This is a genomic window from Variovorax sp. 22077 (genome assembly GCF_052044195.1).
Taxonomy (GTDB): domain Bacteria; phylum Pseudomonadota; class Gammaproteobacteria; order Burkholderiales; family Burkholderiaceae_C; genus Variovorax; species Variovorax atrisoli.
In genome coordinates, this window is record NZ_JBQEQC010000009.1 from 169,907 (window position 1) to 226,198 (window position 56,292).

Annotated in this window: 49 protein-coding genes and 1 pseudogene (2 of these 50 only partly in view); 22 read left to right on the plus strand and 28 right to left on the minus strand. The window is 68.7% G+C overall.

All coding sequences use genetic code 11. From position 1 onward, the window contains the following. Positions 1-1,036 carry the 5' portion of an aminotransferase family protein gene (locus ACTJLF_RS15350; protein WP_145760200.1) on the minus strand. It extends 380 nt beyond the left edge of the window, so the window shows 1,036 of its 1,416 coding nt (coding positions 1-1,036); the start codon lies at positions 1,034-1,036; the stop codon falls past the left edge of the window. Between the two features lie 106 nt (positions 1,037-1,142). Between ACTJLF_RS15350 and ACTJLF_RS15355 the strand changes: the two genes are divergently transcribed. Beyond that, positions 1,143-2,060 (plus strand): LysR family transcriptional regulator, encoded by a 918-nt coding sequence (locus ACTJLF_RS15355; protein ID WP_019655540.1) that lies wholly within the window; start codon positions 1,143-1,145, stop codon positions 2,058-2,060. Here ACTJLF_RS15355 and ACTJLF_RS15360 read toward each other — a convergent pair. Continuing rightward, a complete protein-coding gene (locus tag ACTJLF_RS15360; protein WP_440883381.1) occupies positions 2,044-3,771 on the minus strand; it encodes a M14 family zinc carboxypeptidase in 1,728 nt (575 codons plus the stop codon). The two genes, ACTJLF_RS15355 and ACTJLF_RS15360, sit on opposite strands and share 17 nt — an antisense overlap. Positions 3,772-3,877: 106 nt before the next feature. Between ACTJLF_RS15360 and ACTJLF_RS15365 the strand changes: the two genes are divergently transcribed. Both ACTJLF_RS15365 and ACTJLF_RS15370 read left to right on the plus strand, forming a co-directional pair. After that, positions 3,878-4,591, plus strand: coding sequence for a YebC/PmpR family DNA-binding transcriptional regulator (locus ACTJLF_RS15365; RefSeq protein ID WP_019655538.1), 714 nt, complete (start codon positions 3,878-3,880; stop codon positions 4,589-4,591). Beyond that, positions 4,588-4,992, plus strand: coding sequence for a GFA family protein (locus ACTJLF_RS15370; RefSeq protein WP_132751975.1), 405 nt, complete (start codon positions 4,588-4,590; stop codon positions 4,990-4,992). The genes ACTJLF_RS15365 and ACTJLF_RS15370 overlap by 4 nt, the downstream gene beginning before the upstream one ends. 9 nt (positions 4,993-5,001) lie before the next feature. Here the strand turns inward: ACTJLF_RS15370 and ACTJLF_RS15375 are convergent, their stop codons facing one another. The 6 genes from ACTJLF_RS15375 to ACTJLF_RS15400 form a co-directional block, all read right to left on the minus strand. Further along, a complete protein-coding gene (locus tag ACTJLF_RS15375) occupies positions 5,002-6,828 on the minus strand; it encodes an ATP-binding response regulator (RefSeq protein WP_019655536.1) in 1,827 nt (608 codons plus the stop codon). Between the two features lie 62 nt (positions 6,829-6,890). Further along, complete coding sequence (locus ACTJLF_RS15380; protein WP_132751973.1) at positions 6,891-7,598, minus strand: response regulator transcription factor; 708 nt, start codon at positions 7,596-7,598, stop codon at positions 6,891-6,893. A gap of 66 nt (positions 7,599-7,664) precedes the next feature. Beyond that, a complete protein-coding gene (locus tag ACTJLF_RS15385) occupies positions 7,665-8,651 on the minus strand; it encodes a Bug family tripartite tricarboxylate transporter substrate binding protein (protein WP_019655534.1) in 987 nt (328 codons plus the stop codon). Between the two features lie 66 nt (positions 8,652-8,717). Further along, positions 8,718-9,941 carry an acyl-CoA dehydrogenase family protein gene (locus tag ACTJLF_RS15390; RefSeq protein ID WP_440883382.1) on the minus strand — a complete coding sequence of 408 codons (1,224 nt, stop codon included), beginning with the start codon at positions 9,939-9,941 and terminating at the stop codon, positions 8,718-8,720. 1 nt (position 9,942) lies between these two features. Beyond that, positions 9,943-11,490 (minus strand): AMP-binding protein, encoded by a 1,548-nt coding sequence (locus ACTJLF_RS15395; RefSeq protein WP_440883383.1) that lies wholly within the window; start codon positions 11,488-11,490, stop codon positions 9,943-9,945. Positions 11,491-11,706: 216 nt separating this feature from the next. Further along, positions 11,707-12,720 carry a LysR family transcriptional regulator gene (locus ACTJLF_RS15400; protein ID WP_440883384.1) on the minus strand — a complete coding sequence of 338 codons (1,014 nt, stop codon included), beginning with the start codon at positions 12,718-12,720 and terminating at the stop codon, positions 11,707-11,709. 298 nt (positions 12,721-13,018) lie between these two features. On the opposite strand from ACTJLF_RS15400, the gene ACTJLF_RS15405 reads away from it, so the two are divergent. Beyond that, positions 13,019-13,387 (plus strand): phage integrase family protein, encoded by a 369-nt coding sequence (locus ACTJLF_RS15405; RefSeq protein WP_019655530.1) that lies wholly within the window; start codon positions 13,019-13,021, stop codon positions 13,385-13,387. Next, complete coding sequence (locus ACTJLF_RS15410; RefSeq protein ID WP_019655529.1) at positions 13,384-14,034, plus strand: hypothetical protein; 651 nt, start codon at positions 13,384-13,386, stop codon at positions 14,032-14,034. The genes ACTJLF_RS15405 and ACTJLF_RS15410 overlap by 4 nt, the downstream gene beginning before the upstream one ends. 83 nt (positions 14,035-14,117) lie before the next feature. Here ACTJLF_RS15410 and ssb read toward each other — a convergent pair whose 3' ends face one another. After that, positions 14,118-14,657: a single-stranded DNA-binding protein gene (gene ssb / locus ACTJLF_RS15415; RefSeq protein ID WP_126022297.1), complete on the minus strand. Its 540-nt coding sequence runs from the start codon at positions 14,655-14,657 to the stop codon at positions 14,118-14,120. A gap of 108 nt (positions 14,658-14,765) precedes the next feature. On the opposite strand from ssb, the gene ACTJLF_RS15420 reads away from it, so the two are divergent. Together ACTJLF_RS15420 and uvrA are read left to right on the plus strand one after the other, a co-directional pair. Continuing rightward, complete coding sequence (locus ACTJLF_RS15420; protein ID WP_019655527.1) at positions 14,766-16,157, plus strand: chloride channel protein; 1,392 nt, start codon at positions 14,766-14,768, stop codon at positions 16,155-16,157. Between the two features lie 145 nt (positions 16,158-16,302). Then, entirely contained in the window at positions 16,303-19,305 is a 3,003-nt protein-coding gene (uvrA, locus tag ACTJLF_RS15425) for an excinuclease ABC subunit UvrA (RefSeq protein WP_354327512.1), read from the plus strand. A gap of 30 nt (positions 19,306-19,335) precedes the next feature. Here uvrA and ACTJLF_RS15430 read toward each other — a convergent pair whose 3' ends face one another. From ACTJLF_RS15430 to ACTJLF_RS15450, 5 genes are all read right to left on the minus strand, one after another. Beyond that, positions 19,336-19,815 (minus strand): type II toxin-antitoxin system VapC family toxin, encoded by a 480-nt coding sequence (locus tag ACTJLF_RS15430; RefSeq protein WP_295980106.1) that lies wholly within the window; start codon positions 19,813-19,815, stop codon positions 19,336-19,338. Beyond that, on the minus strand, positions 19,812-20,582 hold the full coding sequence (locus ACTJLF_RS15435; RefSeq protein ID WP_295980104.1) for a hypothetical protein: 771 nt from the start codon (positions 20,580-20,582) through the stop codon (positions 19,812-19,814). The genes ACTJLF_RS15430 and ACTJLF_RS15435 overlap by 4 nt, the downstream gene beginning before the upstream one ends. A gap of 448 nt (positions 20,583-21,030) precedes the next feature. Next, positions 21,031-21,786, minus strand: coding sequence for a GntR family transcriptional regulator (locus ACTJLF_RS15440; protein ID WP_019655526.1), 756 nt, complete (start codon positions 21,784-21,786; stop codon positions 21,031-21,033). Next, positions 21,783-23,552, minus strand: a complete 1,770-nt coding sequence (locus ACTJLF_RS15445) for a glycerol-3-phosphate dehydrogenase/oxidase (protein ID WP_440883385.1) — start codon at positions 23,550-23,552, stop codon at positions 21,783-21,785. Before ACTJLF_RS15445 ends, ACTJLF_RS15440 begins: the two co-directional genes overlap by 4 nt. Beyond that, positions 23,549-25,081, minus strand: a complete 1,533-nt coding sequence (locus ACTJLF_RS15450; RefSeq protein ID WP_440883386.1) for an FGGY family carbohydrate kinase — start codon at positions 25,079-25,081, stop codon at positions 23,549-23,551. The genes ACTJLF_RS15445 and ACTJLF_RS15450 overlap by 4 nt, the downstream gene beginning before the upstream one ends. A 180-nt stretch (positions 25,082-25,261) precedes the next feature. Between ACTJLF_RS15450 and ACTJLF_RS15455 the strand changes: the two genes are divergently transcribed. The 13 genes and pseudogenes from ACTJLF_RS15455 to ACTJLF_RS15515 all read left to right on the plus strand — a co-directional run. Beyond that, positions 25,262-26,308, plus strand: coding sequence for a substrate-binding domain-containing protein (locus ACTJLF_RS15455; protein ID WP_019655523.1), 1,047 nt, complete (start codon positions 25,262-25,264; stop codon positions 26,306-26,308). After that, complete coding sequence (locus tag ACTJLF_RS15460) at positions 26,305-27,828, plus strand: sugar ABC transporter ATP-binding protein (protein ID WP_405054317.1); 1,524 nt, start codon at positions 26,305-26,307, stop codon at positions 27,826-27,828. The genes ACTJLF_RS15455 and ACTJLF_RS15460 overlap by 4 nt, the downstream gene beginning before the upstream one ends. Continuing rightward, entirely contained in the window at positions 27,825-28,874 is a 1,050-nt protein-coding gene (locus ACTJLF_RS15465) for an ABC transporter permease (protein WP_019655521.1), read from the plus strand. The genes ACTJLF_RS15460 and ACTJLF_RS15465 overlap by 4 nt, the downstream gene beginning before the upstream one ends. Beyond that, positions 28,871-29,884: an aldo/keto reductase gene (locus ACTJLF_RS15470; RefSeq protein WP_440883387.1), complete on the plus strand. Its 1,014-nt coding sequence runs from the start codon at positions 28,871-28,873 to the stop codon at positions 29,882-29,884. Before ACTJLF_RS15465 ends, ACTJLF_RS15470 begins: the two co-directional genes overlap by 4 nt. Positions 29,885-29,932: 48 nt before the next feature. Next, entirely contained in the window at positions 29,933-30,784 is an 852-nt protein-coding gene (locus tag ACTJLF_RS15475) for a class I fructose-bisphosphate aldolase (protein WP_019655519.1), read from the plus strand. Positions 30,785-31,022: 238 nt separating this feature from the next. Continuing rightward, the gene (locus tag ACTJLF_RS15480) at positions 31,023-35,729 is read left to right on the plus strand and encodes an RICIN domain-containing protein (RefSeq protein ID WP_440883388.1); all 4,707 of its coding nucleotides are present in this window, start codon (positions 31,023-31,025) and stop codon (positions 35,727-35,729) included. Positions 35,730-35,988: 259 nt separating this feature from the next. Beyond that, positions 35,989-36,228: a F0F1 ATP synthase subunit C gene (atpE, locus tag ACTJLF_RS15485; RefSeq protein WP_012745530.1), complete on the plus strand. Its 240-nt coding sequence runs from the start codon at positions 35,989-35,991 to the stop codon at positions 36,226-36,228. Between the two features lie 155 nt (positions 36,229-36,383). Then, complete coding sequence (locus ACTJLF_RS15490; RefSeq protein WP_440883389.1) at positions 36,384-37,589, plus strand: ABC transporter substrate-binding protein; 1,206 nt, start codon at positions 36,384-36,386, stop codon at positions 37,587-37,589. A gap of 11 nt (positions 37,590-37,600) precedes the next feature. After that, positions 37,601-38,047 carry a DpnI domain-containing protein gene (locus ACTJLF_RS15495; protein ID WP_026346479.1) on the plus strand — a complete coding sequence of 149 codons (447 nt, stop codon included), beginning with the start codon at positions 37,601-37,603 and terminating at the stop codon, positions 38,045-38,047. A 6-nt stretch (positions 38,048-38,053) separates the two neighbouring features. Beyond that, positions 38,054-38,974 (plus strand): branched-chain amino acid ABC transporter permease, encoded by a 921-nt coding sequence (locus ACTJLF_RS15500; RefSeq protein WP_019655516.1) that lies wholly within the window; start codon positions 38,054-38,056, stop codon positions 38,972-38,974. Next, positions 38,971-39,951, plus strand: a complete 981-nt coding sequence (locus ACTJLF_RS15505; protein ID WP_184605790.1) for a branched-chain amino acid ABC transporter permease — start codon at positions 38,971-38,973, stop codon at positions 39,949-39,951. Before ACTJLF_RS15500 ends, ACTJLF_RS15505 begins: the two co-directional genes overlap by 4 nt. Further along, a complete protein-coding gene (locus ACTJLF_RS15510; protein WP_019655514.1) occupies positions 39,948-40,703 on the plus strand; it encodes an ABC transporter ATP-binding protein in 756 nt (251 codons plus the stop codon). Before ACTJLF_RS15505 ends, ACTJLF_RS15510 begins: the two co-directional genes overlap by 4 nt. 210 nt (positions 40,704-40,913) lie before the next feature. Beyond that, positions 40,914-41,552: pseudogene (locus tag ACTJLF_RS15515) on the plus strand (ABC transporter ATP-binding protein); the annotation flags it as partial. Positions 41,553-41,571: 19 nt separating this feature from the next. Here ACTJLF_RS15515 and ACTJLF_RS15520 read toward each other — a convergent pair. Together ACTJLF_RS15520 and ACTJLF_RS15525 are read right to left on the minus strand one after the other, a co-directional pair. After that, the gene (locus ACTJLF_RS15520; RefSeq protein ID WP_440883390.1) at positions 41,572-42,189 is read right to left on the minus strand and encodes a class I SAM-dependent DNA methyltransferase; all 618 of its coding nucleotides are present in this window, start codon (positions 42,187-42,189) and stop codon (positions 41,572-41,574) included. A 73-nt stretch (positions 42,190-42,262) separates the two neighbouring features. Beyond that, complete coding sequence (locus ACTJLF_RS15525; RefSeq protein ID WP_440883391.1) at positions 42,263-43,474, minus strand: multidrug effflux MFS transporter; 1,212 nt, start codon at positions 43,472-43,474, stop codon at positions 42,263-42,265. A 79-nt stretch (positions 43,475-43,553) separates the two neighbouring features. Between ACTJLF_RS15525 and ACTJLF_RS15530 the strand changes: the two genes are divergently transcribed. After that, positions 43,554-44,504 carry an AraC family transcriptional regulator gene (locus ACTJLF_RS15530; protein WP_132800003.1) on the plus strand — a complete coding sequence of 317 codons (951 nt, stop codon included), beginning with the start codon at positions 43,554-43,556 and terminating at the stop codon, positions 44,502-44,504. Here the strand turns inward: ACTJLF_RS15530 and ACTJLF_RS15535 are convergent. The 11 genes from ACTJLF_RS15535 to ACTJLF_RS15585 all read right to left on the minus strand — a co-directional run bounded on the left by ACTJLF_RS15535 (position 44,488) and on the right by ACTJLF_RS15585 (position 54,820). Continuing rightward, positions 44,488-45,201, minus strand: a complete 714-nt coding sequence (locus tag ACTJLF_RS15535) for an SDR family oxidoreductase (RefSeq protein ID WP_440883392.1) — start codon at positions 45,199-45,201, stop codon at positions 44,488-44,490. The genes ACTJLF_RS15530 and ACTJLF_RS15535 overlap by 17 nt on opposite strands. A gap of 94 nt (positions 45,202-45,295) precedes the next feature. After that, positions 45,296-45,904, minus strand: a complete 609-nt coding sequence (locus ACTJLF_RS15540) for a glutathione S-transferase (RefSeq protein ID WP_440883393.1) — start codon at positions 45,902-45,904, stop codon at positions 45,296-45,298. Positions 45,905-45,926: 22 nt separating this feature from the next. Further along, complete coding sequence (locus tag ACTJLF_RS15545; RefSeq protein ID WP_440883394.1) at positions 45,927-47,660, minus strand: FAD-dependent oxidoreductase; 1,734 nt, start codon at positions 47,658-47,660, stop codon at positions 45,927-45,929. Continuing rightward, complete coding sequence (locus ACTJLF_RS15550) at positions 47,660-48,403, minus strand: SDR family NAD(P)-dependent oxidoreductase (RefSeq protein WP_440883395.1); 744 nt, start codon at positions 48,401-48,403, stop codon at positions 47,660-47,662. The genes ACTJLF_RS15545 and ACTJLF_RS15550 overlap by 1 nt, the downstream gene beginning before the upstream one ends. A gap of 24 nt (positions 48,404-48,427) precedes the next feature. Continuing rightward, positions 48,428-49,177 (minus strand): SDR family NAD(P)-dependent oxidoreductase, encoded by a 750-nt coding sequence (locus tag ACTJLF_RS15555; protein WP_440883396.1) that lies wholly within the window; start codon positions 49,175-49,177, stop codon positions 48,428-48,430. Between the two features lie 194 nt (positions 49,178-49,371). After that, positions 49,372-50,094 carry an ABC transporter ATP-binding protein gene (locus tag ACTJLF_RS15560; protein WP_440883397.1) on the minus strand — a complete coding sequence of 241 codons (723 nt, stop codon included), beginning with the start codon at positions 50,092-50,094 and terminating at the stop codon, positions 49,372-49,374. Next, positions 50,087-50,863 (minus strand): ABC transporter ATP-binding protein, encoded by a 777-nt coding sequence (locus ACTJLF_RS15565; protein WP_354410650.1) that lies wholly within the window; start codon positions 50,861-50,863, stop codon positions 50,087-50,089. Before ACTJLF_RS15565 ends, ACTJLF_RS15560 begins: the two co-directional genes overlap by 8 nt. After that, positions 50,860-51,852, minus strand: a complete 993-nt coding sequence (locus ACTJLF_RS15570; protein ID WP_440883398.1) for a branched-chain amino acid ABC transporter permease — start codon at positions 51,850-51,852, stop codon at positions 50,860-50,862. The genes ACTJLF_RS15565 and ACTJLF_RS15570 overlap by 4 nt, the downstream gene beginning before the upstream one ends. Beyond that, on the minus strand, positions 51,849-52,751 hold the full coding sequence (locus ACTJLF_RS15575; protein WP_440883399.1) for a branched-chain amino acid ABC transporter permease: 903 nt from the start codon (positions 52,749-52,751) through the stop codon (positions 51,849-51,851). The genes ACTJLF_RS15570 and ACTJLF_RS15575 overlap by 4 nt, the downstream gene beginning before the upstream one ends. 16 nt (positions 52,752-52,767) lie before the next feature. Beyond that, on the minus strand, positions 52,768-53,994 hold the full coding sequence (locus tag ACTJLF_RS15580) for an ABC transporter substrate-binding protein (protein ID WP_132751953.1): 1,227 nt from the start codon (positions 53,992-53,994) through the stop codon (positions 52,768-52,770). Between the two features lie 46 nt (positions 53,995-54,040). Next, the gene (locus ACTJLF_RS15585) at positions 54,041-54,820 is read right to left on the minus strand and encodes an SDR family NAD(P)-dependent oxidoreductase (RefSeq protein ID WP_440883400.1); all 780 of its coding nucleotides are present in this window, start codon (positions 54,818-54,820) and stop codon (positions 54,041-54,043) included. A 147-nt stretch (positions 54,821-54,967) separates the two neighbouring features. Between ACTJLF_RS15585 and ACTJLF_RS15590 the strand changes: the two genes are divergently transcribed. Continuing rightward, complete coding sequence (locus tag ACTJLF_RS15590; protein ID WP_126184060.1) at positions 54,968-55,690, plus strand: GntR family transcriptional regulator; 723 nt, start codon at positions 54,968-54,970, stop codon at positions 55,688-55,690. Here ACTJLF_RS15590 and ACTJLF_RS15595 read toward each other — a convergent pair. Continuing rightward, positions 55,665-56,292 carry the 3' portion of an acyl-CoA thioesterase gene (locus ACTJLF_RS15595; RefSeq protein ID WP_019655497.1) on the minus strand. The gene runs 272 nt beyond the window's last position, so the window shows 628 of its 900 coding nt (coding positions 273-900); its start codon lies off the right edge, out of view; it ends in the stop codon at positions 55,665-55,667. The genes ACTJLF_RS15590 and ACTJLF_RS15595 overlap by 26 nt on opposite strands.

Below are 56,292 nucleotides of genomic sequence, written 5' to 3' on the forward strand. Positions count from 1 at the left end.
CTTGCTCGATCACCTCGCCGAGCACCGCATTCGCCACCGCGCACGACAGCGGGTTGGTGAAGTAGGTGTGGCCATGCACGAAGCCGCCGCTGCCCGCGACCGCGTCGACGATGCGGTCGGGCACCAGCAGCGCGCCCAGCGGCGTGTAGCCCGCCGCCAGCCCCTTGGCGAGTGTGACGAAGTCGGGCCGCGCGCCGGCCCAGTGGTGCGCCGCGAGGAAGGCGCCGGTGCGGCCCGCGCCGCTCATGATCTCGTCGTAGATCAGCAGCACGCCGTGGCGGTCGCAGATGGAGCGCACGCGCTCGAAGTACACGGCGGGCGCCACCGCCGCGCCGGTCGAGAGCCCGCCGATCGGCTCCATGATGAAGGCCAGCACCGTGTCGGCGCCCTCGCGCACGATGGTGGTCTCGAGCTCGTCGGCGCAGGCCAGCGCGTGGCTCTCGGCGGTGTGGCCGTCGGGAATGCGATAGGACAGCGGCGCGCTCACCTTCGGCATCTCTCGCACCATCGGCCCGTAGATCGACTGGGTGTGCGCATCGCCCGTCACGGCCAGCGCACCCAGCGTGGAGCCGTGGTAGCTCGGGTTGCGCGAGATGACCTTGGCGCGCTTCGGCTGGCCCGTGACCACCGCGTACTGCCGCGCCAGCTTGATCGCCGACTCGTTGGCCTCGGAGCCGCCCGAGACGAAGAAGGCCCGGTCGAAGCCCTCGCCCGCCAGCGCGCAGACGCGGTCGGCCAGCTCGATGCTCTGCTCGCTCTCGAAGAAGCGCGGGTAGGCGAAGGTGACGCGCGCCGCCTGCTCCTGCATGGCGGCCAGCACGCGCGGATTGCCGTGGCCGATGTTGGCGACCACCGCACCGGCCGTGGCGTCGAGGAAGCGGTGCCCGCCCTCGTCCCACAGGTAGACGCCCTCGCCGCGCGCGATGCGCGGCGGCCGCGGCGTGCCCTTGGCGGCGTAGAAGCCGAGCACGGAACCGCCCTTGGGCGTGTCTCCCACGGTGCGGGGGGTCTTGTCTTCGATCGTCGAGGCGCTCATCGGCGGGTAATCCATTCGTTCGCAGGTCTTGAAGGCCCCAGACGATAGGCACGGCCGGCCCTTGCGGGTAGACGTATGGTCCGATGAAGTGCTATACGTCTGGCGCATGAAGAACACCCACGACCGCCTCGACCTGCTCCAGACCTTCATCCGCATCGGCGAGAGCGGATCGCTCAGCAAGGCGGCGCGACTGCTCGACACCACACAGCCCACGGTGAGCCGCCGCCTGCTGGAACTGGAGCGCCTGCTGGGCGTCAAGCTGGCGATCCGCAACACGGCCAATTTCTCGCTCACCGACGAAGGCCGCTCGCTGCTGGCCGAGGCGCACGACCTGACCGACCGCTGGTCGGGCCTCTCGCAGCGGCTGCAGGGCGGCCAGAGCCGGCCGGAGGGCACACTGCGCGTGATCGGACCCTCCGGCTACGGCACCGGCTTCCTCACCGACGCGGTGACCGACCTGCGCGCGGCGCATCCGCAGCTGCGCGTGGAGCTCACGCTGACCGACCGCGTGGTCGACCTCGCAGCATCCGGCGCCGAGTGCTGGGTGTGCGTGGGCGAAGTGCGCGACCCCGGCCTCGTCTGCCGCACCGTGGGCCGCATGGAGCGGGTTCTGATCGCCACGCCCGAGCTGCTCAAGCGCACCGGCCCCATCACGCTCGCCCGGCTACCCCAGGTGCCGTGCGTGGGTCTGATCCCGTACGTGACGGGCAATGTGCGGCTCATCAATCGAGCGGGCCGCTCGCGCATCGTGCCGCTGGACACGCCCATCCGCACCGACAGCCTGCTCGCGAGCTACCGCGCGATCCTCAACAGCGCGGGCATCGGCGCGGCGGCGCCGTGGATGTGCCATGACGACATGCAGGCCGGCCGCCTCAAGCGCGTGCTGCCGAACTGGTGGCTGGAGCCCATCGGCGTGCACGTCGCGCTGCCGCCGGGGCTGTACCGGCCGGCGCGGGTCACGGCCTTCGTGGAAGCGCTGCGGCGGCGCATGCACGCCCTGCCGGGCTTCAGGCCGGCGGGTTGAGACCCGGCTGCATCAGCGCGACGACGGGATAGCGGCGCCATCCCGCTTCCGCATGGCGCCGGCCGTGCGCGAAGATGAAGCCCAGCACCGCCTGCGGGTCGCCCAGCTTGTCGGGGTTGTCGGCCTTCCACTGCTCGAACAGGCGCTTCAGCCCGGGCTCGTCTTCCAGCATGCGCAGCGCGGTGTCCTCGAAGACGTAGGCCGAGAAGTTCTCCTTCTTCTCCAGCACGCTGTTGAAGAAGCCCCAGCGGAAGAAGCTGTCGTGCGCGAGCGGCTCCAGCGTCTCGACGGCATAGCGGGCACCCGGCTGGTCCAGCGAGACGAGAACGTCGCCCGCGCGCGCCTGGAAGGGCTCGGTGCTTTCCGACAGCACCACCTCGTCGTGGAACATGTGGCCTTCGTAGGCGTTGGGGCGGGAGGCCACGTCGCGGATGCGGTAGACGCGCACCGCGTCGAAGAGCCGGTCTTCCTCGAGCCGCTCGAGCGCGACGCCGTTCCACGCCAGCCGCTCGATCGCCTCGCGCCATGCCTGCGGCACGAGGTAGGCCCTGGGCGCAGCGGCCGTCGCTTCCTCGATGCAGCGGTCGAAATGGACGATGTCCTTCTCCCACGGCTGGCTGCGGTCGTAGGCCAGGCGCTCGTAGTTGCCCAGCAGGCTGGGCGTGCGGACCGCGCTGTAGCCCTTGAAGCGCAGGCTCGCGGGCCGGCTGCGGTCGTTGCGCCAGGTCAGCGGCCAGCGCGTCTGCCGCGCGGCTTTCGCCTTCGCCTCGCGGCGCAGTTCCTGGATGCGCGCCGCGTTCGCGATGGCGAAGTCGAGCACCGTCTCCACCAGCGCCCGCATCGAGGCCACGCGGTCGGCGAAGGGCTTGAGCATGTGGGTCTCGGGCATGAAGCCGATGGTGTGGTGCAGCGCGGCGTAGCCGGTGGAAAAGCGCGGCAGGTCGAGGAAGTCCTCGATGCCGTCGTCGGGCGTCTCGGCCAGCAGGTTCATGTACGGGCAGGTGGGCCAGCCGCGCCGCTCCATGCCTGCGTAGATCGCGGGCAGCATGCTCTCGCGCAGGAACGCGCCGAGCCCGCCGCCGAGCTTGTCGGGCTGGGTCGGGATCAGCGTCATGGTGTAGCTGTAGTCCGCGCCGTTGGAGGTGTGGGTGTCGACCATCACGTCCGGGTCCCACGCGGTGAAGAAGCGGTTGAACACCTGCGCGGCGAGGCTGTCGCACTTGATGAAGTCGCGGTTCAGGTCCAGGTGCCGGCCGTTGCCGCGGAAGCCGAAGGATTCCGGCCCGAGCTGGTTCACGCGCGAGGTGCTCTGCCGCTCGATGCAGCCGTCCACGTTGTAGACCGGGATGAACAGGAACACCGTCCGGCCCAGCGCCGCCAGCCGGTCGGGCCGCGTGCAGAAGTCGCGCACCAGCGCCATGCAGGTGTCGATGCCCTCGGGCTCGCCAGGGTGGATGCCGTTGTTGTTGAAGAACACCGGCCGGCCCTGCCGCTCGAGCGTCTCGCGGTCGAACACGCCGTCGGCGCTGACCACGCCGGCATGGAGGGGAACGCCGGTGTCCGAGGTTCCGATCTCGCCCCAGCGCAGCACGCCGGGGAAGTCCCTGGCCAGCCGCTCGTAGAAGGCGATGCATTCGGCCCAGGTGGCGGTCTGGTTGCCGTTGCCTGCCTCGAAGGGCGTGACGTACGAGGTGTCTTGTGGAGCGGTCATGGGAAGAAGGCTACAGTAGTCGCCCTTCCCGGTCATCCAGCCCTTTTCTTTCTTCCAAAGAGCCAGACAAGGCCGCAAGCAATACACATTCATTCAAGGAAACGACATGGGCGCCCAGTGGAAAGCCAAGCACAAGGACATCGCCGCCAACGCCAAGGGCCGGCTGTTCGGCAAGCTCGTCAAGGAAATCGTGGTGGCCGCGCGCAACGGCGCCGACCCCGCCTCCAACTCGCGCCTGCGGCTGGCGGTGGAACAGGCCCGCAAGGCATCGATGCCCAAGGAAACGCTCGACCGCGCCATCAAGAAGGGCGCGGGCCTGACGGGTGAATCGGTCAACTACGAGCACGTGATCTACGAAGGCTTCGCACCGCACCGAGTGGCGGTGATGGTCGAATGCCTCACCGACAACGTGAACCGCACCGCGCCCGAGATGCGCGTGCTGTTCCGCAAGGGCCAGCTCGGCACCTCGGGTTCGGTGTCGTGGGACTTCGACCACGTCGGCATGATCGAGGCCGAACCCGCGAAGCCCGATGCCGACCCCGAAGTGGCCGCCATCGAGGCCGGCGCGCAGGACTTCGAGCCGGCCGGCGAGGACCACCCCGCCGTCTTCCTCACCGACCCCACCGATCTCGACCTCGTGAGCCGCGCACTGCCCGCGCAGGGCTTCACGGTGCTGTCGGCCAAGCTGGGCTACAAGCCGAAGAACCCCATCGATCCCGCGAGCCTGGGCGCCGAGGCGCTGGAGGAAGTCGAGAGCTTCCTCGCGGCCATCGACGCGAACGACGACGTGCAGAACGTGTACGTGGGACTGGCCGGGTGAGCATCCTTGCCGGCAGGTGCCTGTGCGGCGCCGTTCATTACGAGGTGGCCGACGAGTTCGCCTACTCGCTGAACTGCCACTGCTCGGACTGCCGGCGCGCGACCGGCTCGGCCTTCAAGCCCTTCGCGGGCATCGAGCGACGCAAGTTCGCCATCACGCGGGGCGAGGACGGCATCGCGGTCTACGGCGAGCCCGACGCGGGCGACCTGCACTGCGCGAAGTGCGGCTCGCTGCTGTGCTCGGTGGTGCGCGAGGGGCAGTACGTGCACGTCACGCTGGGCACGCTGGTCGATGCACCCTCCATCCGCCCGAGCGCGCACATCTTCGTAGGCTCGAAGGCGCCGTGGTTCACGATCACGGACGACCTGCCGCAGCACCAGGGCCACGTCGGCGCGCAGTGAGCGGCGGGCTCAGGCCTCGCTCGCCTGCGCGTCGACGTGCACCAGCTCGTTGATGGCCTGCATCAGCGTGGCCGCGCTGACCGGCTTGAACAGCACCGGCACGCCCCACTCGCGCACGCGCTGCAGGCGCTCGGGCGCGGTCTCGCCGGTGATCAGCAGCATCGGCGCATCGAGCCTGAAGCGCTCGCGCAGGCGCAGCCCGACCTGAAGTCCCTCGGCGCCCTCGGCCAGGCGGTAGTCGCACATGAGCAGTGCCACGGGGTTCAGGTCCGCATCGGGCTGCATGAGCACTTCCGCCGCCTCGTCCTCGTCGGCCACGGCCACCGCGTCGATGCCGTAGGCGCGCATGAGCTCGGTCATCGCCTCGCGGATGTCCTCCTCGTCGTCGATCAGCAGCACGCGCCCGCCGAGTTCCGGGACCTGGAAGAAATGGCGCACGAGCGATTCGGAGTCCGGCAGCGGAAGGCCGTCGCGCGGCGCCTCGCCGGCCTCGGCCAGCGGCACGGTGAGCCGGAAGCGCGTGCCGCGTCCGGGGCGCGAGCGCATCTCGACCTCGTGGCCGAGCAGCCGCCCGAGCCGGCGCACGATCGAAAGCCCGATGCCCAGGCCCCGCGAGCGGTCGCGCCCCGGGTTGTTCACCTGGTAGAACTCCTCGAAGATGCGCTCGGCCTGCTCGGGGGCGATGCCGATGCCGGTGTCGCGCACCTCGATCCACACCTGCTCGCCGCGGCTGCGCGCAACCACCGTCACGCCGCCCTGGCGGGTGTACTTCAGCGCGTTGTCGACGAGGTTGGAGAGCATGCGGTAGAGCAGCTGCCGGTCGCTGCGCACCCACAGGCCGCTGGCGCGCACGCGCAGCTGCAGACGCCTGCGCTCGGCCTGCACGGAGAAGGTGTTGTGCAGCGGAAGGAACAGCTCGTCGAGCGACAGCGCGTGCGGCTCGGGCTCCACCACGCCGGCGTCGAGGCGGGAGATGTCGAGCATGGTGTCCAGCGAGGCGCCCAGCGCGTTGACGGCGCGCATCAGCCGCTCGACGTTCCTTTCCTCGGGTCGGTGGCGCAGCGTGTTGCCCAAAGCGGCGCCGAAGAGCGCGATGGCGTGCATGGGCTGGCGAAGGTCGTGGCTGGCGGCGGCCAGGAACTGGGTCTTCTCGGCGCTGGCGCGCTCGGTGGCCGCGATCTGCTCGCGCAGCTGGGCCGCTAGCGCCTCGTTCTCGAACTGCAGGATCAGCGTGGCCGTCAGCCGCTTGTTCTGCCTGACGCCCTCGCTCAGCGTCAGCACCAGGTTGACGAAGGCGAAGCCCGCCAGGAACCAGTTGAGCGCGCCGCCGTACCAGGCCAGCGAGAGGATCAGCCCGCTCATCATCGGGATGCCGTAGCCGAACATCGCGGTGCGCAGCGGCCAGCGCGCCTGCACGGCGCGGGTCCAGCTGCCCATGATGACCACCGTGACGAAGGTGGTGAGCATCGAGTCCTGGATGCTCACCAGAAAAAGGCTGCTGGGCGCGGTCACGGTGCTGATCGCGGTGACGATGCGCGTGTACTTCCTGGCCCAGGCCGGCGTCTCCTCCAGCGGCACCTGCGGCGTCCAGCGCGGCGTGGCGATGGCATACAGGTCCACCAGCACGATCGCGGTGATGAGCGCCACGATCAGCAGCCTGAAGGCCGGATCGACGAAGAAGTAGCCGAAGCACCCGATGCCGATGGCGAAGCCCATGTGCGCCACGATGGCCGTGGTGTGGCCCGCGTACAGCGAGGCCACGTGCTCGCGCAGCACGCGCATCTCGAGGGTCGGGTCGAGGGGCAGGTGCCCCGGGGCCGGATCGTTCTTGTTCATGTCCCTTGTCTCCCTTCGGGGTCTTCGTCGAGCCCCGTTTGCCTGCCTGCGCAGGATTCGGCTCAGCGCAGGCTGCTGATCAACTGCGCGCGCGAACGCATGCCGAACTGCAGAAGGATGCCCGCGACATAGTTCTTGACCGTGCCCTCGCTGATCTCTGCGAGCACGGCGATCTCATGGTTGCTCTTGCCCTCCAGCAGCCAGTTGAGCACCTGCAGCTGCCGCTTCGTGAGCTTGTGCCGCGCATGGTTGGACGACGGCGCCACCGCCTCCGCCGGCGCAGGCGGCGCGGGCGGCTGGTAGTTCACCGCGTCGCCGCCGAGCAGGCCGCAGGCGCGGATGAAGCTCACGACCTCGCGCAGCGTGGCGGACTTCGGCAGGTAGGCGAAGGCGCCCAGCGTCATCGCACCCTGCGCGAGGGTGTCCTGCGCGAGCGAGGTGGTGCCGGTGCCCGACAGCACCACGACGCGCGCGGCGGGATGGCGCTCGCGGAACGCCATGAGGCCGCTCAGCCCCTGCGTGTCGGGCAGGGCCAGGTCGAGCAGCACCAGCTCGATGGCGTCCTCGTTAGCCTCGTAGACGGCCATCGCCTCGGCCAGGTCGCCGGCCTCGAGCACTTCGATGGGCATCGCCGAGGTGTTGGCCTGCAGCAGCGCGCACACGCCCATCCTCACCAGGTCGTGGTCGTCCACGACCAGGATGGCGCGCGGCCGGGCGGGGTCCTGCGATGCCTCCTGTGCCGGGGATGAGGGCCTGTCGGTCTCTGTCATCCCGGGATGCTAGGGGGCGCCTGTGGGCACCGTAAGTGCCCAAAGTCATGGCCGCGCCCGGCGATGTCAGAGAGGCTCGAGCCCCACCCTCTTCATCATGGCCTCGGTGAATACCATTTCTCTAGTGAAGCCGCTCGTGTAGGCCGGCCCGTCCTGCATGTCGACCCTGCCCCCCTGCTCCTGCAGCGCCGCGACCACCCTGGGCTGTGCCAGCGCCTTCTCGAAGGCTGCGCGGATGCGCTGCACGACCGCATCGGGCGTGCCCGCCGGCACGGAGATGCCGCCCCACGAGGTGAGCTCGGCCCCCTTCACGCCCAGCTCGGCCAGCGTGGGCACCTGCGGCAGCATGGGGTTGCGCGTCGTTCCGGCCACCGCGAGCGCGCGCAGCTTGCCGCCCAGGATCTGCGGGTAGGCCACCGCGAGGATCGGCATGCCGAACGCGACCTGGTCGCCCAGCACCGCGTTGACCAGCTCCGAGGCGCCCTTGTAGGGCGCATGCAGCGAGCTGACGTTCTCGGCCGACAGCAGCATCTCCACGCCTAGGTGCGAGGGCGTGCCCACGCCGCCCGAGGCATAGGCCAGCCGCCCGGGTTGCGCCCGGGCCTTGGCCACCAGGTCGGCCAGGCTGCGGATGTCGGAACTGGCGTTCACGATCAGCACCACGTCGGAACTGGACAGCCGCATCACGTGGCGGAAGTCTTTCAGCGCGTCGTAGCCCGGGTTGCGGTACATGCGCATGTTGGCGGCCATGGGCGCGGCCGAGTAGATCCAGGTGTAGCCGTCGGCCGGGGCCTTGGCGACGATGCGCGCGCCGATGTTGCCGGCCGCGCCGGCCTTGTTCTCGATCACCACCGGCTGGCCGATGACCGGCGCCACGGCTTCCGCAAGGATGCGTGCGGTGATGTCGGGCCCGGTGCCGGCCAGGTAGGGCAGCACCCACTTGATGGGACGGCTGGGGTAGGCCTCCTCGGCCTGCGCGAGGCCGGGGCCCAGGGGCAGCAGCAAGGCGGCCAGGGCGTGGCCCAGCAGCCTGCGGCGGTGCGGATCGGTCATTCGTCTTGTCTCCGGTTTCTTGTATCTCTTCGTCACTTCGCTGCTTCTCGGAACGCGCGGGGCGCCCTAGCCCGTCTCGGACACCAGCAGCTCCTTGGCGATGGTGTTGCGCTGGATCTCGCTGGTGCCGGTGAGCACGCGGTACATGCGCAGCAGGCGGAAGAGGAACTCCACGCGCCGGCCCTGCACGATGCCTTCGCCGCCATGGATCTGCACCGCGCGGTCGGCCACGCGGAAGGCGGTCTCGGAGCAGAACAGCTTGGCCATGGAGGCCTCGGCGCGCGCGTCCGAGCCGGCGTCGATCTGGCGCGCGGTGTGGATCATCAGCGCGCGTGCAGCGGCCAGCTCGGTCGCCATGTCGGCCAGCATGTGCTGGATGGCCTGGAACTGGCCGATGGCGCGGCCGAACTGCCTGCGCTGCAGCGCGTAGTCGCGCGCGTCGCGCAGCGCCACCTGCGCCAGCCCGACCATCGCCGGGCAATGCAGCAGACGGTTGACGGTGATGCGGCCCAGCGCCAGCGCCAGGCCGCGGCCCTGCTCGCCGATCAGGTTCGCGGCCGGCACGCGGGCGTTCTCGAACACGATGTTGCCGGTGCCCGACTGCCCCGCCATGGTCTTGTAGCCCGACTCCACGCGCACGCCCGGTGCAGACAGGTCGACGAAGAAGGCCGACACCTCGCGCTGCGCGGGATCGGTGGCGGTGGAGGCGACCAGCACCGCGAAGTCGGCAAAGGGCGCGCCCGAGATGAAGCGCTTGCGGCCGTTGACGACATAGTCGTCGCCGTCGCGCACCGCGTGCGTCTGCACCGCGCCGGCGTCGGAGCCGGCCTGCTCTTCCGTCAGCGCGAAGCAGATGGCCTTCTCGGCCTCGGCCACGGGCACGATGAAGTTCTTCATCTGCCACGGCGTCGCGAAGCGTGCCAGCGCACCCACGCGCGGCGGGCCGCTCAGCTCGCCGAACACGTGCGGCGCGAAGGGCGAGCCGGTGGCGTAGATCGCTTCCTTGATGAGCGCGTGGTCGAGCACCTCGAGGCCCATGCCGCCCATCTTCTGTGGCAGCGTCATGCCGTAGAAGCCCAGCTCGCGCGAGCGCTTCCACACGCGCTGCAGCAGCTCGCGGGACGCGCCGCGCTCGCTGTCGACGTCATGCTCGCGCGCGAGATCGGCCAGTTCGCCGTTCAGGAAGGCCTGCACGCGCACGATGACTTCGGCTGCGCGCTCCGAGCCCTCGAAGGGGCCCGCGAAGATCGGCGCCATGTTGTTGGTGACGGGTGTCGTCGTCGCATCCATCTCAGTTCACCATCCTCTCCTGGCCCGCCCAGTACGGGGCCTGCACCGCCTTGCGCATCACCTTGCCGTTGGGGTTCTTCGGCAGCGATTCGACGAACTCGATTCGGCGCGGGCGCTTGAAGCCGGCCAGCCGCTCGCCGCAGAAGGCGTCGATGGCCGAGCCGTCGGCTGCGCGGCCGGGCTTGAGCACCACGTGCGCCGCCACCGACTCGCCCCACTTGTCGTCGGGAATCGCGAACACGCAGGCTTCCTGCACCGCCTCGTGCTGGAACAGCACCGCCTCGACCTCGGACGGATAGACGTTGAAGCCGCCGCTGATGACCATGTCCTTCTTGCGGTCGACGATGTAGACGTAGCCCTCCTCGTCCATGCGCGCGAGGTCGCCGGTGTGGTAGCGGCCGTTCTTCAGCACCTCGGCCGTGAGCTCGGGCGCGCGCCAGTAGCCGGCGAAGATGTCCTCGCCGCCGACCACGATCTCGCCGATCTCGCCGGTGGCCACGGGCTGGCCCTCGTCGTCGACGATGCGCACGTCGCATTCGAGCAGCGGGCGCCCGCAGGAGGCCAGCCGCTCGGGGCGCGCGGCGCGGGCATGGAGGTGATCGTTCGTGGTCAGCGCGCACACGCCCGAGGTGGTCTCGCCCGCGCCGTAGCCCTGCGAGAGCACGGGGCCGAACACGTCCATGGCCTTGAGGATGCGCGCGGGCGCCATCGGCGCGGCGCCGTAGCCCAGGCGCTGCAGGTCGGGCAGCGGGCGGTACTGCCCTTCGAGCTCGCCCAGCAGCATGTTGATCATGGTCGGGACCATGAAGGTGTGCGTCACGCGGTCGGCACGCATGTCGGCGATGAAGCGCGCCGGCTCGAAGCCCGAGAACAGGCGGATCGTCACGCCGCTGCACAGCGCCGGCACGATCTGCATGCCCGAGGCGTGCGTGACCGGCCCCACGAGGCCGAGGATGTGGCCCTCGTGCATGCCCTCGGAGCGGATCAGGAACTTGCGCAGCTGCGCCAGCCGGTTGCCGAAGGTCTGCATCGCGGCCTTCAGCACGCCCGAGGAGCCCGAGGTGTAGTGCAGCACGGCGAGTTCGTCGGCATGCACTTCCACCGGCGTGAATGCATCGCCGGCGCGGGCCAGCGCGGCCTCGTAGCCGGTGGCGTCGTCGCCGTCGATCAGCAGCAGGCGGGGCATCTCGCCGCGGATGTGCGCACGGAAGCTCTCGGCGCGCTCGCGGGTGGTGACGATGATCGCCGCCTCGCTGTTGGCGGCGATCTCGCCCACTTCGCCGGGCGACAGGCGCGAGTTGAACGGCGCCTTCACGAGGCCGGCCTTGTAGCAGGCGATCTCGACCTCGACGATCTCGGCGCAGTTGGCCAGGTAGATGCCCACGCGGTCGCCGCGCGCCAGGCCGAGGCCCAGCAGCGCGTTGGCGAGGCGGTTGCTGCGCTGCTCGAGCTGCGCGTAGGTGAGCGTGCGCGCGGGGCTCATCACAGCGACGCGGCGAGCGTTGGCGCGCGCGCTGCGCGCCACGAGGGCGCCGACGTTGGCGACCATGCGCCTGGGGGGAATGGATGGGGGATTGATGCTTGTCTCCTGGGTGCCGCGACGTGCGATCGCGCATGTCGCCGTTCCGCTCTTGCGGTCAGCGGCACTGTTCCAGAAGCGCGGCTACAGGAGAAATACTGTTTGCTGATCCGGGGCCATCACCGGAATTGATGGCCTTCGGCCGATGGCGCGTGCCCTTGCGCGTGCCCTTGTTCACGCCCGGGCTCAGCCGCGCATCGTCCACTCCGCCATCCACTTGCGCTGCCCGATGAGGCTTTTCGCTTCAGCGGTCAGCGCATCCACCACCACCTGCGCGACGGCATCGAGCGGACGCTCGGGCGTGACCAGCGTGTAGGCGCGCGAAAGCTCCGGGTTGACCACGCGAGCGACCAGCCAGCCTTCGCGAGGCGGCGGGCTGTCGCTCAGCGCGCAGGCAGGCACGAAGGTGAAGCCGGCGCCATTCAGATAGAGGGAGCGGATCACCCTTGCCGAGTCGTGCTCGTGGACGATGTTCAGCGGCATGCCGCGCGCATTCGCCGCGCCTTCCACCGACTGCCGGATCGCGAAGCGCCGCGACTGCAGCACCAGCGGCTGCGCCGCGGCGTCGGCAAGATCGATCACCGGGTACTGCGATGCCGCGGCGCCTGCGTCACCCTTAGCCGGGCGCCGCCGCCCCGCGGGCACCGTGGGCGCCGCGCGCAGCAGCCGGGCGACGCGGCCATCCGTATCGCGCCCGCAGAAGTACATGCCTTCGCGCGCCATCGGCCTGCAGCGCAGGCCCTCCAGCGGCGGCGTGTCGACCAGGATGCCGACGTCGGCGCGGCGCTCCAGAACGGCCTTGCACACCGTCAGGCTCAGGCCGTCGAGCACGAAGACGCGCACGCGCGGATGCGATTCCTTGAGCGCCGCGAGCACCGGCCCCATCAGCAGCGAGGCGAGCAGGAAGGGAATGGCCAGCGTGACGGAGCCCTCGGGACCCTGCGGCAGGCGCTGGATGCGCTCGCGCATGGCGTCGGCGTCGCTCAGCAGGCGGCGGGCGTCGTCGTAGAGGCGCAGCCCGGCCGACGTGGGCGTGACGCCGGCATGCGAACGCTCGAAGAGCTGCACGCCGAGTTCGCTTTCCAGCTTCTTGATCTGCGCCGTGAGCGCCGGCTGCGCCACGTACAGCGCCCCGGCCGCGCGGGAGAGGCTGCCGGCTTCGAGCACGGCGATGAAATAGCGGAGGGTGCGCAGGTCCATGGGTTGCGAGTGTGGGGCCGGGGCTGGCTACTATGCCTCGCGGGGTCGTTCCCGGGCCTCGCAGGCCTCCCGGGCAGGTAAACCCTGATCGACGATCAGGCATCTGTCCGGAAACTGGACACACTATTTGCCTGAATAACTTACATACGCCGGCAGCGGACCAGGAAATCTCTTGTGGATCAAGGCGCAGTCGCACTGGCATGTCCCGTGCAAAGCAAGCCCATCCGATCCACAACATGCGCGGAGTCATCGCGGGCCGTCAAGCCTCCCGCACTCGTGCCCGCGCCTGGAGACAACCATGGACACCCCTCCTCGATCCGGCGGAAATGCGCCGCAGGCACACGACAGCGTCGCGGCGTGGTTCGACCCCCTGCTGTCCGAAAGGCTCGCACAGGCCGGCTTCGGCACGCTGCAACAGCTGGCGCAGCGCATCAACGATGCCGGAGTGACCTGGTGGTATCCGGTGCGGGGCATCGGCGTGAGGCGGGCCGAGCGCGTCGTGCAATGGCTGCGCGAGCAGCAGGAGAGCACGGGCATGCAGGTGGACCTGCGCTGCGTTCGCGAACACGGACGCGCCCGTCCGGCGCCCTGCGATGCCACCCCGACGGCTGCGGCGCGCGGCTCGGATAATGCGCGCTTCGTGTCAGCAGCAACAGAGCAAGGATGAGCGCAGCGGATTTTCTTTTTTCTCCCGAAGTACAGAAGCTGCTCACGGTCCTGTACGCGGCGCCCGCCGATCAATGGTTCCCGACCGCCGAGCTCGCTCGCCGGACCAGGCTGGCCGAGCCCGAAGCCGCCGCCACCGTCGAGCATCTGGTCGGCAGCGGCATCGTGAAGCGGCAGGCCGCGAAGGGCGAGGAGCAGCCCGAGGCCATCCGGATCGACCGCTCCTTCGTCTTCCACGACCAGCTGCGCAGCATCGCGCTGCGATCCTTCGCGGCGGCGGAGCCGATCCGTTCCATGCTGCGCTCCAAGTTCAAGGACTCGGTCGTGCGCGCCCTGGTGCTGGGCGAGGACGCGCAAGGCACCATCGAACTGCTGATCGCGCACGGCCAGCTGGTGCCCGACGAAGCCGCCATGGCGGCGGCATGCCAGAAGCTGTCGAAGTCGATGGGCCGGCACCTGAATGTGCACGTCGTTCCGCTCGCGCGGCTCAACGGCATGCCCGCGCGCGATCCGCTGGCTGCGAAGCTCTCCGCGCCCACGGTGCACGAGATCATCGCGCTGGGCGACACCAAGGCGGCGCTGCCCGCCGAGCGCGGCGGCCTGCTGCAGGCGGCCAGGAAGAAGCTGGCGACGCTGGGCAGGCCTTAGCTGGCAGGCCCCGGAAAAGCGAAAAGGGCCTGCTCACCGAAGAGCAGGCCCCTTGCCTGAATCAGGAACCGGGAAGACCGGCTTCAGAACGGAATGTCGTCGTCCATGTCGTCGAAGCCCGACGACGACTTGGCCGGTGCCTGGCGCGGAGCCGGCGCGGGAGCGCGCGGTGCGGCCGCGGGTGCGCGCGGGGCGTAGCCGCCACCGCCGCCGCCACCACCTTGCGAGTAGCCGCCGCCACCGCCGTAGCCGTCGTCGTCGCTGGGACCCGACGGACCGCCCTGGCCCTGGCGGCTGCCGAGCATCTGCATCTGGTCGGCGCGGATCTCGGTGGTGTACTTTTCGATGCCGTCCTTGTCGGTCCACTTGCGCGTGCGCAGGCTGCCCTCGACATAGACCTGCGAACCCTTGCGCAGGTACTGGCCGGCGATCTCGGCCAGGCGGCCGTTGAAGACGATGCGGTGCCATTCGGTGGCTTCGCGCATTTCGCCGCTTTGCTTGTCCTTCCAGCGATCGGTGGTGGCCACGGTGACGTTCGCGACCTGGTCGCCGCTCGGGAATGTACGCATCTCGGGGTCGCGCCCCAGATTGCCGACGACGATGACTTTATTGACCGATGCCATATGCACTGCCCCTGATAAGTGGATGGAGGAGAAGGTTGAGAAGAACCCTCGATTGTGCCCCAAGGCGACTGCCCGCAATCCCCTGAGGTGCCAGAATGGCCCGGACCGATGAATCGCGAACCCGACTTTTTCGAGCATCTGCGCGCCGAGCTGTCCAGCGGGCGGATCTGGCTCGACCGTGCCATCGTGCTGGGCTACGCCATCGCGGCGGGCCTCTTCGTGGTGGGCTTCACGCTGGCCAGCGACTGGGTCTTCGGCCAGTTCCACCGCTTCTACCGCGCCTGGCCCTGGGCCCTGCTGCTGACCACGCCGCTGATCACGGCCGGCATCGTCTGGTTCACCCTGCGCTTCTTTCCCGGCGCGGGCGGCTCGGGCATCCCGCAGATCAAGGCCGCGCTGCACCCGGCCCTGCCCGACGAGCGGCGCTTCGTGTTCGCCTCGCTGCGGCTGACGGTCGCGAAGATCGGGCTGGGCGTGGCCGGTTTCGCGGCCGGCCTGTCGATCGGGCGCGAGGGCCCTTCCGTGCAGGTGGCGGCGGGCGTGATGCAGCACGCGCGGCGCTGGCTCTCGCCCAACACGGCCATCGACGGGCGCGCGCTGCTGGTGGCCGGCGGCGCGGCCGGCATCGCGGCGGCCTTCAATGCGCCGCTGGCGGGTGTGGTGTTCGCCATCGAGGAGCTGTCGGGCCGGCTCGAGGCTCGCTCCAGCGGGCTGATCATCACGGCGATCGTGCTGGCCGGCCTGGTGGCGGTCTCGGCCTTCGGCAACGTCAGCTATTTCGGCGTGATCCGCGTGCCGCGGCTGGGCTGGGACGTGCTCGGGCCGGGCCTGCTGGTCACTCTGCTGAGCGGCGCCGCGGGCGGGCTGTTCGCGCGGCTGCTGATCGCCTCCCTCACCGGCACGGCCGGGCGCTTCAACCGCTGGCGGGCGCGCTTTCCGGTGCGCTTCGCGGCCGTCGGCGGACTGGCTGTGGCCGTCATCGGGCTGGTCACGGGCGGCGTCACCTTCGGAGCGGGCTCGGAGGCGGTCAAGCAGATGCTGCAGGGGCATGACGAGCTCACGCCGCTCTACACGGTGCTCAAGTTCGTCGCCACCTGGCTCACGGCGTGGTGCGGCGTGCCGGGCGGGATCTTCGCGCCGTCGCTGTCCATCGGCGCGGGCATCGGCGACGCAGTGGCGCGGCTGGCCGCCAGCGAGCACGGGCCGGCGCTCATCGCCATGGGCATGGCCGGCTTCCTGGCGGCGGTGACGCAGGCGCCGCTCACCGCCTTCATCATCGTGATGGAGATGGTCGACGGCCACTCGATGGTGCTGAGCCTGATGGCCGCCGCGATGCTGGCCAGCCTGGTCTCGCGCATGATCAGCCGGCCGCTGTACGACACGCTGGCCGAGCACATGGTGAGCCGCGCGATCAGCACCTCCGCCGGCACCGAAGCGGTGCACCCGCCGCCGGCAGAAACCCCGAAGTCCGAACCGCCGGTTCCCTCCGGCTCGCCATGAAATCGCGGGCGGTCTATCATGTCCGGTTGCCCTCGGACGATCGCCTGCCTTGAATTCAAAAGCCACCGCACCCACCGCCCGTAGCGAAGCCGACGCGGAAAGCGCCCGCGACGCGGAACTCGAACGCAACACCTACCTCGGCGCAGTGCTGGCGCAGCAGCGCATCAGCATCCGCGGCGCGCGCACGCACAACCTGAAGAACGTCGATCTCGACATCCCGCGCAACAAGCTGGTGGTCATCACCGGTTTGTCGGGCTCGGGCAAGTCGAGCCTTGCCTTCGACACGCTGTATGCCGAAGGGCAGCGTCGCTACGTCGAGAGCCTCTCGGCCTACGCGCGGCAGTTCCTGCAACTCATGGACAAGCCCGACGTCGACGTGATCGAGGGCCTCTCGCCCGCGATCAGCATCGAGCAGAAGGCCACCAGCCACAACCCGCGCTCCACCGTGGGCACGGTGACCGAGATCCACGACTACCTGCGCCTGCTCTACGCGCGCGCCGGCACGCCCTACTGCCCCGACCACCACCTGCCGCTGCAGGCGCAGACGGTGTCGCAGATGGTCGATGCGGTGCTGGCGATTCCCGACGAGCCGCGCCTGATGATCCTGGCGCCCGTGGCACGCGAGAAGAAGGGCGAGTTCGTCGAGCTCTTCGCCGAGATGCAGGCCTCCGGCTACGTGCGCTTCCGCGTCGACGGGCAGATCTACGAATACAACGACCTGCCCAAGCTCAAGAAGACCGAGAAGCACGACATCGACGTCGTCATCGACCGCCTTCGCGCGCGCCCCGACATGCAGCAGCGCCTGGCCGAGAGCTTCGAGGCGGCGCTGCGCCTGGCCGAGAGCCGCGCGATCGCGCTGGAACTGGGCGCGGAAGGCGCTCCCGACAAGGAGCACCTGTTCAACGCCAAGTTCGCCTGCCCGATCTGCCACTACTCGCTGTCGGAGCTGGAGCCGCGCCTGTTCTCGTTCAACTCGCCCGTGGGCGCATGCCCGACCTGCGACGGCCTGGGCAGCCGCGAGGTGTTCGATCCGGCGCGCGTGGTGGCCTTTCCGTCGCTGTCGCTCGCCAGCGGCGCCATCAAGGGCTGGGACCGCCGCAACGGCTACTACTTCAGCATGATCGAGAGCGTCGCCAAGCACTACAAGTTCGACGTCGACGCACCCTTCGAATCGCTGCCGGCCTCGGTGCAGCAGGTGCTGCTGTACGGCTCTGCCGCCGAGGAGATCAAGTTCAACTACACCATGGAGTCGGGCAACTTCGCGGGCAAGAAGCTCACGAAGAAGCACCCCTTCGAGGGGATCATCCCGAACATGACGCGGCGCTACCGCGAGACCGACTCGGTGATGGTGCGCGAGGACCTCGCGCGCTTCCGCAACATGCAGCCCTGCCCCGACTGCGGCGGCTCGCGCCTTCGCCCCGAGGCGCGCAACGTGTTCCTGGTCGACGAGAGCGGCGCGGACAACGGCACCGAGCGCCCGCGCATGGCGATCTTCGAGCTCAGCCGCCTCACGCTGCGCGATTCGCTCGGCTGGTTCGAGAAGCTCAAGCTGCGCGGCGCCAAGGCCGAGATCGCGGAGAAGGTGGTGCGCGAGATCGGGCTGCGCCTGAAGTTCCTCAACGACGTGGGCCTGAATTACCTGAGCCTCGACCGCAGCGCCGAGACGCTGTCGGGCGGCGAAGCGCAGCGCATCCGCCTCGCCTCGCAGATCGGCTCCGGCCTCACCGGCGTGATGTACGTGCTCGACGAGCCCAGCATCGGCCTGCACCAGCGCGACAACGACCGCCTCATCGGCACTCTGAAGCACCTGCGCGACATCGGCAACAGCGTGATCGTGGTCGAACACGACGAGGACATGATCCACGCCGCCGACCACGTGATCGACATGGGCCCCGGCGCCGGCGTGCACGGCGGGCGCGTGATGGCGCAGGGCACCTGCGCCGAGGTCTCGTCCAACCCCGACTCGCTCACCGGCCAGTACCTCTCGGGCGCGCGCAGGATCGAGGTGCCGAAGCACCGCACCGCGTGGCTGCCTTCGACGAAGCAGCCCGCCTTCCATGAAGGCAGGAAGCCCCCGCGCTTTCCGCCGAGCCCCGCCGCCGAGCGCCGCGCCGCGCGCGAGGCCGCGCACCTCGCCACGCAGACCGACCTGCAGGAGATCCGCGTGGTCGGCGCCACGGGCAACAACCTCAAGAACGTGAGCGTGGCCTTCCCCGTCGGCCTGCTGACCTGCGTGACGGGCGTGTCGGGCTCGGGCAAGTCCACGCTGGTGAACGACACGCTCTACACGGCGGTCGCGCGCACGCTCTACCGCGCGCACGAGGAGCCGGCGGCGCACGAGTCGGTGGAAGGCATCGAGTACTTCGACAAGGTCATCAACGTCGACCAGAGCCCCATCGGCCGCACCCCGCGCAGCAATCCGGCCACCTACACGGGCCTGTTCACGCCCATCCGCGAACTCATGGCCGAGACCAACACCGCGCGCGAGCGCGGCTACGGCCCGGGGCGCTTCAGCTTCAACGTGGCGGGCGGGCGCTGCGAGGCCTGCCAGGGCGACGGCGTCGTCAAGGTCGAGATGCACTTCCTGCCCGACGTGTACGTGCCCTGCGAGGTCTGCCACGGCCAGCGCTACAACCGCGAGACGCTCGAAGTGCTCTACAAGGGCAAGAACATCGCGCAGATCCTGGAGATGACGGTCGAGGCCGCGCACGACTTCCTCAAGGCCGTGCCCACCATCGAGCGCAAGCTGCGCACCCTGCTCGACGTGGGCCTGAGCTACATCAAGCTGGGCCAGTCGGCCACCACGCTGTCGGGCGGCGAGGCGCAGCGCGTGAAGCTCGCGCTCGAACTCAGCAAGCGCGACACCGGCCGCACCCTCTACATCCTCGACGAACCGACCACCGGCCTGCACTTCGCAGACATCGAGCTGCTGCTGAAGGTGCTCCACCAGCTGCGCGACGCGGGCAACACCATCGTCGTCATCGAGCACAACCTCGACGTCATCAAGACCGCCGACTGGCTGATCGACATGGGCCCCGAAGGCGGCGCCGGCGGCGGCACGGTGGTGGGCCAGGGCACGCCCGAGGACATCGCGGCGAACGAGGCGAGCCATACGGGGCGCTACCTGAAGCGGCTGCTGGCAAGCTGATCGACGGGCGCGTTCGCTCGCGTCCGATCGTCAATCCCCCAACAAGCCTCGCTGACCGTTCTCGAACCACGCTGAATCGAAGCCATCCGCCAACAGGATCGGCTTGACGACGCTGGTACCGGCGTCATTCAGCCTGCGCAAGTACTTCACCAGCGTTTGAGCGTCTTCCGTGAGGATGTGCGTCAGAGATTCGCAAATCGCCTGGGCGATCAGCTTGATGTCGTCCTTCACCGCGCTGCGGTCATCACCTCCATCCCGCTGCAGGTCGCGCATGAGCAATCCTGCGGTCATTGCGTGGTCGATGTTGAACGGAAGTACCTCGAAATTGCGCAGGGGCAAATCCGTCACCGCCTGCTTGACCTGAAACTCCGATGCCGCAACGGCCGAAAGGTAGAGCGGAACACCGCGCTTCAGCGCTTCCCTCAGATAACTCACTGCAGCTTGATGGTGGGCACGCGCAGGGTCAGCCAGGGAAATCAGGTAGCTCGTATCAAGCAGGATCGCGCTCACTCCTTGCCTCCCCGGAGATCGTCAATCCATGCTCCGGCGTCAGGTGTGTCGCGCCAGGCCTTGGCTCCTCGTTGAGTCAGGCGCGCGAGATCCTTCTCGTCGAATCGGCTTTCATGCTCGACGAACTCTAGCAGTCTGGCGCCTCGATACTCGCGCGTCCTGACGTTGTACTCGGCAACGATCCGGACCATGGCCGGCTTGTAAAGCCGGTTGACCTTCTCGTCGCGCAGCATTTCACGCGCTGCATCGACCAGCAATGTCTTGCCGTCCGGAAGACGAATGTGGGCATTCGGTTTCGACTGCCCGCCCATGTCTTCGATCTCGCCACGCACATAGCGTTCGACACGTACCCATTGATCGGCATCGTCGGCGTGGAAATCGGACTCGGCACTAATCACGATGGCAGCAGGCAGAAAACTCGCTCCGATGCTCACGCGCCAGCGACGGCCACCACGCGCATTCTTTTGCCACCGCTCAATCACCGCGCGCCGCTTCGGACCAATGTCATCCATCTCCTGACTGTTAGCGAGCTTGCGCAGGTCGTTCAACAGAATCGGATTGGCTATGGGTGCCGTCCGGATGGCGAATGAACCCTTCTCGATGGAAACATCGAGCGCACTTGTATCGATGTCGTTGCCATCGCCCCGGAGAAAATCGTCCACATCCTTTGCAAAGTTGCGGAGTATGGACAGGGGCATACGGTCTGGCGCGATTTCATATCCCGCCGACTCGTCATGCAACGCTATAAGCAACTCTTGCGCTTCCATCAGGGCATTCTAGGTTCCTAAGCCGTTTCCTCGCAGAGGTACTTGCGAGCATCGATCCATCGCGGGAACGAATGCACAGGCCGCGCCACAATCGCGCCTTATCGCCTCCTCCACCCCGCGCCAGTCGTCATCCTCGTTCTCTTGGCCCTCCCGTGGGGCTTCAAGTGCCGGTGATGAAGCTCGGCGGTCATCGGCGCCCTCCTTTTCTCCGCCGCGCCGACGCGGCGCGCATGCCTGGGCGTAGGTGCCTGCGCAGTCGGCGTGGGGCTGCTGCCGGGGCACGAGCTCCCGAACCTGTCGGGCCGGCCCGGCTACGTGGCGCTGGCGCGCAGCTGCTGCGCCGCACGCTCATTGGCTTGCCGACGCTCACGATCTCGTTCCGGATTTTCCTTTCGCCTCCTTCGCGAAACCTTCGCGTCCTCTGCGTCCGGCTGCCCGCCCCGCCCCTTCAAGTCGTCGTCTGCACGTGCAGGCGGCTCGTCTTGCAGCGGTGCAGCGCGCGGTAGTGCTCCAGCGGCCGGCCGTTGGCGCCGTAGGCGATCGATTCGATGCGCAGCAGCGGCTCCGGCTGCGGCAGGTTGAGGAGGTCGCAGGTCTCGGCGTCGGGCAGCACGGCGTCGATCCAGCGTTCGGCGCGCACCAGGCGCAGGCCGTACTGGCGGCGCAGCACGTCGTAGAGCGAGCGGTCGTCCAGGCGCGTGCGGTGCAGGCCGGGTGCCAGGTCGGCGGGCACCACGGTCTCCACCAGCAGGCGCAGTTCGCCGTCGACGCTGCGCAGGCGCTTGAGCGCCACCACCTGCGTGTCGTCGGTCAGGCCGAGCGAGGCGGCCTCCTGCTCGGTGGGAGCGCGCAGTTCCTGCGTGAGGATCTGCGTGCGCACCGAGCGGCCCTTGCGTTCCATCTCGTCGGAGAAGCCGAGCACGGTGGAGACGAAGTCCTCGTCGCGCTCGCGCGCCGACACGAAGGCGCCGCGGCCCTTGATCTTGTAGATGAGGTTGTTGCGCACGAGGTCGGCCAGCGCCTCGCGCACCACGATGCGCGAGATGCCGAACTGCTCGCCCAGCTCGGCCTCGGACGGCAGCTTGGCGCCGATGGGCAGCACGCCCTGCAGGATCTGCATGCGAAGCGCGTCGCGGAACTGGGCCCACAGCGGGGACTCGGAATCGCGGTCGAGCACGGTCGAAATTTCGGTCGGAGAGTTCACGTCGAAGCTTGGCCCAGGGCCTGAGGAGTCATCAATGATGCATCGAAAGACGCCGGTGCATCGGCGGCCACCGGCGAAAGCCGCACGCCGTGGCGCTCGCGCAGCGCAGTGGCGCAGGCGTGCAGCTCGGCGTGCTGCTGCGCCGCGTCCCAGCCCAGCGCATCGGCGGCGATGCCTGCGATCTCGGCGAGCGCGGCGTCGGTGACCAGCCCGCGGATCGCCAGCAGCGTGCGGCGGATCACGAGGTCGTCGAGATGCACCACGCCGGTCTCGAGGCAGAGATACGAAAGCTCGGCCACCGAATAGCCGGGCGCGTGGCGCAGCGGCATGTCGCCCGATGCGGCGAGGCGCTGCGCCAGCGGCAGGGCCTTCGATCCATAGCGCTTCAGCAGCACCTGCGCGCGCGTGCGGCTCATGCCGGAGGCGGCGACCAGGCGATCGAGAAAACGCTCGGTCGCCTGCGCATCGGCCGGCAGCTCGGCGCCGCCGCCGATCGGCAGCATGTCCGTCGATGCCGTGCGCGGACGGCCCAGTTGCTTCAGCACTTCGTCGACGGCCTCTTCCGCGAGCGCGCGGAAGGTCGTCCACTTGCCGCCGACGAGGCCGACGACCGGAATGTCGCGCGTGGCGCTGGGCGGATCGAGCACCACCGAGTGGTCGCGCGAGATCTGCCCCGGCTTGTCGGCGTCGGAGCGCGCAAGGGGCCGCACGCCGACGTAGGTGTAGACCACGTCGCCGCGGCCGAAGCGCAGGTTGGGGAACACCTCTGCCAGCACTTCGAGCAGGTAGTCGACCTCCTCGGGCTCCGTCTCGATCCTGTCGGGGTCGTCCACGGGGATGTCGGTGGAGCCCACCAGCACGCGGTCGAGGAAGGGGTAGACGATGCACACGCGGCCGTCCACCGCCTCGAAGTAGGCCATGCGGCCCTTCAGCGCGTCGCGCAGCGCGGGATGGTCGAGCACGAGGTGCGAGCCCTTGGTGCCCATCACGCGCGGGCCGGCACCGCCGAGCACCGCAGTGTTGCGGTCGAGCCACGCGCCGCTGGCGTTCACCACGGTGTCGGCCGTCACGCGCACCAGCGCGCCGGTGATCTCGTCGCGCAGCGTGATGATGTTGCCGGCGCAGCCCATCACTCGGCAGTAGTTGGCCGCGGCCGATCGCGGCTGGTCGCGGCAGGCGTCGCCGATGAGTTCGAGGATGAGCCACTCGGGGTGGCTGATCCACGCATCGAAGAAGGTGGCCGTCCAGCGCACCGCCGAGCGGAACAGGCTGCGGTCGCCCGGGGGAACGCGGCTGATGCGGTGGTTGGGCATCACGCGCTGGCGGCGGCCGAGCAGGTCGTACAGGCGAAGGCCCGCGGCCACCGCCAGCAGTCCGCGCGTGCGCTGCGGCGGCTTGCGGCCGAAGAACTTCAGCGCGCTGCTCATCAACCCACCGAAGAAGCTCGACAGCGGCACCACCGTCTTCAGCGGCTGCACCAGGTGCGGCGCGTTGCGCAGCAGCAGGTTGCGCTCGCGCGTGGCCTCGGCCACCAGCGAGAAGCTGCCGTTCTCCAGGTAGCGCAGGCCGCCGTGGATCATGCGCGAGGGCGCGCTGCTGGCGCCCGCGCTGAAGTCGCCCTTGTCGACGATGAGGCAGTCCACGCGCTGCAGGCACAGGTCGCGGAACACGCCCACGCCGTTGATGCCGGCGCCGACGATGACGGTGGAGAAATGTCGGTCCGCGAGCGACGCGGGGCGCACGAAGGGCAGTTGCCACGCGCTCATCGGGAGACCTCCGCGCTGCGCGCTGCGGTGCTGCCGGCGGCGGCCGTCACGCCGCCCGCCAGATGGGAAAACACAGGAGACATGGTGTCGATCAGTTCGTTGAAGCCGGCGTTGAAGTCGGCATGGGCGCGCGCCAGGGCGGCGTCGGGTTCGACGGTGTCGCAGGGCGCGAGCAGCGCGCTGCCCTGCTCCGCTCGGTCGATGCCCTGCGACATGGCGGCGTAGATGGCGGCGCCGCGCGCCCCGGTCTCGTCGTCGGCGCAGCGCTCGACCGGATGGCCGAGCAGGCCCGCGAGCAGGCGCACGAGGCGCGTGTCGCTCGCGCCGCCGCCGAGCACGGTGCACGCGGACACCGGCAGCCCGCAGGCCGCGAGCCGCGCGATGTGGCGCGCATGCAGCGCCGCGACCGCATCGACCACCGCGCGCGCCATGTCGCCGCGCGTGTGATGGCTCTTGAGGCCGACGAAGCCCGCGGTCACGCCGCCGCCTCCGTTCACGAAAGGCAGGAAGCGCAGCCCGCCCGCGCTCAGCGGCACCGACATCGCGAGGTCGACCACCGCACGCGCATCGGGCAGGCCGAGCACGCCGGCCAGCCACGCGATGTTGGCCATCGAGGAGGGGCTGTTCTCCATGTAGAGCCGCTTGTCCCCGCGGCCGAAGTTGACGACGGCGGCCACGGCGGGCTTGGGCTCGATCACCGGCCCGATGACGGCGTTGACGCACCAGGTGCCGAAGACCGACACCGCGCGCGAGCGCCCTTCGGCGCAGATCGCGGTCATCGAGGCCAGCAGGTCGATGGCGCCCATCGCCACCGGAATGCCCGCGGGCAGGCCGCACAGCGCGGCCTCCGAAGGCCGCAGGCTGCCGACGATCTCGCCGCTGGGCACCAGCGGACCGAAGACGCGCGGCCCGAGATCGGCGATGCCCGAGGCATCGAAGGCCGCCTGCGACCACGTGCCCGTTTCGATCGACACCAGCCCGGCCGTGCTCGCGTCGCTGGCGTCGGTGGCGATCTCGCCCGTCAGCAGGAAGCCGAGGTAGTCCTTCGCGAACATCAGCCGGCGCACCGTGCCGCGCTGCACGGCGTCGGTGCCCAGCAGCTCGGCCGCGATCACCGTGGGCTGGCCGGGCCAGGGCTGGCAGCCCACGTCGGCGAAGAGCGCCGGGCCGCGGCCGAGCGCGAGGGAGCGGGCGCGCGCGTCGGCGCGCTGGTCTGTGGAGGCCACTGCCCGTCCGCCCACGAGCTCGTTGCGCGCGTCGAGCGCATAGAGCCCCGCGCCGTGGCCGGTGCAGCCGATGGCGCGGACCTCCGACACGCGGTCTCCGAGTTGATGGGCGACGTCGCGCAGCACGTGGGTCAATGCGGCGCGGATGGCCGCGGCCCCCACTTCGCATCCCCCTCCGGGCAGCCGGTCGTGCGGCAATGGCATTCGTGACAGGGCGACGCTGCGGCCGTTCCCGGCTTCGAGGGCCAGGGCTTTCAGGCTGCTCGACCCCATGTCGATGCCGATCAGTATGTTGGGCTTCATGTCATAACAGCTTCGGCTGAATAAAAGCGGCCTGCCAGTAGCGTTTCCCCTAGTTATCCCTCCAAATGGCCAGCGCGTACATTCTAGCCTGTCATAACAACTGATGTGACAAAGCGGTTCCGAGAGCTGCCCTGAAAAGCGGCATCCACAAGCTGTGCACCCAACGTGAGGAGACAAAGAATGAGGCGTAATTTCCTGAAGTCCGCCGCGGCCGCCGGCATCGGCCTGGCCGGCGCGAGCGCATTCGCGCAGCAGCAGGCGGCTGCCCCCGCCGCCGGCGGCGGCCTGCGCGGCAATCCCAGCGACGTCTACGTGATGAACGTGATGGTGTCGGGGGTCGAGTACTGGTTTCCGGTCTACGAAATGATGAAGCAGCTCGGCCGCACGCTCGGCGTTCGCACCCGCTACACCGGCACGCCCGAGTACGACGTGAACAAGCAGCTCGCGTCCTTCGAGCAGGAGCTGGCGCGCAAGCCCGCGGGCATCCTGCTGCACCCGATGAACCCCGACCCGTTCATCGAGCCGATCAACCGCGCCGCGGCGATGGGCATCCCGGTCGTCACGTTCGCGGCCGACTCGCCCAACTCCAAGCGCACCTCCTTCGTCACTTCCGACAACGACCGCGAGGGCAACCAGGCGGCCGACGCCATCGCCGCGTCGCTGGGCGGCAAGGGCGAATACGCGGTGCTCGAGAACCCCGGCCAGGACAACCACGACCGCCGCATCGCCGCCTTCATCAACCGCATGAAGACCAAGCACCCCGGCATGAAGCTGGTGGGCCGCGCAGCCAGCAACCAAGACCCGAACAAGGCCTACCAGGCGGTACTGAGCCTCGCGCAGGCCAACCCGAACCTGGGCGCCCTGTTCATGCCCGAGGCCAACTCGGCCCTCGGCGCGGCACAGGCCAAGGTGGAGACCAAGAAGAACATCAAGGTGATGTGCTGCGACGTGAACGCCAAGATCCTCGACATGATCAAGTCGGGCGACGTGTTCGGCGCCATCAACCCCAACCAGGGCATGCAGGGCTACATGGGCATGATGATGCTGTTCCTGGCCAAGAACCCCGGCCTCATCGACCCGATGAACGACGCCAAGCGCAACGGCACCAACCCGATGTCGGTGCCCTTCCTGGACAACGGCCTGTCGGTGGTCAGCAAGGCCAACGCCGATGACTTCTACTGGGACAAGTACCTCGCCCGCCGCGGCACCAAGGGAATCGGCGAGTGAACGCAGTGGGCGCATTGCTCGAACTGCGCGGCATCAGCAAGCGCTTCGGCGCTTCGCGCGCGCTCACGGGCGTGGACTTCTCGCTGCGCCGCGGCGAGATCCACGCCCTTTGCGGCGAGAACGGCGCGGGCAAGTCCACGCTGATGAACATCATCGACGGCATCCACCAGCCGGACGAGGGCACGATCTCGCTCGACGGCAAGAAGGTGGTGATCGACGGCCCCGCGCACGCGATGCGCCTGGGTATCGGCCTGGTCCACCAGGAGATCGCCCTGTGCGGCGACGCCACGGTGGCCGAGAACATCTTCATGCCGGAGATCAACGCCGGCAGGAGCGCGTGGATGAACTACGCGAGCCTCGACGAACGCGCCGCCAAGGTGCTGCAGCGGCTGGGGCAGGACATCGACCCCGCCGCGCTGGTGAAGGACCTGAGCATCTCAACGCAGCAGCTCATCGAGATCGCCAAGGCGCTCACGCTCGACTGCAAGGTGCTGATCCTCGACGAGCCCACGGCCGCGCTCACCGACAACGAATCGGCCGCGCTCTTTCGGGTGCTGCACGACCTCAAGGCGCAGGGCATCGGCATCATCTACATCAGCCACCGCATGGCGGAGATCTTCGCGCACTGCGACAGCGTCACCGTGCTGCGCGACGGCCGCCACGTGCACACCGGCCCGCTGGCCGAGCTCGATGCCGACGGCCTGGTGCGACGCATGGTCGGGCGCGACCTGGGCAACTACTACCCGCCGAAGCAGGAAGAACCGGCATCGGGCGAGCACGTGCTGGAGGTGACCGACATCGCCGACGGCGAGCGCGTGCACGGCGTGTCGTTCAGGCTCGGGCGCGGCGAGATCCTCGGCATCGCGGGGCTGATGGGCGCCGGCCGCAGCGAGCTCGCGGAAACCATCTGCGGCCTGCGCACCGCGCGCAGCGGCAGCGTGCGGCTGCGCGGCAGGCCGCTCACGATCCGCAAGTACAGCGACGCGCTGCGCGAAGGCATCGCCTACCTCAGCGAGGACCGCAAGGCGGCGGGCGTGTACCTGGAGCTGCCGATCGCGCAGAACATCGCGTCGATGGCGCTCGCGCGCGTGAGCTCGCGCTTCGGCCTGCTGCAGCGCGCCGCCGAGCACAAGCTGGCCGTGAGCCTCGGCGCGCGGCTCAAGCTCAAGTCGGACGGCGTGGACATCGACGTGGCGAGCCTGTCGGGCGGCAACCAGCAGAAGGTGGCCATTGCCAAGCTGCTGGCCACCAACCCGTCTGTGCTGCTGATGGACGAACCCACGCGTGGCGTGGACGTGGGCGCCAAGTCGGAGATCCACCACATCCTGCGCGACCTGGCCAGCCAGGGCGTGGGCGTGATCGTGATCTCCTCGGAGCTGCCCGAGATCATCGGCCTGTGCGACCGTGCGCTGGTGATCCGCGACGGCCGGCTCGCCGGCGAGGTGCAAGACAAGGACATGACGGAAGAGGCCCTGCTGCGGCTGGCCTCCGGACTTTGCGAAGAGGAAACGACAGCATGAACTACCCAGCACAACTGGACGCGGGCGCCGCGGGCCTGACGCCGCCGCAGACGACCGAGGGATCAGGAGGAGGAACGAAAGGAGGCCCCGTGAAACCCGCCAGCAGGCTCGCCAGCATGCGCGAGCTGGGCCTGTTGATCATCATCGCCGCGCTGTGCGTGGGCATGAGCTTCGCATCGCCCTACTTCCTCACCTGGGACAACGTGCGCGCGATGCTGCTGTCGTTCTCCATCGAGGGCATCGTGGTGGTGGGCATGACCATCCTGCTGATCGTCGGCGGCATCGACCTGTCGGTGGGCTCGGTGGTGTGCTTCGCGATGGTGATCACCGGCAAGCTCTTCCTCATGGGCTTCGATCCGTGGACGGCGGGGCTCATCGCCATCGCGGCCAGCGCCATGATCGGCGCGATGATCGGCGGCTGCGTCACGCGCATCGGGCTGAACCATTTCATCGCCTCGCTGGCCTTCATGGTGATCGTGCGCGGCCTGTGCCTGGCGCTCACGCAGGGCACGCCGCAGTCGCTGTTCTCGCTGCCGGCCGAGTTCAAGTTCATCGGCCAGGGCACGCTCTTCGGCGTTCCGGCGGTGATCCTGATCTTCCTGGCGATCGTGGTGGTGAGCGACTTCGTGCTGCGCCGTTCCTCGCTGCTGCGCCGCGTGTTCTACACCGGCAGCAACGAGAAGGCGGCGCTGTATTCGGGCATCCGCGTGGGCCACGTCAAGTTCTGGGTCACGGTGCTGTGCGCCGCATCGGCCGGCCTCGCGGGCGTGATCTACACCGCGCGCTTCGGCGCCGCCACGCCCACCTTCGGCGTGGGCATGGAGCTCAACGTGATCGCCGCAGCGGTGATCGGCGGCGCCAGCCTCAAGGGCGGCTCTGGCACGGTGCTCGGCGCGGTGCTGGGCCTGGCGCTGCTGTCGGTGGTGACCAGCTCGCTGATCCTGCTGGACGTCTCGCCCTACTGGCAGGACGTGATCAAGGGCGTGATCCTGCTCGCGGCCGTGACCATCGACCACCTCATGAACACGAGAAAGACCAAGCGATGAACAACATCAGCCCCAGCAACGCATCGGCCATGAAGAAGACCACCCTCGGCCCCTCGGGCATCGAGTGCTCGGCCATCGGCCTGGGCACCTGGGCCATGGGCGGATGGATGTGGGGCGGCGGTGACAACGCGGCCGCCGTGCTCGCCATCCAGGCCTCGCTGGATGCGGGCGTGAACCTGATCGACACCGCACCGGCCTACGGGCTGGGCCGCTCCGAGAGCATCGTCGGCACCGCGCTGAAGGGCCGCCGCCACGAGGCGGTGATCGCCACCAAGTGCGGGCTGGTGTGGCACACCCGGAAGGGAACGCACTTCTTCGAAGAAGATGGCCACCCGGTGTACCGCTACCTCGGGCGCGAGTCGATCATCCACGAGGCAGAAGAGAGCCTGAAGCGCCTGCAGACCGACTACATCGACCTCTACATCACGCACTGGCAGGACGCCACCACGCCCGTGGCCGAGACCATGGACGCACTGCTCGAGCTCAAGAAGCAGGGAAAGATCCGCGCCATCGGCGTGAGCAACGTGAGCCCCGAGACGCTGGCCGAATACCTGCAATACGGCCAGGTCGACGCCGCGCAGGAACGCTACAGCCTGATCGACCGCGAGATCGAGCAGACGCTGGTGCCGCTTTGCACGGAGAACAACGTGGCGGTGCTGGGCTACTCCTCGCTCGCGCTGGGCCTGCTCGCGGGCCCCATCGACCCCGAGCGCAAGTTCACCGGCGACGACCAGCGCGCGACCAACCCGCGCTTCAGCGCCGACAACCGCGCGAAGCTCAAGGCCTTCTTCGAGGAGCTGGAGCCGCTGCGCCGGCAGCTCGAATGCTCCTTCGGCCAACTCATGATCGCCTGGACGCTGGCGCGCGGCAGCGTGTCGGTGGCGCTGTGCGGCGCTCGCGCGAGCAAGCAGGCCGTCGAGAACGCGGGCGCCGGCTCGGTGCGCCTGCACGACGCGGCGCTGGAGCTGATCGACGGCGCCGCGAGCAGGCACCTGGGCTCGCTCGGCTGAGCCCTCCTGTCTTCTGTCACACATTAACAAGCAAGGACTTCTCTCCGTATGTCGAAGGACAAGACCGCACGCCTGAACCGGCTGCTCAACAACGGGCGCTGCCTGGACATCGCACTCGACCACGGCGTGTGCAACGAGCCCACCTTCCTCGAAGGCCTCGAGGACATGCCCGCGGTGATGGAGCGCCTCGTGGCCGCGCGCCCCGACGCGATCCAGCTCAACTACGGCCAGTCGGACCTGCTGCAGGACCGCCCGGGCCGCGACAAGCCTGCCCTCGTGATGCGCATCGACATGGGCAACCCCTACAACGCCACGCGCCACCGAGTGATGTGGGCGGTGCTGCAGAACGAGCACGACCCGGTGCTGCCCGCCGTGCAGCAGGATGCCGCCTGCGTGGTGGTCAACCTCTTCATGCTGCCCGACGAGCCCGACCTGTTCCGCCAGTGCGTGCAGAACATCGCGCGCGTTCGCGCCGACTGCGACCGCTACGGCATGCCGCTGATGATCGAGCCGCTGGTGATGCAGGCGCCGTCGGCCGGCAGCCGCTACTCGGTGGACGGCGATGCCGAGAAGATCGTCACGCTCGTTCGCCTGGCGCGCGACATGGGCGCAGACATCGTCAAGGCCGACCCCACCACGGATCCCAAAGACTTCCACCGCGTGGTGCAGGCCGCGCGCTGCCCCGTGCTCGTGCGCGGCGGCGGCCGCGAGGACCTGCAGCAGGTGTTCGCGCGTTCGCGCGTGCTGATGGACGAAGGCGCCGTCGGCATGGTGTACGGGCGCAACGTCTACCAGCACGGCAATCCGTCGGCGGTGGTGGACGCGCTGATGGCCATGATCCACCGCGGCGCGAGCGCCAAGGAGGCATGGGACATCTACGAATCGGGTGGCGCGAAATGACATGACGAAGACGCGCCCTCTCTAGGAGGAGGAAACAAGGAAGAAAAGCCTCACGGCGGGCGGCGGATGCGTCGCCCGCCGGGGTGCGTCCTGCGCGCGCGTTTTCCATCCCACGCGCGGCAGGCGGCAAGGAAGAGAAGAGAGAGACAAGAAGACAACAAGACAAGACGGACACGGAAGTTAGTTGGCCAAGAAGAAAACGGTTCCCCTGCGGACTTCAAACAACCTGGAGGCAACGATGAAAATCCGGTATTACTTGATGGCGTTCCTGCTGCCGTTCGTCACGCTGCTGACGCACGCGGCAATCACCGGGGTCAGTCCGATGACGACCCTGAGCAACATGGCGACGGCGATGGCCGAAGCCGTGGCCGACCCGCTGCCGCTGCAGGGGCCCGGCCTGGGCAATCTCACCTACACCTCGGCCGAGCTGTTCAAGCCGGTCTCGATGATCACCAGTGCCGCGCACCCGCTGGACCCGGCGCACAGCAACGCCTACGAGTCGCGAGAGGTGCCCGCCACCTACCCGGGCCGCAAGGACTACGGCATGAACGCGGGCATCATGATCAACGGCTACTTCCTGACGTCCTTCGCGCCGGACAGCGGCCTCGGCCCGGGCGGCTTCCTGCTGTACGACATCTCGAACCCCCGTCAGATCAAGCTCGTGAAGAAGATCTACGAGCCCGAGGGCCGCACGCAGGAGTTCCGCGAGACGCACTCCTTCGGCACCGCGAAGATCGGCGGCAAGACCTACGTCACGCTGCCCAGCATCAACGGCATCGAGTTCTGGGACTTCACCGACGTCAACGACATCAAGCAGGTGAAGAAGCTCGCGCTGCCCGGCGTCAACGGCGGCGACTACGAGAACGTGGCCTGGCAGCTGTGGTGGCAGGCGCCCTACGTGTACGTGGCCTCGGCGGGCCGAGGCATCTTCATCGTCGATGCCTCCGACCCGGCCAACGCTATGGTGGCGAACCGCGGCGCGAACAAGCCCAACCCGGTACCCACGGGCGAACTCGGCGGCTTCCGCGTCGGCCCGATCTTCACCATCGGCAACCACATGGTGCTGAGCTCGATGGACAACACCGCGGGCTTCTCCAGCCTCGACATCTCCGATCCGCTGAACCCCAAGGTGCTGGACGCGATCGGCTCCAACCCCAACTACTACGCCACCTGCTTCGACGGCAAGACGCTGCATGCATCGGCGCGCGGCGGCGGCGCCAAGATGTACAGCTACGACCTGAGCGACCGCTCCAAGTTCGTGGCCGAGGACAACCGCCTCGTCGTCGACGAGCAGCTCTACTGCGCCACGCAGGACAGCTACGTCTTCCAGGGCGCGCAGACGCGCATCCACAAGGTCGACGTGAGCAATCCGCTGAACCACGTCGAGGTGGGCCGCGGCAGTATCCTGCGCGAGGACGATCCGAACTTCTCGCACTCGGACAACGGCCAGGTCGCCGTCTTCGGCAACCTGGTGTTCGTGGGCAACGACCACGGCTCGGGCAGCGGCTTCATCGTGCACCAGGTCGACCCCGACACCTCCAAGCCGGAGGTGCGGCAGGTCTCGCCCGCCAACAACGCGAAGCAGCAGGCGCTGACCTCGCGCATCGGCCTGGGCATGAGCGACAGCATCCTGCCCGAGAGCGTGAACTCCAACACCTTCATCGTGCGCCCGGTGGGCGGCAACACGCTGGCGGGCACCTACAGCGTGCAGCTGGGCATCATCAACTTCCACCCCGCGCAGCCGCTGCAGCCCGGCACCAGCTATGAAGTGTTCCTGCCGGCCAACGGCGTGAAGGACTATGCGGGCAACGCCATCGCCGCGGACTACAAGTCGGTGTTCCACACCGGCAACGCCGCCGAGATCGGCCTGATGCACCACTGGACGCTGGCGGGCAACCTCTCCGACCAGATCGGCAACAACAACGGCACGCCCGCCACCGGCGATGCCTTCGAGAGCATCGGCCTGAACTTCGCGAACCGCACGGCGGGCGTGACGCTCAAGAGCGACAGCGTGGCGACGGTGCTCGGCGGCAGCGCCTCGGTGAGCCTCTACATGAAGACCACGCAGGCAGGCGGAGCCAACTCCTGGACGGCGCCCGGCATCTTCGGACGCGACCAGTCCGGCGGCGCCGACGATGTCTTCTGGGGCTGGCTCGACAACGGCGGGCGCATCAAGCTCTCGGTGGGCAACGATGCCGGCACCGTCTCCACCGCGGCGGTGAACGACGGCAACTGGCACCACGTGGTGATGACGCGCGACGCTGCCTCCGGCGCGCAGGCCCTGTACGTGGACGGCGTGAAGACCACCTCCACCGGCCCCACCGGCAACAAGGGCCTGTCGAACAAGTTCGCCGTACTCGGCCAGATCCAGGGCAACACGGCGCTCTTCAAGGGCACGCTGGCGGAAGTGCGCGTCTACGGCCGCGTGCTGAGCGACACCGACGTGAGCACGCTGCGCAGCCAGGCCATCATCGGCGACCCCGGCATCGGCGGCGGTCCGAAGCTGGTCAACGGCCAGCTGGTGTTCAACCCGGCCACGCTGGGCAGCAGCGGCGCGCAGTACCGCTGGAACTTCGGCGACGGCACGCAGACCGCCTACGCGAACCAGCCGAACTACACCTACACCTACACGCGCCCCGGCCACTTCACGGTAACGCTGACGGTGAAGGACGCCAGCGGCCGCGAGACCTTCTACACCTACAACCTCACGGTGATCATGCCGGTGACGCCGAACGCGCCGACGCACAGCACCAACATCGCGGGCGACGCGAACTCGGTGTATTCGGTCAACCCCGATAGCGGCACGGTCGCCGCCATCGACTCGCAGAGCCTCGTCAAGCGCTGGGAAGTGCGCGTGGGCGACGAGCCGAAGACGCTGGCCGTGGGCCCCGACGGGCGCATCTGGGTCACGGTGCAGGGCGAGGACAAGCTGGTGGCGCTCAACGCCGCCGACGGCAGCCTCTCGGCCACCGTGCCGCTGGCCTACGGCAGCGGCCCCTACGGCGTGGCCTTCACGCCCGACGGCACGAAGGGCCTGCTGACGATGGAGAGCAAGTCGATACTGATGAGCTTCAACCCGAGCACCGGCGCCACCACCGGCGCGGTCGCGCTCGACGGCGCGCTGCGCGGCATCGCGGTCGAGTCGGGCTCGCAGGTGGCCTACGTCACTCGCTTCAAGTCGAAGATGACGGGCGGCCAGCTGCACAAGGTGAACCTGCAGAGCATGAGCGCCATGAGCACGATCGCGCTGCCGGTGGACACCACCACGATCGACACCGAGAACCGTGCGCGCGGCGTGGCCAACTACCTGAGCCAGGTGGTGATCTCGCCCGACGGCGCCCGTGCGGTGCTGCCCTCGAAGAAGGACAACATCGTGCGCGGCAAATTCCGCGACGGCAACAACCTGGTGCACGACCAGACGGTGCGCTCCATCCTGTCGCAGGTCAACCTGCAGACCGCGGCGGAGGTGTTCGCCGAGCAGATCGACTTCGACGACCGGGCGCCGGCGCGCGCGGCCCTGTTCTCCCCCTCGGGCGACTACCTGTTCGTCGCGCAGATGGAAGGCAACCGCGTCGCCATCGTCGATCCGTACAGCCGCGCGGTGCGCGGCGAGATCAACGCCAGCAGCGCGCCGCACGGCCTGTACCTCGACGCGGTGCGCAAGCGCCTGTTCGTCAACAACTTCCTGGCGCGCTCGGTGACGGTGCATGACGTGGCATCGGTGCTCTCGTCGGAAAGCAACGTGCCGACCTTCCTGCAGACGGTGTCGACCGTGGCGGCGGAACCCATGTCGGCGGCGGCGCTGCGCGGCAAGCAGGTGTTCTACAACGCGTCGGACCGCCGCATGAGCAAGGACAACTACATCTCCTGCGCGAGCTGCCACGCGGACGGCGGCGACGACGGCATGGTGTGGGACTTCACCCAGCGCGGCGAAGGCCTGCGCCGCACCATCAGCCTGCAGGGCCGGCGCGGACTGGGCCACGGCAAGCTGCACTGGACGGCCAACTTCGACGAGGTGCAGGACTTCGAGAACGACATCCGCAACGAGTTCGGCGGCCTCGGCTTCCTGACCAACGCGGACTTCGCGACCACCTCCGACCCGCTGGGCGCGCCCAAGGCCGGCAAGAGCGCGCAGCTCGACGACCTCGCGGCCTACCTGAGCTCGCTGACCAAGTACATGCGCAGCCCGGCGCGTGCGGCGGACGGCAGCCTCAGCGTGGACGCGGCGCGCGGCCAGGCCGTGTTCAACACGGCCCAGTGCGCGACCTGCCACACCGGTGCCACCTTCCGCGACGGCGTACGGCATGACGTGGGCACCATCCAAGCCTCCTCGGGCAAGGGCCTGAACCAGCCGCTGGCGGGCGTGGGCTTCGACACGCCGACGCTGCTGGGCACCTGGAACACCACCGCGTTCTTCCACAACGGCCAGGCGGCCACGCTGCAGGACGTTCTCACGAGCGGCCACGGCAATGCCTCCAGCCTGCCGGCCAACGACGTGGTGGCACTGCGCGAATACGTGCGCTCGCTCGACAACGACCCGACGCCGGTGGTCTCGCGCATCCGCTCGAACCACAGCAACCTGTGCGTGAACGTCCGCGGCGCCTCGACGGCGAGCGGCGCGACGGTGGTGCAGTGGCCGTGCGGCAACGACGGCAACGAGCGCTTCACCATGACGCAGACCAACGACGGCTTCGTGCAGTTCAAGGTCGAGCACAGCGGCCTTTGCCTGGCCCAGAGCGGCACCGCGACGACCAACGCCGCGGTGGTGCAGCTGGCCTGCTCGGCCGGCACCACCACGCAGTGGAGCCTGGTCGGCTCGACCCTGCGCAACCGGGCCTCGGGCTCGTGCCTGGACGTGCCGAACAATGCGACGACGCAGGACACGGCGCTGATCACCTGGACCTGCAACGGCGGCAACAACCAGAACTGGACGCAGCTTCAGTAGACCTCCAGGCTTCGCGCACTTCGTGTCGCTTCGCCACCCCCTTCCGGGGGCAACACCTGCGGCCCGGCGGAGCCGGTTCCGCGGTGCTCCACGAAGGAGCCGCTCGTTTTCACGGGCGGCTTTTTCTTTGTGGCGTTGCATCTGCTGCGCGCCGGCCATGACCTCCCACGTCATGGACCGTGCGCAGGCGCTCTGGGAAAGTACGTCCATCGAGGAAGCAACCAGTGCCTCGATTCACCAACCAACCAGGAGAAAACACATGACCGGCTTCAACATCCTTCCCCTCGCAGTGGCCCTGCTGATCGGCGTCGCAGCCCTCGGCTCGTGCCTGGGCATCGGGCTGGTCGGCCAGAAGTTCCTCGAGAGCACCGCGCGCCAGCCCGAGCTGGTCGACACGCTGCAGACCAAGTTCTTCCTGGTGGCGGGCGTGACCGACGGCGCGTTCATCATCGCCACCGGCATCGGCCTGTGGTTCGCGACCGCCAACCCCTTCGGCTGAGCAGGAAGGAGACGGCGCATTGGCACCATTCGTGCTAGCACTGTTGACACCAAATTGTTTACAGCTAAAGTATTTAGCTATCAACGGTTTGATGTCGCCGGTGCCGCATGGGGCGGTGCCGGTGCGTTGTCTGCATCCTTCCCGCCGGAGAATCCATGCGCCACCTGCCCCCGAAGTCGCCCGCGCTGCCGCGCACCCTGCTCTCGCTGCTGCTGTGCGGCTCGGTCCTCGCCACCGCGGTGTCCGCCACCGCCGCCCCCGTCAAGGTGGGCCTGGCCCTCGACATCTCCGGACCTTTCGCGGCGTTGGGCGCCGAGGCGCGCGATGGCTTCGCGCTCGGCATCAAGCAGCTGGGCGGCAAGCTCGGCGGGCAGGACGTCGAGTTCGTGCAGGCCGACATGGCCGGCAGCCCCGACCAGGCCAAGCAGCTGGTCGACCGCATGATCCAGCGCGACAAGATCGACCTGTTCAGCGGCCCCATCGGCTCCAACGTGGCGCTGGCCGTGGGCCCGACCCTCTTCAACGCCAAAGTGCCGTATCTCTCGGCCAACGCCGGCCCGAGCCAGTTCGCCGGCGCGCAGTGCAATGCCTACTTCTTCGGCACCGCCTACCAGAACGACCAGTTCCACGAGGCCGCAGGCAAGTTCGCTCAGGACCGGGCCTTCAAGAAGATCGTGCTGATCGCTCCCAACTACCCGGCCGGCAAGGACGCGCTGGGCGGCTTCAAGCGCCAGTTCAAGGGCCAGGTGGCCGACGAGCTCTACACCAAGCTCGGCCAGATCGACTACGCGGCCGAACTCGCGCAGCTGCGCGCGGCCAAGCCCGACTCGATCTACTTCTTCCTGCCCGGCGCGATGGGCATCAACTTCATCAAGCAGTTCGTGGGTGCGGGCCTGTCGAAGGACATCACGCTCGTGACCAGCGGCTTCTCGGCCGACGAGGACGTGATCGGCGCCGTGGGCGAACCCATGCTCGGCCTGTTCAACACCTCGCACTGGGCGCACGACCTCGACAACGCCGCCAACAAGGCCTTCGTGGCCGCGTTCCGCAAGGAATACAACGGCCGCTACCCGTCGGTGTATGCAGCGCAGGCCTATGACGCGATTCTCGCGATGGACGCCGCCGTGAAGCAGGCCGGCGGCAACGCGCAGAACCGCGAGGCCGTGGTGGCCGCGCTGAAGAAGGCCAACTACGCATCGACGCGCGGCAGCTTCAAGTACGCGAACAACCACTTTCCCATCGAGAACTTCTACCTGCGCGTGATCGGCAAGGATGCGCAGGGCAAGGTCACGAACAAGCTGATCAACACCGTGCTCACGAACTACGGCGACAGCTACGCAGATAAGTGCCCATTGAAGTAAGCCGAACCCCTGTGGCGACAGCAAAGCAAGAGCTTGGTGCATGGGGAGAGACCGAGGTCTCCAAGAAGTGCGCATGCCCAAGCTGCAAAAGATCCAAGACGCTCAAGCGTCTACCCGCGAACTTCAAGTGCGCAGACCTCATTTGTGACTTCTGCGGCTATCTTGCGCAAGTTAAGTCAATGTCTGTGCGCAAGCTGGCTCCCATGCCCAAGCAGATCCTCGGAGCGGCCTGGGGACCACAAAGAGAACGAATGGATGCGGGAATTTACTTCCCGCTGTTTCTCGTATTGAAGTCTCCGACGGAGACTGCCATTTACTACTTGCCCTCGGACTTTCAAAGCCCCGCGCTCTTTGCCGCGCGTGCACCGCTTTCTTCCTCTGCCAAGAGAGCGGGATGGCAAGGCTTCGTCTACGTTCTCTCGGCCATCCCCGAAGGTGCCCTTGTTCGGCTGCTCTAACTTGATATGACCGGAATCCTTGTTCTCGAGCAACTGCTCAACGGCCTCGGCTACGGCCTGATGCTGTTCCTGCTGGCTGCGGGGCTCACGCTGGTGTTCGGCATCATGGATGTGCTGAACCTCGCGCACGGCTCGCTCTTCATGGCCGGCGCCTACGTGGCGGCCGAGGCGCACACGCGCACCGGCTCGTTCGCGGCGGCCATCGTCATCGCGGTGGCGGTCACGGTGATCGTGGCGCTCCTGCTCGAAGTACTGTTGATGCGACGGCTCTACACGCGCGACCACCTCGCGCAGGTGCTCGCCACCTTCGGCGTGATCCTGGTGGCCGACGACATCGTGAAGATGGCCTGGGGCCCTTCGCCGGTGATGGCGCCGACGCCCGCCGCGCTCTCGGGCCCGATCGACCTCGTGGAGGGCCTGCCCTACCCGGCCTATCGCCTCGTGATCCTCGTCGGCGGCCTGCTGGTTGCGCTGGCGCTGTACCTGCTGGTGAACCACACGCGCATCGGCATGCGGGTGCGCGCGGGCGCCTCCGACCGGCCCATGGCCGAGCTGATGGGCGTGCGCGTGGGCCGCATCTTCAACGGCGTGTTCCTTCTCGGCGCGGCGCTGGCCGCATTGGCGGGCGCGCTGATGGGCCCGATCGTCGCCGTGCAGGTCGGCATGGGCGAGGCCATCCTGATTCCGGCGCTCGTGGTGCTGGTGATCGGCGGCATCGGTTCGGTGCGCGGCGCCTTCGTGGCCGCACTGCTCGTGGGCGTGGTCGACACCGTGGGCCGCGCCTTCGTGCCGATGCTGCTGCGCGCCACGCTGCCGCCGGCGACCGCGGCCGACCTGGGCCCGCTGTTCGCCGAGGTCGCGATGTACGCGCTGATGGTGGTCGTCCTCATCTTCCGGCCCTCGGGGCTCTTCTCGGCACGCGCATGAAGACATCGTCAAGCTACATCGGCCTCGGGCTGCTCTTCGTGCTGCTCGCGGCGTTTCCGCTGGTCGCGCCCGTCTTCGGGCTCGAGTTCTACATCGGCTTCGTGCGGCGCGTGCTCATCGTGGCGCTGGCGGCCGCGAGCCTCAACTTCATCCTCGGCTTCGGCGGCATGGTGGCGCTGGGGCACGCGGGCTTCATCGGCGTGGGGGCGTACACGGTGGTGGCGCTCAGCGACGCGGGCGTGATGTCGGGCTGGCTCATGTGGCCCGCGGCCGCGCTCGTGGCCGGCATCGTCGCAGCGCTGATCGGCACGGTGGCGCTGCGCACGCGCGGCGTGTACTTCATCATGACCACGCTGGCCTTCGCGCAGATGCTGTACTTCGTGGTGGTGTCGCTGCGCCGCTATGGCGGCGACGACGGCTACACGCTGATGTCGCGCCCCACGCTGCTGCCGGGCCTCGACCTGGGCAGCGAGGCGAACTTCTACTGGGTGGTGCTGGCGATCGTGGCGCTCGCGCTGTGGTGGCTGCACCGCGCGACGCGCTCGCGCTTCGGCCATGCGCTGATGGGCATCCGCGACAACGAGACGCGCATGCGGGCGCTGGGCTATCCGGTGTTCCGGCTGCAGCTGGTGGCCTTCACCATCGCGGGCGCCATCGCGGGGCTGGCCGGCGCCCTGCTCGCAGGCGGCAACGGCTTCGTCAGCCCGGCGACGATGCACTGGACGCAGTCGGCCACGCTGCTGGTGATGGTGGTCATCGGCGGGCTCGGGCGCAGCTGGGGCGGGCCGGTGGGTGCCGCCGTCTGGCTGGTGCTCGAAGAAGCCTTGAAGCAGCACACAGAGCATTGGCACATGCCGCTGGGGCTGCTGCTGATCGCCGTGGCGTTGTGGGCACCCAAGGGACTGGCCGCACTGTACAAGCGCCGCATGCCCCTCACCCCAACCCTCTCTCCAGAGGGGCGAGGGAGCAAGTCATGAGCCTTTTCAGAATCGAAGGTCTGGTCAAGCGCTTCGGCGGACTGCTGGCGACCGACCATGTGAGCCTCACCGTGGAGCGCGGCGAAGTGCATGCGCTGATCGGACCGAACGGCGCCGGCAAGACCACGCTGGTGAACCTGATCACCGGCCTGCTGAAGGCCGATGCCGGGCGCATCCTGCTCGACGAGGTCGACATCACGAAGCTGAAGGACCACCAGCGCGTGGCCGCCGGCATGTCGCGCTGCTTCCAGGTGACGCGCGTGTTCCCGAAGGAGACCGTGCACGACAACCTGATGCTCGCGGCGCAGGCCCATGCGGGCAGCAGCCTGCGCTTCATGGCGCCGCGCGCGAAGGAGCGCGACCTCGTCGATCGCGCCATGGCGCTGGCCGACCGCGTCGGCCTCGGCGCCGAGCGCACACGCATCGCGGGCACGCTGCCGCACGGCGCGCAGCGCGCGCTCGACGTGGCGCTGGCGCTCGCTGCCGAACCCAAGCTGCTGCTGCTCGACGAACCGATGGCGGGCATGGGCCCCGACGAATCGGCGCGCATGGTGGAGCTGATCGAATCGCTGCGCGCGTCGATGGCCATCCTGCTGATCGAGCACGACATGGACGCGGTGTTCCGCCTCGCCAACCGGCTCACCGTGCTGGTGCAGGGCAAGGTGCTGATGAGCGGCACGGCCGACGAAGTGCGGGGACACCCCGACGTGCAGGCCGTCTACCTAGGCACCGAAGCAGAGGGGCATACATGACTCGCCCCCAGGCTGCGCGCACTTCGTGTCGCTTCGCCCACCCCCTTCCGGGGGCAACACCTGCGGCCCGGCGGAGCCGGTTCCGCGGTGTTTCCCGAGCTGAAAACGCCCGCTTCGAACGGCCGTGAACGACGAGACACCGAGATGCTGCTAGAAGCGAAATCCATCGAAGCCGGCTACGGCGCAAGCCAGGTGCTGTTCGGCATCGACCTCGACATCCGCCCCGGCGAAGTGCTCGCGCTGCTCGGGCGCAACGGCATGGGCAAGAGCACGCTGCTGAAGGTGCTGACGGGCACGCTCCCGCCGATGCGCGGCAGCGTGCACTTCAGCGGCGCGGCCATCGGCGGCCACAAGCCCGACGCCATCGCGCGCCGCGGCGTGGCCATCGTGCCCGAGGGCCGGCACGTGTTTCCGAACCTCAGCGTCGACGAGCACCTGCGCGCCTTCGCAAGGCCGCGCCCCGGCAGCGCGCCGCGCTGGACACTCGATGCGCTCTACGGCCTGTTCCCCCGCCTGTCGGAACGCAAGGCCAACGCCGGCAACCAGCTCTCGGGCGGCGAGCAGCAGATGCTGGCCATCGCGCGGGCGCTGTCGACGCACCCGCGCCTGCTGATCCTCGACGAAGCCACCGAAGGCCTGGCCCCGGTGATCCGCGAGGAGATATGGAACTGCATCGCCACGCTCAAGGCGGAAGGCGAGGCGATCCTGGTGGTCGACAAGTACGTGCAGCGCCTGCTGCCGCTGGCCAACCGCCATGTGATCCTCGAACGCGGACGCGTGGTGTGGCAGGGCGACTCGGCCGCGCTGGATGCCGACCGGTCGCTGTGGACGCGCTACCTGGGCGTGTAGCAGCGGCTTCGCCGCGGGCTCACGGCTGTTGCAGCCGGCGCGCCAGGAAGTAGACCCAGGCCTCGTCGTTGCGGCCGATGCGCTCCATCTCCCAGCAGGGATGCAGCCCGGCCGCCACGAGCGCCGCGGCGAACCGCTCCTTCTCCCAGCACACGGTGTGGTAGTCGCCGTGCTTCTCGCCTTCGCCGACGCGCATGGACACCAGGAAGACGCCGCCGGGCCTGAGCGCGCCGAAGATCTTGTGCAGCACCGCGGCGACCTGCGCGCGATCGACGTGGATCAGCACGCACATCGCGAGGACCGCGTCGTAGGGCCCGCCCAGCGCATCGATGACGACGTCGAGCAGCTCTCCCTTCCTGCCCCGCTGCGCCTGCAGATCGAGAAATGCCTGGGCCGCGTCGGTGCGACGGACCACCGCGCCCAGGGACTCGACGAAGTCGGCGTCCCGCCCCGGTCCGGAGCCGATCTCGAGCACGCTGCCGCCGGCGGGCACGTACTCCATCATCCGCCGCATCGAATCCGCGATTTCGGGCTGCAGCGGGTGCTCGGCCACGATCGCGTTGTATTCGCGGGCATGCGCATCGTAGGACTGGATGGTGCGGCGCGATCTCTCCAGCGCCTGTGCAGGGACCTTCATGAGCAGCCTTTCCGGCCCCATCGGACATCCGGCGGGACCTGGATGGACAGTCTAGGCCCACGAGGAAAGCGGCCTAGGCATTGAGAGGTGCCGCCGTGTGCGCGGGCCGCAGCGCACGCAGGGCCAGCACCAGCACGACGGCCGAGCAGCACGCGATGCCCGCCACCATCGGCAGCGGCGTGCCATCGGCGAACGGCGACACCAGCGCCACCATCACCGCGCCGCCCGCGAAGTTCAGCGTGCCGAGCAGCGCCGAAGCCGTGCCGGCGCGCGCGGCATGCCCTTCCATCGCGACCACGAATGCCGAAGGCACGATCACGCCGTTGAGCCCGTAGACGACCACCAGCACGCCGACCAGCACGTCGAGCCGGTCGACGCCCGCCAGTGTCAGCACCAGCAGCAGCCCCGTGACGGCGGCATGCGCAATGACGGCCGTGCGCAGCACGCGCCGGATGCCGAAGCGCGCGGCGAGCCACCCGTTGGCCTGCGAGACCGCGATCATCGACACCGCATTCGACGCGAACAGCAAGGCATACATGCGTGGGGAAATGCCGTAGTGCGTGCTCATCACGAACGACGAGTTCGCGACGTAGACGAAGAAGCCCGACAGCGTGAGCGAGGCCATGAAAGCCACGGCAAGGAAGTGCCTGTCGCGCAGCAGCGCGCCATAGGCGGCCATCGCGCCGCGCAGGCTGCCCTGCGCACGCGCGGCGGGCGGCCTCGTCTCGGGCAGCAGCACCGCCACCATCGCCGCGGCAAGCACCGCCAGCGCGCCGATCACCCAGAACACCGCGCGCCAGCTCGCGGCCTCGGCCACGAAGCTGCCCACCAGCGGCGCCAGGATCGGCGACACGCTGTAGACCAGGATCAGCAGCGACATCAGCCGCGCCGCCTCGGTGCCGGTGTGCAGGTCGCGCACCACCGCGCGCGGCGTCACCATGCATGCGCAGGCGCCGAGTCCCTGCAGGAAGCGGAAGGCGATCAGCACGCCGATGTCCGGTGCCAGCGCACAGCCGATGCTCGCCGCGACGAACACGGCAAGGCCCACGTACATCGGCCGCTTGCGTCCGAACATGTCGGACAGCGGACCGGCCACGAGCTGTCCCGCGCCGGTCGCGATGAAGAAAGCCATCAGGCTGGCCTGCACCGAATGCACATCGGCGCCGAGCGCATGGCCGATGGCAGGCAGTGCGGGCAGGTACATGTCGATGGCGGAAGGTCCGATCGCGGTGAGCAGGCCCAGCACGATGGCGTAGCGTGAAAGTTGATCGTTCGATGAGGACATGAGCCGATGGTCGCGCGTCGAACTGAATGATTGAATAATGAAGAGACCGCTTTTCTTATTCATTCGTACACAAGAAGCCATGGATCCCCTGTCCGATGTGCTGTCGATGCTCACGGTGAACAGCACGCTCTCCTCGCGCTTCGAGGGACGCGGCCGGTGGGCATTCCGCTATCCGCACTACGACTCGCACATCAAGCTCGGCGGCGTGCTGACGGGCCGCGTGAGGCTGCAGATCGAGAACAAAGGCCCGGCGGTCCTGCTGGAGACGGGCGACTTCTACCTGCTGACGAACGGCCAGCCTTTCACCTCCTCCAGCGATCCGCCGGGCCCGGTGCAGGACGGCATGCAGGTCAGCCGCGACCACCGCGGGCCCGACGGCGTGCTGCGCTACGACGGCCGCGGTGCAGGCGACGCCGAGCCGGTCAGCATGGCGAGCGGGCGCTTCACGCTCGACAGCGAAGCCGGCGAACTGCTGCTGCGCCACCTGCCGCCGCTGATCCACCTGCGCGCGAGCGACCCCGGCGCGCGGCCGCTCGTGGGGCTGCTCGACCTGCTGGGCTGGGAGACGGCCGAGATGCGGCCGGGCGCGTCGATCGCCCGCACGAATCTCGCCTCGCTGGTGCTGGTTCAGGCCTTGCGCGTGTACCTGGCGAATGCGCCGCAGCCCGAAGGCTGGCTGGGCGCGATGGCGGACGCGCGCATCGGCCAGGCCCTGTCGCGCATGCATGGAGACATCGCGCACCCATGGACCGTCGAACGCCTCGCGCAGTCGGCGGGCATGTCGCGCACCGCCTTCGCGGTGCGCTTCAAGTCACTGACGGGATCGACGCCGCTCGACTACCTGGGCGGCTGGCGCATGACGGTGGCGCGCAACGCGCTGCGGCACAGCGACGAGGCCATTGCGCGCATCGCCGAGCGCATCGGCTACCAGTCGGAAACCGCCTTCAGCGCCGCCTTCCGGCGGATGGTGGGCGAGAGCCCCGGGCGCTTTCGCACGCTGAGCCGCGGCGCGGCTACACCGAGCGCGTGATGCCGCCGTCCACGCGCAGGTTCTGGCCGGTGATGTAGCCCGCGCCTTCGGATGCGAGAAAGCCGATGACGGCGGCGATCTCGCTGCTCCTGCCGTAGCGGCCCATCGGAATGCGCGAGCGGAACTCGGCCTTCTCGGGCAGGCTGTCGATGAAGCCGGGCAGCACGTTGTTCATGCGTACGTTCTTCGCGGCGTAGGTGTCGGCGAAGAGCTTGGTGAAGGCCGCCAGGCCGGCGCGGAACACGCCCGAGGTGGGGAACACCGGGTCGGGCTCGAAGGCCGCGAAGGTGGAGATGTTGATGATCGCGCCGCCGCCCTGCTGCACCATGAGCGGCGCGACGAGCCGCGCGGGACGCACAGCGCTCAGCAGGTAGACGTCCATGCCGCGGTGCCAGTCTTCGTCGGTGATGTCGAGGATGGGCGCGCGCGGGCCGTGGCCTGCGCTGTTGACCAGCACGTCGACGCGGCCCCACTGGGCCACGACCTTGTCGACGAGGCGCCTGAGGTCGTCGTTCGACTGGTTGGAGCCGGTCACGCCGATGCCGCCGAGTTCGGCGGCCAGCGCCTCGCCCTTGCCCGACGAGGACAGGATGGCCACGCTGAAGCCGTCGTCCGCGAGCTTGCGCGCTGCTGCGGCACCCATGCCGCTGCCGCCCGCGGTGACGATGGCTACTTTTTTCTGGTCTTCAGAAGACATTCGTGATTCCTTGGTTCATGCGAGAGACCGCATTTAGCCAAGGAATCCGGTTTCCTGCCAGATGAGGCCGAGGGCCTGGGAGCGCCGGGCGATGTCAGGCCGCAGGCAGGGTCGCCTGCATCGAAGCCCGCCGGTTGAACGCTTCGAACCACTTCGCGCTGTTCGGCGCCCCGGTGCGCCAGTCCACGGAGGGAAAGCGGAAGTCCATGTAGCCCAGCGCGCAGCCGAAGGCGATGGTGCCGATGTCGACGCGGTCGCCGAAGGAAGGCGCGGCGGTCTCCAGCCATTCGAGGCCGGTGTGCACCTTGGCGAGCTGGCCCTCGGTCCAGTCGGGCCAGCGCAGCTCCTCGGGGCGCAGCACGTTCTCGTAGCGTGCGAGCAATGCGGCGCCGGTCATGCCGTCGGCCAGCGCGAGTTCGGTCAGGCGCGCCCAGCGTTCGGAGCCGTCGGCCGGGAACAGCTTGCCCGACTGCGTGGCGTTCAGGTACTCGCAGATCACGCGGCTGTCGAACAGCACCTGGCCGTCGTCGGTGATGAAGGTCGGCACCTGGCCGAGCGGGTTCTTCGGGATGATGGTGGCGTCGCGCTTGACCGGGCCGGCCGCGCTGGGCAGCTTCTCGATGCGGTCGGCGATGCCCAGTTCGTGGGCCACGACCATGCATTTGCGCACGAAGGGGGAAGCGGGGGAGAAGAAGATTTTCATGACGATGTCGGGAGCTTGTGTTTCAGACGCGTGCCTCGCAGCCGTGGGCCAGGTGCATGCCTGCGACCCAGCCGAAGGTTAGCGCGGGTCCGAGGGTGATGCCGGGTGCGGGGTACTCGCCGCCCATCACCGAGTGCATGTCGTTGCCCGCGACGTAGAGGCCGGCGATGGGCGCGCCCTGCGCATCGAGCACGCGGGCGTTGCCGTCGGCGCGGATGCCGAGCGCCGTGCCGATGTCGCCCGGGTACACCTTCACCGCATAGAACGGTGCCTTCTGCACCGGCGCGAGGCAGGCGTTGGGTTGATGGTCGGGGTCGCCGAGGTAGCGGTTGTAGGCGTCGCCTCCCTTGCCGAAGGCCGGGTCCTGGCCCTGCGCGGCGGGCGGGTTGTATGCGGCGACCGTGCGCACGAGGCCGGCCGGATCCACGCCCGCCTGCTTCGCCAGGCCTTCCAGCGTATCGGCGCGCAAGAGGTAGCCCGCGCGCACGAGGTGCTCGCGCGGGCGCCCGCCGGGCAGCGCCAGGCCCAGGCCCCACTTCTCGACGAAGTCGCTGTCGCAGACCAGCAGCGCTGGAATGGCCGGCGCCTTTTCATTCGCGCGGTACATGCCGCGCACGAACTCGTGGTACGAGGTCGATTCGTTGACGAAGCGCTCGCCGCGCGCATCGACCGCGATGAGGCCCGGCTTGGCGCGGTCCCACACCAGGTGCGGATAGCGCAGCACGCTGCCGTCGGGCCGCGTGAGCAGCGACACCGGCGCCCACAGCGCCGGACCCGCGAGGCCGGTGCCGAGCGTCCCTCCGGCATCGCGCGCCATGGCGATGCCCTCGCCCGTGTTGTCCTGCGGGGACATCGAATACGGCCCCGTGGGCGCCGGATAGTGCTGGCCGCGCAGGGCCGCATTCCAGGGAAAGCCGCCCGTCGCGACGACCACGCCGCGGCGCGCATGCACCGTGATCTCCCTTCCGTCCCGACGAAGCTTCACGCCCGTGACCCTGCCGTCCGCGTCCTGCTCCAGGCCCAATGCCGGCGTGCCGGTCCAGAACGGAATGCCCTCCTTCAGCACGCTGTGGAAGAGCCGGGCCGCCAGCGCGTTGCCCAGCAGCACGCGCGTGCCGCGGTGGTGGCCGCTCAGCCGGTCGCCGAAGTAGCGCAGCACCAGCTTCACGCCGTGCTTCCACGAGGCAAGGGAGCGCCAGACGCCGAGCAGGTGCTTCACGTCCGTCATGTTGACCATCATCCCGCCGAGCACGCAGAACTCGGGCAGCGGATCGCGCAGGGTCTTGAAGTGAGCGCCGAGCAGGCGGCCGTCGAACTCGATGGGGTCGAGCGAACGTCCGCCCATGGCGGCACCTTCGCGGTCGGGGTAGTAGTCGGGCGAGTAGGTGCGGGCCGCGAGCTCCACGTCGGTGTGCTCGCGCAGGTAGCGCAGCGCACGCGGACCGGCGTCGAGGAAGGCGTGGCGCAGCGCCTCGTCGCCGGCTGCGCCCACCGTGTTCTGCAGGTAGGTCAGGGCCTTCTCGCGGGTGTCGGGATGGCCGGCTGCTTCCGCCTGGTCGTTGAGGGGCACCCAGACGGCACCGCCCGAGATCGCCGTCGAGCCGCCGATGCGGTCGGTCTTCTCGAGCACCAGCACGTCGAGCCCCTCGAGCTTCGCGGTGAGCGCGGCCGAGAGTCCGCCCGCGCCGCTGCCGATGACGACGACGTCGTACCCGCTCTTGTCCTGCGGTTCCTGTTGTTGCTGCTGTTGCGCCATCAGGCCCCCGAGCCGCCGAGCGACTTGCCGCCGTCGACGAAGAGTACCTGCCCCGTCACGAAGCAGGTCGATGGCGACGCGAAGAAGGCCACCGCGTTGGCGATGTCCTCGGGCCGGCCGGCGGCGCCGGTGGGCTGCAGCGCGAGCTGCGCGGCCAGCCGCTCGGGCGTGAGCGCGCGCAGCAGCGGCGTGTCGATGAGCCCCGGCGCGATGGCGTTCACCATGATGCCGCGCGGTGCCAGCTCCATCGCGCTGGCGCGCGTGTAGCCCACCAGCGCGGCCTTCGAGGCCACGTAGTGCGGATGGTTCTTCGCACCCAGGTAGGCGCGCGACGCGATGTTGACGATGCGTGCGCCGTCCGCCATCCTGCGCGCGGCCTCCTGCGTGAGCGTGGCCACGGCCAGCAGGTTGACCTCGTACATGCGGCGGAAGTCGGCGGAGCTCACCTCAAGGAACTTGCGCTCGTCGAAGATGCCCGCGTTGTTGACCAGCGCGGTGAGCGGCGGCAGCGCCTGCACCATCGCGCGCACCGCAGACTCGTCGGTGAGGTCGATGGCGCGGCAATCCACGTCCAGGCCCGCGGCGCGCAGCGCCTGCGACTCGCGTTCGGCGAGCTCGCCGTTGTAGTCGGCCATCACCACTCGCCATCCGTCGCGTGCCATGCGCTCGACGATGGCGCGGCCCATGCCGCTGGCACCGCCGGTCACGAGGACCAGCGGTTTCTCTTCACTGCTGTTGTTCATGTTCGTTCCGTTGGAAGGCGGCCGTCAGACCGCCAGGTAGCCGCCGTCGACAGGCAGCACCACGCCATTGACGTAGCTCGCCATCGAGGAAGCGAGAAATACGACCGGCCCCGCGATCTCGTCCGCCTCGCCGTGACGCTTGACGGGCACGCGGCTCAGATACCAGTCGGTGCCGTGCTCGGTCTCGCGCTGCCCTGCCGTCATGTCGGTGACCATCAGGCCCGGCGCCACCGCGTTCACGCGCACGCCGTAGGGCGCGAGGTCGCGCGCCAGCACCTGCGTGAGCGAGCGCACCCCGCCCTTGGCCACCACGTAGCCGGCCGACGAGATGCCCGCACCGAAGGCCACGATGGAAGAGAGGTTCACGATGCTGCCCTGCGTGCGCTTGAGCGCGGGCACGAAGGCCTGCGACACGTTGAACACGCCCTGCAGGTTGACCGACATCACGCGGTCCCAGGCCTCGCGCGCGCCGGGCTCGTCGAACTTCGAGCGCGCAGAGATGCCGGCGTTGTTCACCAGGATGTCGATGTCGCCGTGCGACGCGGCGATGCGCGCGGCCAGCGCATCGACCGCCGCGGCGTCGCTCACGTCGACGCTGTCGGCATCGGCGCGGCCGCCAGCTTCGCGGATCGACGCGGCCACCTGCCGGGCCACGTCGAGGTCGCGGTCCACCACGAGCACGTGCGCGCCCTCGGTGGCCATGCGCCGCGCGATGGCCTCACCCAGGCCGCGCGCGGCGCCGGTGACGAGCGCGAGTTTGTCTTCGAGAAGCATGGAATTGCCTTATGGAGATCGTTGAACGTCAATGGTTGGCAGGTCTCTCGCGCAAGCACTTCTTTGCGAGGCGGTCGGAATCCTTTCGCGGAACACCGCGGAACCGGCTTTGCCGGGCCGCGGGTGTCGCCCCCTGCAAGGGGGTTGGCGCGCGCGACACGAAGTGCGCGAAGACTGGGGGGTGTGCAACATGACTAGACGCCGAGGTAGGCACGGCGCACGGCCTCGTCGTTGGCCAGCTGCGCAGCAGGCCCGTGCAGCGAGATCTCGCCGTTCTCCAGGATGTAGCCGTAGCTCGATACCGCCAGCGCGAGCTGCACGTTCTGCTCGACCAGCAGGATGGTGATCTTCTGTTCGCGGTGCAGCTGCTCGATGATCCCGAACATCTGCTCCACCAGCAGCGGCGACAGTCCCATCGACGGCTCGTCGAACAGCATCACGCGCGGGCGCGCCATCACGGCGCGGCCGATGGCCAGCATCTGCTGCTCTCCGCCCGAGAGCGTGGCGGCCATCTGGCCCTGGCGCTCCTTCAGGCGCGGGAACATCGCATACACCGCCTCCAGGTCGTTGCGGATGCCCGTGCGGTCGCGCCGCAGGTAGGCGCCAAGGTCGAGGTTCTCGCGCACGCTCATGTCGCGGAACACCTGCCGGCCCTCGGGCACCTGCACGATGCCGCGCTTGACCAGCGCGTCGGAGCCGAGCCTGTCGATGCGCTCGCCCGCGAGCCGCACTTCGCCTTCGGTGCAATCGACGATGTTCGAAATGCAGTTCAGCGTGGTGGTCTTGCCCGCGCCGTTGCTGCCGAGCAGCGCGACGATCTTCCCCTCTGGCACTTCCACCGACACGTCGCAGAGAGCCTGGATGCGGCCGTACGCCGCCGAGATGCCGCGCAGCGACAACAGTGCTTCCTCAGCCATGCGCGGCTCCCTTCCCATTCCCCTTGCCCAGATAGGCCTCGATCACGCGCGCATTGCTGCCGATCTCCGAAGGCGTGCCCTCGGCGATCTTCTCGCCGAAGGCCATTACGGTAATGCGGTCCGAGATCGACATCACCAGCTGCATCACGTGCTCGACCAGCAGCACAGTGATGCCGTCGCGCGCCACCAGCTCCTTCAGCAGCCGGTCGAGGCTCTCGATCTCGCGGTTGCGCAGGCCGGCGGCCGGCTCGTCGAGCAGCAGCAGCCTGGGCCTGATGGCCAGCGCGCGCGCCAGCTCCAGCAGCTTCTGGCGGCCGAAGTCGAGGTCGCGCGCGGGCTGGTCGCGCTCGTCGACCAGGCCCACGCGCTCCAGCAGGTGCAGGGCGTAGTCCTCGGTCTCGCGGTCGGGCCGGCGCAGCAGCCGGCCCAGCGTGCCGGCGGCGCGTGCGTGGGTGCCGAGCAGCACGTTCTCCAGCACCGACAGCTCGGCGAAGAGCTCCAGGTTCTGGAAGGTGCGCGCGATGCCCAGCGAGGCCATGCGGTGCGGCGCCACGCGCGTGAGCTCGCGGCCCTCGAAGCTCACGCTGCCGCTGCTGGGCGTGTAGAAGCGCGAGATGCAGTTGAAGGTGGTCGACTTGCCCGCGCCGTTCGGCCCGATCAGCGCGTGGATGCGGCCCTGCTCCACCTGGAACGAGAGGCCGTTCACCGCCTTGAGGCCGCCGAACACCACGCTGATGTCGCGTACGTCGAGGAATGCGGTCGCGCTCATCGCACGGCCTCCTGTACGCTGGCCGAGCTCGCGCGCTGCGCCTTGCGGCGCACCGCGAACAGGGATGCCATGCCCTTGGGCAGGAACATCATGAAGAGCATGAGGATGCCGCCGTAGATGATCTCCTGGTACGACGGCGCCTGCCGCAGCAGCTCCGACACCAGGCCGAACACGATGGCGCCCGCCACCGCGCCGCGCACCGAGCCGAGGCCGCCCACCACCACCATCGTGAGGATCAGGATCGTGGTCTGGAAGCCCAGGCTCTCGGGGTGGATGAACGAGGTGAAGAGCGTGTACATGCCGCCCGCCACGCCCGCGAAGGCCGCCGACAGCACGAAGGCCGTGATCTTCACCGCGCGCGTGTTCACGCCCATGGCCACGGCCGCCACGTCGCTCTCGCGCACCGCGCGGAAGGCCGAGCCCAGCCGCGAGCGCGACAGCGCCACCGTGAGCCACAGCATGGCCGCCGCGATGACCACCACGAAGGGATACGCCTGCAGGTCGTTCATCAGCTGCAGGCCGCCCAGAGACGCCGGCTTCATCTGCATGCCGTTGGAGCCGTTGGTCACCGACTCCCAGTTCAGGAACACCCATTGCATCGCCTCGCCGAAGGCGAAGGTGGCGAGCGCGAGGTAGATGTCGCGCATGCGCAGCGCCAGCAACCCGATGACCCAGCCCAGCGCGGCCGACAGCAGCGCGCCCGCGAGGATGGACACGAAGAACGGCGGCTGCCACTGGTTGTTGATGAGCCCGGCGGTGTAGATGCCGATGCCGAAGAAGGCCGCATGCGAGAGCGCGAACTGCCCCGTCTCGCCGATGACCAGGTGCATGCCGAGCGCGAGCACGGCGAACACCATCAGCAGGTTGACCACGTACAGCACGTAGCCGCTGGCGGTGAAGGGCAGCACCGCGAGCACCAGCGCCATGGCCAGCAGCACCGCGCGGTCGCGCCAGGGGGAGGAAGAGGAAGAAGCCGACGACGCGTTCATACCTTCTTCACCTGCGGCTTGCCGCCCAGCAGGCCCTGCGGGCGCACCAGCAGCACCACCATGATCGCCACGAAGGGCGCGACCACGATGGCGTTGGACGAAATGAAGAGCCCCACCAGGTTCTCGACGATGCCGATGATGAAGCCGCCCACCACCGCGCCCGGCAGGCTGGTGAAGCCTCCGACGATGGCGGCCGCGTAAGCCAGGATCGCGATGTGGCCGATGTCGGGCGTGATGAGGATCTTGGGCGTGATGAGCAGCGCCGAGATGGCCGAGATGACGCCGGTGAGCGCCCAGATCTGCATGCGGATGCTGCCGAGCTTCACGCCCACGATCTGCGCGCCGCGCGGGTTCATGCCCACCGCGCGCATGGCCTGGCCGGTGCGGGTGCGCGTGAACATCAGGTACAGCAGCACCATCGTCACCAGCGCCGAGCCGAGGATGGCGAGGTCGAGCAGCGTGAGCGAGGCCTGGCCGACGGTGATCGGGTCCTGCGGCACCAGCGAGGGCAGCGAGCGCGGCGTGTCGCCCAGGCCGGTCTTGCGAACCAGGCCCTTGAGCAGGTAGGCGAAGCCCAGCGTGGCGATGACGAGCTGCACGCCCACGCCGCGCGAGGCGGTCACGCGCTGCATCACCACGCGCTGGAAGAGCGCCGCGAGCAGGGCCGTGACCGCGATGCTCGCGAGCACCGCGCCCCAGTAGGGCCAGCCCCACACCACGAGCGGGAAGAGCGCGGCGTAGCCACCGGCCATGAAGATCTCGCCCTGCGAGAAGTTGGGCACGTCGGTGGTCTTGAAGACCATGACGATCGCCACCGCGAGCAGCGCGTAGACGCTGCCGGTCACGATGCCGGACAGCACGCCCTGCTGCACGAAAAGCCAGATATCGGAAAGGCTCATGGGTTCGCGGCCGTCCTCAGGGCTTGTACTTCCACACGCTCTTGTAGCTGCCGGGCACGAGCGTCATGTTGGTTGCGTCGAACTTGATGTAGATGGCCGCTTCCTGCGCGGCGCGGTCGTCGGGGCCGAACTCGATCGGACCCGCCATCACGCCGGAGTCGAACTTCATCGTCGACAGCGCCGTGAGCACCTTCTCGCGCGTCGGGTTCGGCCCGGCCGCCTTGAGCGCGTTGACCACCGCCATGGCCGAGGGAATGCCGTAGGGCATGTAGGTCTGCGGATAGCCGGGCTTGGAGGCCAGGTCGGGGTAGGCGGCCTTGTACATGTCGTACACCCACTTCAGCTTGGGGCCGCCGGGCACGTCGGCCAGCACTTCCTGGATGTAGACGTTCTTGAAGGCGTCCTTGTTGCCCACGTTCTCCACCAGCTGCTTGAGGTCGGCGGTGGAGTTCACGGCCAGCACGATGGGCTTGTTGAAGCCAAGCTCGAAGGCGCGCTTGACGATCAGGCTCACAGGGCGCGCATAGGTGGTGAGCAGCAGCACGTCGGGGTTGGCGGCCTTGATCTTCAGCATCGGCGCCGTGACGTCGGTGATGTTCGGGTTGACCGACTGCACCTGCAGGTCGATGCCGCCGAGCGCCTTGGCCTGCGCCTGGGCCGACTCCAGGTTCCAGCCGCCGTAGGCGTCGTCGTGGTTGATGTAGCCGATCTTCTTCGCCTTGAGGTGCTCGCTCGCGAACTGCACCATCGAGCCGCCCACCGCGTGCTGCGAGATGGAGAAGGCGCCGTAGATGTACTTCGAAGGCGGATACAGCGCGCCGTCGCCCGATGCGTTGAGCATCACCAGCGGGATCTTCGCGCGCTCGACGTATTCGCGCGCGCCCACCACTGCCGCCGAGCAGGAGCCGCCGTTGAGCAGGAACACCTGGTCCTGCTCGGTGAGCTTCTTCACCGCGGCCAGCAGGTCGTTGGCGTTGCAGCGGTCGTCCTCCACCACCAGCTCGATCTTGCGGCCGTTCACGCCGCCTTCCTTGTTGATCTTGTCGTAGTACATCTTCGCGGCGTTGATGACGTCGAAGCCGTAGTTCATCGACGCGCCCGACATCGGCGAGAACATGCCGATCCTGATGGTCTTGTCGGTGATGCCGGGCTCGGCCTGCGCCAGCGCGGCGGGCGCCGTCGCGCACAGCGCCGCGCCGAGTGCGAAGGGTGCAAGGGCAGAAACAAGGAAGTTCTTTTTCATGAGCTGTCTCCGTTGGAATGAATGCTGAAGGACCCGCGCCGCCGCGCTACTGCATGCGGTAGCCGCCGTTGACGTCGATCACGTTGCCCGTGATGTAGGCCGCCTGTTCCGAGACCAGGTAGTCGACTGCGCCGGCCACGTCGTCCACCGTGCCGATGCGCCCGAGCGGGATGTTGGCGGCGGCCGCGTCGAGCGCGCCGCTGCTGCGCACGGTGCCGCGCAGCATGTCGGTGTCGATCAGGCCCGGCGCCACCGAATTGACGGTGATGCCCATGTGCGCCGATTCGCGCGCCATCGCCTTGGTCAGGCCCAGCACCGCCGACTTGGCGCCGATGTAGGTGGCGCTGGAGCGGTAGCCGCCGAGCTGTGCCGCCACCGAGCCGAAGGTGACGATGCGCCCGTGCGCCACGGGCTTCGCCTCGCGCCGGCGCAGGTATGCACGCCCGCACAGGAACACGCTGCGCGCGTTCACGGCGAAGGTGCGTTCCCAGTCTTCCAGCGTGGTGTGCTTGATGAGGGAGCGCTCGCCGCCCGGCATCAGCAGCACGCCGGCCACGCAGACCAGCGCCGCGACCGGGCCGATGCTGCCCTCGATGTCGTCGAACACGGCCTCGACGGCCGCTTCCTCGCTCACGTCGAACTGGCGGAAGTGGTGCCCTTCCCCGAGCGACTGCGCCACGGCGCGCGCATTGGCGCCGTCGATGTCGGCCACGACGACGCGATAGCCGCTGGCGGCGAGGCGGCGGCACACGGCCTCGCCGATGCCCCGGCCGCCGCCGGTCACGAGGGCCAGCCGGCCGTGGGGTTGTGCATGATGGTCCGCCATGGGCTGAAGGGTCTCCAGGGCCGCGCAGGGGCGGCTTGAAAGTTGATCGAGGGCCGCATTGTGTATACATGAAATCATTCATGCGCCCTCGTTTACCCTAACAATTCGAACTATCAGCTCAATTTCCCGGCATCATGTATACCTGACATGGACACACTCTCCCAACAAGTCACAGAGACGCTGCGCACCTGGATCCTTCACGGCAGGCTCTCGCCGGGCATGCGCGTGGAGGAAGTACCGATCGCCGAAAGCCTCAAGGTCTCGCGCACGCCGGTGCGCGCCGCGCTTGCCGCGCTGGCGATGGAAGGGCTGATCGACCACCAGCCGAAGAAGGGCTACCTGGTGCGCGCCTTCGCGCTCGAGGACATCCTCGCGGCCTACGAGGTGCGCTCGGTGCTCGAGGGCCTGGCCTGCCGGCGCTTCGCTTCGCTGGGCGTGGACGAGCCCACCGCGGCCCTGCTGCGCGAGTGCCTGCGCGAGGGCGACGAGATACTGGCCAAGGGAAAGCTGCTGGTGGAAGACCTCGCGCCCTACCAGCAGATGAACGTGAAGCTGCACAACACGCTGATGCACGGTGCGCGCAACCCGTGGGTGGTGCGCTTCGGCGCGCAGGCGCAGGCGGTGCCCTTCGCGTCGGACCGGATCATGCTGTGGAACGACCACGGCGTGATCCTGCGTTCGCACGACGACCACCACCGCATCGTGCAGGCCGTGATCTCAGGCGACGCGGCCCGCGCCGAGCAGCTGATGCGCGAGCACGTGTACTACGCGGGCATCCTTTTGCGCGACAACTACCAGCGGCTGCTCGACGAGCGCAGTCGCGAGGGGCTGCCGCCCACGCTCGTCACGAACGAGCCGCCGGCTTCCTGATGCGCAGCATGCCCTCCTGCGCCGCCGAGGCCACGAGCCGGCCGTCGCGCGCATAGAGGCTGCCGCGGCACAGGCCGCGCGCGCCGCCCGCGCTGGGCGAATCGAGCACGTACAGCAGCCAGTCGTCCATGCGGAAGTCGCGGTGGAACCACATCGCGTGGTCGAGGCTGGCGGGGCGCACCTGCCCGCTCATGAAGCTCAGGCCGTGCGGCAGCATCGCGGCGCGCAGCAGACCGTGGTCGGAGGCGTAGGCCAGCAGCGCGCGGTGCACCATCGGGTCGTCGGGCAGCGGCGCGATGGCGCGCATCCAGATCGCGCTCTGCGCCGAGGTCGGACGCACCTGCGGCGCGATCAGGTCCTCGGGGTCGACGCGGCGGTACTCGATGCCGTGCGGCTGGATCGCCTTGGTGCGCCATGGCTCGGGCAGGCGATCGCCGAGCGCGATGCGCTGGTCCAGCTCGCTGACGAGCCCGTCGGGGCCTTCCACCTCGGGCATGTCGAACTGGTGCTCGACGCCTTCGTCCACGGTCTGGAACGAGGCGGACATTTCAAAAATGATGCGCTCCTGCTGGCGCGCCACCACGTGGCGGGTGGTGAAGCTG

What these genes read in the sequence shown, in the direction of transcription:
- ACTJLF_RS15510 (WP_019655514.1), top strand. Translation starts at nt 39,948, where the DNA reads ATGAGCCTTTTCAGAATCGAAGGTCTGGTCAAGCGCTTCGGCGGACTG.
- ACTJLF_RS15385 (WP_019655534.1), bottom strand. Translation starts at nt 8,651, where the DNA reads ATGACCGATCCGCACCGCCGCAGGCTGCTGGGCCACGCCCTGGCCGCC.
- ssb (WP_126022297.1), bottom strand. Translation starts at nt 14,657, where the DNA reads ATGGCATCGGTCAATAAAGTCATCGTCGTCGGCAATCTGGGGCGCGAC.
- ACTJLF_RS15380 (WP_132751973.1), bottom strand. Translation starts at nt 7,598, where the DNA reads ATGACAGAGACCGACAGGCCCTCATCCCCGGCACAGGAGGCATCGCAG.
- ACTJLF_RS15570 (WP_440883398.1), bottom strand. Translation starts at nt 51,852, where the DNA reads ATGAACGCGTCGTCGGCTTCTTCCTCTTCCTCCCCCTGGCGCGACCGC.
- ACTJLF_RS15480 (WP_440883388.1), top strand. Translation starts at nt 31,023, where the DNA reads ATGAAAATCCGGTATTACTTGATGGCGTTCCTGCTGCCGTTCGTCACG.
- ACTJLF_RS15405 (WP_019655530.1), top strand. Translation starts at nt 13,019, where the DNA reads ATGGACACCCCTCCTCGATCCGGCGGAAATGCGCCGCAGGCACACGAC.
- ACTJLF_RS15375 (WP_019655536.1), bottom strand. Translation starts at nt 6,828, where the DNA reads ATGAACAAGAACGATCCGGCCCCGGGGCACCTGCCCCTCGACCCGACC.
- ACTJLF_RS15395 (WP_440883383.1), bottom strand. Translation starts at nt 11,490, where the DNA reads ATGGTCGCCAACGTCGGCGCCCTCGTGGCGCGCAGCGCGCGCGCCAAC.
- ACTJLF_RS15555 (WP_440883396.1), bottom strand. Translation starts at nt 49,177, where the DNA reads ATGCTTCTCGAAGACAAACTCGCGCTCGTCACCGGCGCCGCGCGCGGC.
- ACTJLF_RS15445 (WP_440883385.1), bottom strand. Translation starts at nt 23,552, where the DNA reads ATGAGCGCGTGGCAACTGCCCTTCGTGCGCCCCGCGTCGCTCGCGGAC.
- ACTJLF_RS15545 (WP_440883394.1), bottom strand. Translation starts at nt 47,660, where the DNA reads ATGGCGCAACAGCAGCAACAACAGGAACCGCAGGACAAGAGCGGGTAC.
- ACTJLF_RS15490 (WP_440883389.1), top strand. Translation starts at nt 36,384, where the DNA reads ATGCGCCACCTGCCCCCGAAGTCGCCCGCGCTGCCGCGCACCCTGCTC.
- ACTJLF_RS15455 (WP_019655523.1), top strand. Translation starts at nt 25,262, where the DNA reads ATGAGGCGTAATTTCCTGAAGTCCGCCGCGGCCGCCGGCATCGGCCTG.
- ACTJLF_RS15365 (WP_019655538.1), top strand. Translation starts at nt 3,878, where the DNA reads ATGGGCGCCCAGTGGAAAGCCAAGCACAAGGACATCGCCGCCAACGCC.
- ACTJLF_RS15590 (WP_126184060.1), top strand. Translation starts at nt 54,968, where the DNA reads ATGGACACACTCTCCCAACAAGTCACAGAGACGCTGCGCACCTGGATC.
- ACTJLF_RS15580 (WP_132751953.1), bottom strand. Translation starts at nt 53,994, where the DNA reads ATGAAAAAGAACTTCCTTGTTTCTGCCCTTGCACCCTTCGCACTCGGC.
- ACTJLF_RS15390 (WP_440883382.1), bottom strand. Translation starts at nt 9,941, where the DNA reads ATGGATGCGACGACGACACCCGTCACCAACAACATGGCGCCGATCTTC.
- ACTJLF_RS15355 (WP_019655540.1), top strand. Translation starts at nt 1,143, where the DNA reads ATGAAGAACACCCACGACCGCCTCGACCTGCTCCAGACCTTCATCCGC.
- ACTJLF_RS15400 (WP_440883384.1), bottom strand. Translation starts at nt 12,720, where the DNA reads ATGGACCTGCGCACCCTCCGCTATTTCATCGCCGTGCTCGAAGCCGGC.
- ACTJLF_RS15520 (WP_440883390.1), bottom strand. Translation starts at nt 42,189, where the DNA reads ATGAAGGTCCCTGCACAGGCGCTGGAGAGATCGCGCCGCACCATCCAG.
- atpE (WP_012745530.1), top strand. Translation starts at nt 35,989, where the DNA reads ATGACCGGCTTCAACATCCTTCCCCTCGCAGTGGCCCTGCTGATCGGC.
- ACTJLF_RS15450 (WP_440883386.1), bottom strand. Translation starts at nt 25,081, where the DNA reads ATGAAGCCCAACATACTGATCGGCATCGACATGGGGTCGAGCAGCCTG.
- ACTJLF_RS15525 (WP_440883391.1), bottom strand. Translation starts at nt 43,474, where the DNA reads ATGTCCTCATCGAACGATCAACTTTCACGCTACGCCATCGTGCTGGGC.
- ACTJLF_RS15500 (WP_019655516.1), top strand. Translation starts at nt 38,054, where the DNA reads ATGACCGGAATCCTTGTTCTCGAGCAACTGCTCAACGGCCTCGGCTAC.
- ACTJLF_RS15575 (WP_440883399.1), bottom strand. Translation starts at nt 52,751, where the DNA reads ATGAGCCTTTCCGATATCTGGCTTTTCGTGCAGCAGGGCGTGCTGTCC.
- ACTJLF_RS15585 (WP_440883400.1), bottom strand. Translation starts at nt 54,820, where the DNA reads ATGGCGGACCATCATGCACAACCCCACGGCCGGCTGGCCCTCGTGACC.
- ACTJLF_RS15550 (WP_440883395.1), bottom strand. Translation starts at nt 48,403, where the DNA reads ATGAACAACAGCAGTGAAGAGAAACCGCTGGTCCTCGTGACCGGCGGT.
- ACTJLF_RS15475 (WP_019655519.1), top strand. Translation starts at nt 29,933, where the DNA reads ATGTCGAAGGACAAGACCGCACGCCTGAACCGGCTGCTCAACAACGGG.
- ACTJLF_RS15410 (WP_019655529.1), top strand. Translation starts at nt 13,384, where the DNA reads ATGAGCGCAGCGGATTTTCTTTTTTCTCCCGAAGTACAGAAGCTGCTC.
- ACTJLF_RS15540 (WP_440883393.1), bottom strand. Translation starts at nt 45,904, where the DNA reads ATGAAAATCTTCTTCTCCCCCGCTTCCCCCTTCGTGCGCAAATGCATG.
- ACTJLF_RS15560 (WP_440883397.1), bottom strand. Translation starts at nt 50,094, where the DNA reads ATGGCTGAGGAAGCACTGTTGTCGCTGCGCGGCATCTCGGCGGCGTAC.
- ACTJLF_RS15470 (WP_440883387.1), top strand. Translation starts at nt 28,871, where the DNA reads ATGAACAACATCAGCCCCAGCAACGCATCGGCCATGAAGAAGACCACC.
- ACTJLF_RS15530 (WP_132800003.1), top strand. Translation starts at nt 43,554, where the DNA reads ATGGATCCCCTGTCCGATGTGCTGTCGATGCTCACGGTGAACAGCACG.
- ACTJLF_RS15505 (WP_184605790.1), top strand. Translation starts at nt 38,971, where the DNA reads ATGAAGACATCGTCAAGCTACATCGGCCTCGGGCTGCTCTTCGTGCTG.
- ACTJLF_RS15565 (WP_354410650.1), bottom strand. Translation starts at nt 50,863, where the DNA reads ATGAGCGCGACCGCATTCCTCGACGTACGCGACATCAGCGTGGTGTTC.
- ACTJLF_RS15420 (WP_019655527.1), top strand. Translation starts at nt 14,766, where the DNA reads ATGAATCGCGAACCCGACTTTTTCGAGCATCTGCGCGCCGAGCTGTCC.
- ACTJLF_RS15465 (WP_019655521.1), top strand. Translation starts at nt 27,825, where the DNA reads ATGAACTACCCAGCACAACTGGACGCGGGCGCCGCGGGCCTGACGCCG.
- ACTJLF_RS15535 (WP_440883392.1), bottom strand. Translation starts at nt 45,201, where the DNA reads ATGTCTTCTGAAGACCAGAAAAAAGTAGCCATCGTCACCGCGGGCGGC.
- ACTJLF_RS15435 (WP_295980104.1), bottom strand. Translation starts at nt 20,582, where the DNA reads ATGGAAGCGCAAGAGTTGCTTATAGCGTTGCATGACGAGTCGGCGGGA.
- ACTJLF_RS15360 (WP_440883381.1), bottom strand. Translation starts at nt 3,771, where the DNA reads ATGACCGCTCCACAAGACACCTCGTACGTCACGCCCTTCGAGGCAGGC.